Annotated in this window: 48 protein-coding genes, 2 tRNA genes and 2 pseudogenes (2 of these 52 cut by a window edge); 30 read left to right on the top strand and 22 right to left on the bottom strand. The window is 41.9% G+C overall.

The annotated features are described in order from the left end of the window. From mutY to LK453_RS03180, 4 genes are all read right to left on the bottom strand, one after another. On the bottom strand, positions 1 to 719 hold the 5' portion of the coding sequence (gene mutY, locus LK453_RS03195) for an A/G-specific adenine glycosylase (protein WP_201535663.1). Its footprint begins 478 nt before the window's first position; only the first 719 of its 1,197 coding nucleotides appear in the window; its start codon is at positions 717 to 719; the stop codon falls past the left edge of the window. A 134-nt stretch (positions 720 to 853) separates the two neighbouring features. Beyond that, positions 854 to 1,825, bottom strand: coding sequence for a ribosome biogenesis GTPase YlqF (gene ylqF, locus LK453_RS03190; protein ID WP_201535666.1), 972 nt, complete (start codon positions 1,823 to 1,825; stop codon positions 854 to 856). 159 nt (positions 1,826 to 1,984) lie between these two features. Beyond that, positions 1,985 to 5,068, bottom strand: coding sequence for a DUF2339 domain-containing protein (locus LK453_RS03185; protein ID WP_201542000.1), 3,084 nt, complete (start codon positions 5,066 to 5,068; stop codon positions 1,985 to 1,987). Positions 5,069 to 5,465: 397 nt separating this feature from the next. Beyond that, entirely contained in the window at positions 5,466 to 6,203 is a 738-nt protein-coding gene (locus tag LK453_RS03180; RefSeq protein ID WP_201535672.1) for a dienelactone hydrolase family protein, read from the bottom strand. Positions 6,204 to 6,717: 514 nt separating this feature from the next. Between LK453_RS03180 and LK453_RS03175 the strand changes: the two genes are divergently transcribed. After that, entirely contained in the window at positions 6,718 to 7,209 is a 492-nt protein-coding gene (locus tag LK453_RS03175; protein ID WP_201535675.1) for a YcgN family cysteine cluster protein, read from the top strand. Between the two features lie 143 nt (positions 7,210 to 7,352). Here the strand turns inward: LK453_RS03175 and LK453_RS03170 are convergent, their stop codons facing one another. Together LK453_RS03170 and LK453_RS03165 are read right to left on the bottom strand one after the other, a co-directional pair. Then, positions 7,353 to 8,606: an ammonium transporter gene (locus LK453_RS03170; protein WP_044298002.1), complete on the bottom strand. Its 1,254-nt coding sequence runs from the start codon at positions 8,604 to 8,606 to the stop codon at positions 7,353 to 7,355. 108 nt (positions 8,607 to 8,714) lie between these two features. Continuing rightward, positions 8,715 to 9,053, bottom strand: a complete 339-nt coding sequence (locus tag LK453_RS03165) for a P-II family nitrogen regulator (protein WP_007394533.1) — start codon at positions 9,051 to 9,053, stop codon at positions 8,715 to 8,717. Between the two features lie 653 nt (positions 9,054 to 9,706). On the opposite strand from LK453_RS03165, the pseudogene LK453_RS03160 reads away from it, so the two are divergent. Then, positions 9,707 to 10,813: pseudogene (locus LK453_RS03160) on the top strand (RNA-guided endonuclease InsQ/TnpB family protein). A 66-nt stretch (positions 10,814 to 10,879) separates the two neighbouring features. Here the strand turns inward: LK453_RS03160 and LK453_RS03155 are convergent. Together LK453_RS03155 and LK453_RS03150 are read right to left on the bottom strand one after the other, a co-directional pair. Next, the gene (locus LK453_RS03155; protein WP_007394529.1) at positions 10,880 to 11,740 is read right to left on the bottom strand and encodes a universal stress protein; all 861 of its coding nucleotides are present in this window, start codon (positions 11,738 to 11,740) and stop codon (positions 10,880 to 10,882) included. A 127-nt stretch (positions 11,741 to 11,867) separates the two neighbouring features. Then, a complete protein-coding gene (locus LK453_RS03150; protein WP_007394528.1) occupies positions 11,868 to 13,370 on the bottom strand; it encodes a SulP family inorganic anion transporter in 1,503 nt (500 codons plus the stop codon). Between the two features lie 503 nt (positions 13,371 to 13,873). Here LK453_RS03150 and murD point away from each other — a divergent pair. The 3 genes from murD (at position 13,874) to ftsW (ending at position 17,988) form a co-directional block, all read left to right on the top strand. Next, positions 13,874 to 15,442, top strand: coding sequence for a UDP-N-acetylmuramoyl-L-alanine--D-glutamate ligase (gene murD, locus LK453_RS03145; RefSeq protein WP_007394527.1), 1,569 nt, complete (start codon positions 13,874 to 13,876; stop codon positions 15,440 to 15,442). 168 nt (positions 15,443 to 15,610) lie between these two features. Continuing rightward, the gene (locus LK453_RS03140) at positions 15,611 to 16,717 is read left to right on the top strand and encodes an RNA-guided endonuclease InsQ/TnpB family protein (protein WP_227945191.1); all 1,107 of its coding nucleotides are present in this window, start codon (positions 15,611 to 15,613) and stop codon (positions 16,715 to 16,717) included. 62 nt (positions 16,718 to 16,779) lie between these two features. Next, positions 16,780 to 17,988 carry a putative lipid II flippase FtsW gene (gene ftsW / locus LK453_RS03135; protein WP_007394525.1) on the top strand — a complete coding sequence of 403 codons (1,209 nt, stop codon included), beginning with the start codon at positions 16,780 to 16,782 and terminating at the stop codon, positions 17,986 to 17,988. A gap of 235 nt (positions 17,989 to 18,223) precedes the next feature. On the opposite strand, the gene gluQRS is transcribed toward ftsW, so the two are convergent. The 6 genes from gluQRS to LK453_RS03105 all read right to left on the bottom strand — a co-directional run bounded on the left by gluQRS (position 18,224) and on the right by LK453_RS03105 (position 23,261). Next, on the bottom strand, positions 18,224 to 19,204 hold the full coding sequence (gluQRS, locus tag LK453_RS03130) for a tRNA glutamyl-Q(34) synthetase GluQRS (protein WP_007394524.1): 981 nt from the start codon (positions 19,202 to 19,204) through the stop codon (positions 18,224 to 18,226). A 38-nt stretch (positions 19,205 to 19,242) separates the two neighbouring features. Then, positions 19,243 to 19,677 carry an RNA polymerase-binding protein DksA gene (gene dksA, locus LK453_RS03125; RefSeq protein ID WP_007394523.1) on the bottom strand — a complete coding sequence of 145 codons (435 nt, stop codon included), beginning with the start codon at positions 19,675 to 19,677 and terminating at the stop codon, positions 19,243 to 19,245. Positions 19,678 to 19,846: 169 nt separating this feature from the next. After that, a complete protein-coding gene (locus tag LK453_RS03120) occupies positions 19,847 to 20,689 on the bottom strand; it encodes a metallophosphoesterase (RefSeq protein WP_201535681.1) in 843 nt (280 codons plus the stop codon). Positions 20,690 to 20,865: 176 nt separating this feature from the next. Next, positions 20,866 to 21,660, bottom strand: a complete 795-nt coding sequence (locus LK453_RS03115) for a metal ABC transporter permease (RefSeq protein WP_201535756.1) — start codon at positions 21,658 to 21,660, stop codon at positions 20,866 to 20,868. A gap of 53 nt (positions 21,661 to 21,713) precedes the next feature. Then, complete coding sequence (locus LK453_RS03110) at positions 21,714 to 22,571, bottom strand: metal ABC transporter ATP-binding protein (RefSeq protein WP_201535758.1); 858 nt, start codon at positions 22,569 to 22,571, stop codon at positions 21,714 to 21,716. Positions 22,572 to 22,682: 111 nt separating this feature from the next. Further along, on the bottom strand, positions 22,683 to 23,261 hold the full coding sequence (locus LK453_RS03105; RefSeq protein ID WP_227674459.1) for a Fur family transcriptional regulator: 579 nt from the start codon (positions 23,259 to 23,261) through the stop codon (positions 22,683 to 22,685). A 309-nt stretch (positions 23,262 to 23,570) separates the two neighbouring features. Here LK453_RS03105 and LK453_RS03100 point away from each other — a divergent pair, with 309 nt between their 5' ends. From LK453_RS03100 to LK453_RS03040, 13 genes are all read left to right on the top strand, one after another. After that, on the top strand, positions 23,571 to 24,530 hold the full coding sequence (locus tag LK453_RS03100) for a metal ABC transporter solute-binding protein, Zn/Mn family (protein ID WP_201535693.1): 960 nt from the start codon (positions 23,571 to 23,573) through the stop codon (positions 24,528 to 24,530). A 368-nt stretch (positions 24,531 to 24,898) separates the two neighbouring features. Further along, the gene (locus LK453_RS03095; protein ID WP_227674460.1) at positions 24,899 to 25,348 is read left to right on the top strand and encodes an ATP synthase subunit I; all 450 of its coding nucleotides are present in this window, start codon (positions 24,899 to 24,901) and stop codon (positions 25,346 to 25,348) included. A 353-nt stretch (positions 25,349 to 25,701) separates the two neighbouring features. Continuing rightward, positions 25,702 to 26,568, top strand: a complete 867-nt coding sequence (gene atpB, locus LK453_RS03090; protein WP_201535709.1) for a F0F1 ATP synthase subunit A — start codon at positions 25,702 to 25,704, stop codon at positions 26,566 to 26,568. Positions 26,569 to 26,602: 34 nt separating this feature from the next. Further along, on the top strand, positions 26,603 to 26,848 hold the full coding sequence (gene atpE / locus LK453_RS03085) for a F0F1 ATP synthase subunit C (RefSeq protein WP_007394515.1): 246 nt from the start codon (positions 26,603 to 26,605) through the stop codon (positions 26,846 to 26,848). 105 nt (positions 26,849 to 26,953) lie between these two features. Continuing rightward, positions 26,954 to 27,424: a F0F1 ATP synthase subunit B gene (locus LK453_RS03080; protein ID WP_007394514.1), complete on the top strand. Its 471-nt coding sequence runs from the start codon at positions 26,954 to 26,956 to the stop codon at positions 27,422 to 27,424. Positions 27,425 to 27,627: 203 nt separating this feature from the next. Next, entirely contained in the window at positions 27,628 to 28,206 is a 579-nt protein-coding gene (locus tag LK453_RS03075) for a F0F1 ATP synthase subunit delta (RefSeq protein ID WP_007394513.1), read from the top strand. Between the two features lie 172 nt (positions 28,207 to 28,378). Then, on the top strand, positions 28,379 to 29,923 hold the full coding sequence (gene atpA / locus LK453_RS03070) for a F0F1 ATP synthase subunit alpha (RefSeq protein WP_007394512.1): 1,545 nt from the start codon (positions 28,379 to 28,381) through the stop codon (positions 29,921 to 29,923). Positions 29,924 to 30,016: 93 nt separating this feature from the next. Then, entirely contained in the window at positions 30,017 to 30,895 is an 879-nt protein-coding gene (atpG, locus tag LK453_RS03065) for a F0F1 ATP synthase subunit gamma (RefSeq protein WP_007394511.1), read from the top strand. 39 nt (positions 30,896 to 30,934) lie between these two features. Further along, a complete protein-coding gene (gene atpD, locus LK453_RS03060) occupies positions 30,935 to 32,362 on the top strand; it encodes a F0F1 ATP synthase subunit beta (RefSeq protein ID WP_201535712.1) in 1,428 nt (475 codons plus the stop codon). 153 nt (positions 32,363 to 32,515) lie between these two features. Then, positions 32,516 to 32,932: a F0F1 ATP synthase subunit epsilon gene (locus LK453_RS03055; protein WP_007394509.1), complete on the top strand. Its 417-nt coding sequence runs from the start codon at positions 32,516 to 32,518 to the stop codon at positions 32,930 to 32,932. A gap of 229 nt (positions 32,933 to 33,161) precedes the next feature. Then, on the top strand, positions 33,162 to 33,878 hold the full coding sequence (locus LK453_RS03050; RefSeq protein ID WP_007394508.1) for a response regulator: 717 nt from the start codon (positions 33,162 to 33,164) through the stop codon (positions 33,876 to 33,878). A 315-nt stretch (positions 33,879 to 34,193) separates the two neighbouring features. After that, positions 34,194 to 35,885, top strand: a complete 1,692-nt coding sequence (locus LK453_RS03045) for an ATP-binding protein (RefSeq protein ID WP_201542023.1) — start codon at positions 34,194 to 34,196, stop codon at positions 35,883 to 35,885. A gap of 251 nt (positions 35,886 to 36,136) precedes the next feature. After that, positions 36,137 to 37,264, top strand: a complete 1,128-nt coding sequence (locus tag LK453_RS03040; RefSeq protein ID WP_227954065.1) for a transposase — start codon at positions 36,137 to 36,139, stop codon at positions 37,262 to 37,264. A gap of 176 nt (positions 37,265 to 37,440) precedes the next feature. Here LK453_RS03040 and LK453_RS03035 read toward each other — a convergent pair whose 3' ends face one another. Beyond that, entirely contained in the window at positions 37,441 to 38,889 is a 1,449-nt protein-coding gene (locus LK453_RS03035) for an ATP-binding protein (protein WP_201538507.1), read from the bottom strand. Positions 38,890 to 39,009: 120 nt separating this feature from the next. On the opposite strand from LK453_RS03035, the gene rpsP reads away from it, so the two are divergent. From rpsP to uvrC, 7 genes are all read left to right on the top strand, one after another. After that, positions 39,010 to 39,273 carry a 30S ribosomal protein S16 gene (gene rpsP / locus LK453_RS03030; protein ID WP_007394503.1) on the top strand — a complete coding sequence of 88 codons (264 nt, stop codon included), beginning with the start codon at positions 39,010 to 39,012 and terminating at the stop codon, positions 39,271 to 39,273. An 89-nt stretch (positions 39,274 to 39,362) separates the two neighbouring features. Further along, positions 39,363 to 39,893, top strand: coding sequence for a ribosome maturation factor RimM (gene rimM / locus LK453_RS03025; protein ID WP_007394502.1), 531 nt, complete (start codon positions 39,363 to 39,365; stop codon positions 39,891 to 39,893). Between the two features lie 122 nt (positions 39,894 to 40,015). Next, positions 40,016 to 40,777, top strand: coding sequence for a tRNA (guanosine(37)-N1)-methyltransferase TrmD (gene trmD / locus LK453_RS03020; protein ID WP_007394501.1), 762 nt, complete (start codon positions 40,016 to 40,018; stop codon positions 40,775 to 40,777). 261 nt (positions 40,778 to 41,038) lie between these two features. Continuing rightward, entirely contained in the window at positions 41,039 to 41,464 is a 426-nt protein-coding gene (gene rplS / locus LK453_RS03015; RefSeq protein ID WP_007394500.1) for a 50S ribosomal protein L19, read from the top strand. 273 nt (positions 41,465 to 41,737) lie between these two features. After that, the gene (locus LK453_RS03010) at positions 41,738 to 43,252 is read left to right on the top strand and encodes a DUF3360 family protein (RefSeq protein WP_201538509.1); all 1,515 of its coding nucleotides are present in this window, start codon (positions 41,738 to 41,740) and stop codon (positions 43,250 to 43,252) included. A gap of 161 nt (positions 43,253 to 43,413) precedes the next feature. Then, on the top strand, positions 43,414 to 44,541 hold the full coding sequence (gene tnpB, locus LK453_RS03005) for an IS200/IS605 family element RNA-guided endonuclease TnpB (protein WP_227954064.1): 1,128 nt from the start codon (positions 43,414 to 43,416) through the stop codon (positions 44,539 to 44,541). A 272-nt stretch (positions 44,542 to 44,813) separates the two neighbouring features. Next, positions 44,814 to 46,658 (top strand): excinuclease ABC subunit UvrC, encoded by a 1,845-nt coding sequence (uvrC, locus tag LK453_RS03000; protein WP_007394497.1) that lies wholly within the window; start codon positions 44,814 to 44,816, stop codon positions 46,656 to 46,658. A gap of 132 nt (positions 46,659 to 46,790) precedes the next feature. Here uvrC and LK453_RS02995 read toward each other — a convergent pair whose 3' ends face one another. The 6 genes from LK453_RS02995 to LK453_RS02970 form a co-directional block, all read right to left on the bottom strand. Then, on the bottom strand, positions 46,791 to 47,528 hold the full coding sequence (locus LK453_RS02995) for a hypothetical protein (RefSeq protein WP_201538538.1): 738 nt from the start codon (positions 47,526 to 47,528) through the stop codon (positions 46,791 to 46,793). Positions 47,529 to 47,599: 71 nt separating this feature from the next. Further along, positions 47,600 to 48,952 (bottom strand): beta-ketoacyl-ACP synthase II, encoded by a 1,353-nt coding sequence (gene fabF / locus LK453_RS02990; protein WP_201538536.1) that lies wholly within the window; start codon positions 48,950 to 48,952, stop codon positions 47,600 to 47,602. Between the two features lie 98 nt (positions 48,953 to 49,050). Beyond that, the gene (locus LK453_RS02985; RefSeq protein WP_227954063.1) at positions 49,051 to 50,157 is read right to left on the bottom strand and encodes an RNA-guided endonuclease InsQ/TnpB family protein; all 1,107 of its coding nucleotides are present in this window, start codon (positions 50,155 to 50,157) and stop codon (positions 49,051 to 49,053) included. A 125-nt stretch (positions 50,158 to 50,282) separates the two neighbouring features. After that, positions 50,283 to 50,699: a hypothetical protein gene (locus LK453_RS02980; RefSeq protein WP_007394492.1), complete on the bottom strand. Its 417-nt coding sequence runs from the start codon at positions 50,697 to 50,699 to the stop codon at positions 50,283 to 50,285. Positions 50,700 to 50,827: 128 nt separating this feature from the next. Next, complete coding sequence (locus LK453_RS02975) at positions 50,828 to 51,187, bottom strand: SirB2 family protein (RefSeq protein ID WP_007394491.1); 360 nt, start codon at positions 51,185 to 51,187, stop codon at positions 50,828 to 50,830. A gap of 67 nt (positions 51,188 to 51,254) precedes the next feature. Beyond that, the gene (locus tag LK453_RS02970) at positions 51,255 to 51,578 is read right to left on the bottom strand and encodes a BolA family protein (protein ID WP_201538618.1); all 324 of its coding nucleotides are present in this window, start codon (positions 51,576 to 51,578) and stop codon (positions 51,255 to 51,257) included. A 419-nt stretch (positions 51,579 to 51,997) separates the two neighbouring features. Here LK453_RS02970 and LK453_RS02965 point away from each other — a divergent pair, with 419 nt between their 5' ends. Then, complete coding sequence (locus LK453_RS02965; protein WP_227954062.1) at positions 51,998 to 53,125, top strand: transposase; 1,128 nt, start codon at positions 51,998 to 52,000, stop codon at positions 53,123 to 53,125. A gap of 137 nt (positions 53,126 to 53,262) precedes the next feature. Here the strand turns inward: LK453_RS02965 and LK453_RS02960 are convergent, their stop codons facing one another. Continuing rightward, on the bottom strand, positions 53,263 to 54,066 hold the full coding sequence (locus tag LK453_RS02960) for a M48 family metallopeptidase (RefSeq protein WP_007394489.1): 804 nt from the start codon (positions 54,064 to 54,066) through the stop codon (positions 53,263 to 53,265). Positions 54,067 to 54,598: 532 nt separating this feature from the next. Between LK453_RS02960 and LK453_RS02955 the strand changes: the two genes are divergently transcribed. From LK453_RS02955 to LK453_RS02940, 4 genes and pseudogenes are all read left to right on the top strand, one after another. Further along, positions 54,599 to 54,674: transfer RNA gene (locus LK453_RS02955), tRNA-Gly, on the top strand. A 95-nt stretch (positions 54,675 to 54,769) separates the two neighbouring features. Then, positions 54,770 to 54,845 (top strand) — tRNA-Gly (locus LK453_RS02950). Between the two features lie 543 nt (positions 54,846 to 55,388). Next, positions 55,389 to 56,613: pseudogene (locus LK453_RS02945) on the top strand (IS3 family transposase). A 594-nt stretch (positions 56,614 to 57,207) separates the two neighbouring features. Further along, on the top strand, positions 57,208 to 57,671 hold the 5' portion of the coding sequence (locus LK453_RS02940) for a hypothetical protein (RefSeq protein ID WP_007394488.1). The gene runs 106 nt beyond the window's last position; the window shows 464 of its 570 coding nt (coding positions 1-464); it begins with the start codon at positions 57,208 to 57,210; the stop codon falls past the right edge of the window.

Below are 57,671 nucleotides of genomic sequence, written 5' to 3'. Positions count from 1 at the left end.
TTTTTGGCTTTAACCGGGTAATCCATTTCACGCCCTTGGGCATGGGCAATACAGTCATCGCTAATAGGACATTGTTCACAGTTAGGATTGCGACGGGTGCATAGGGTAGCGCCCATATCCATCATGGCTTGGGCGAAGTGGCCACTATCCTCAATAGGGGTTAAGCGTTCTGCCAATGCCCACAATTCTTTGGTAGTTGCTGACTTGGTGATATCGCCTTCATTGCCTGCCCAACGAGTAATCACTCGTTTAACATTACCATCGCAAATCACTCCGTAGCTGTGTAAGCCCATAGCGACAATAGCCCCAGCTGTTGACTGACCAACGCCTGATATGGCTTCCCAATCCTCTACAGTTTGCGGAAAGTCGCCCGTCTTTTCGATAATCTCGACCAGCTGTTTGGCGCCTTTGTATAAGTTGCGGGCACGGGCATAGTAGCCGAGTCCAGCCCAATGTTCGGCAACAGTATCCCATTCGGCATTGGCTAAGTCCTGCACCGTCGGAAATGAGGTCATAAAGCGTTTGAAATAAGGGATAACGGTAGTGACTTGGGTTTGCTGTAGCATAACCTCTGAGAGCCAAACGATATAAGGGTTTGGGGTGTCGGTTTTGTGCTGTTGCCAAGGTAGGTCATGGCGGCCGTAATCATCGAACCAATTTAGAATACGTGGGGCAAAGCTGTCGAGTTCAGCGTCGGTATGATTGAACAGTGTTGGCAATTAGGTTCCTTTATTTCGCAGTATTAGAGATATTAAGAGGTTGAGTTTGGCAATAGGGCTGCCAGTCCACTCAGTTTAAATAGATATTAAACGCTAAGTCTCAGGCAGCCCAATGAATGGTTTTCAAAATAGGTTTACTTGCGGTTTTTACGAGCCCGTCTCTTACGTAGTTTTTTCTCTTCAATTCTAGCCAGTCGCTTCTCTTCGGCTTGAGCACGTAAGGCTTCTACCAGCTTGTCTTCTTCTTCACGCATTGCTGGCGTTTCTAAAGTAATACGGCCCAATTGGCCACTACGTAGCTCATTAATTAAAATCTCCGACATACGGTAGGTATCGACCACGCCACCTTTTTTAAGGAAACCGCGATTGCGTCCGGCCACCTCGAAGAATTCCCAATCGGTCTGCGGCAACTCATCAATTTTATAACGTGCTTTTAGCAGTTCAGGGTAGGCTTTGATCAGATACTCAGCGGTATAGCCTGCCACGTCTGAAAAATCAAAAGCGGTGTCTTTAATACCTCCTGTTGCCGCTAAACGAAACCCAGAGTTCGGGTTTTCAATCTTTGGCCACAGCATACCTGGGGTATCATACAGCATGATATCGTTGTCAATTTTAATCAGCTGTTGTGACTTAGTTACGGCTGGCTCGTCGCCTGTTTTAGCAATACTACGACCTGCCAACGTATTGATTAACGTTGATTTACCAACGTTCGGAATGCCTATAATCAACACTTTAATCTGACGACCGGTGCCCACTTTATTCGGTACTAGGTTTTTACAAAGCTGGATGATTTTTTGCACATCATTAGCTTTGTTATCATCACAGGCGATGGCTTTTACTTGGCTTTGCTGCTCTAAGTGATCAATCCACGCTGCAGTCATCTCTGGATCGGCCAAATCTGCTTTATTCAAGATTTTAATAACTGGTTTTTGGCCACCATGTTTGTTGTTACGTAAGTCAGCCACCATTGGATTTTCACTACTAAACGGTATGCGGGCATCGATGACTTCGATAACCACATCCATCTCAGGCATGATTTCTTTAATTTCATTACGAGCTTTGTTCATATGGCCCGGGAACCACTGAATACTTGGAGTCTGTATCATTACTAAAATTGCCTTTATCGTCTAAATGAACTCATTGGCCTAAGTTTACACTATTCTGAACTTTGGTGGGTTTTCAGGATGAAAGGGTGACACCGCTAGCTGACGAATTGTCCTACCTTTTCTATAAAATAACCTATCTTTTTCGAACTCACCGAGCCTTTAATTAAAAGGCTCAGCCCTCTTCTTTTCAGTGTGTTCTGGAGGTAGAGGGGCAAGGTAGCCAATAAGCAGTATCAAGCTGCCCGCACCTAGGAAAGACACCACTCTCCATATCGCATCGGTCTGAGACAGATCAACCAATACCAGCTTCAAGACCACGATACCCAATAAGCCTATGCCCATGAACCACCAAAAGCGCTTGTGATATCGGCTAGAGATGATGGTAGCGACTAGAGCAGTTAAGGTCCAAAAGATAGTCAGAGCCGTTTGCACTTGTTCATTGAACCAAGCCCCTTGATACCATAGCGGTGTCCCTACATAAGTATGTAAGCCTCGAATTAATAAACTGGATAATATCCAAAAGCCTAAAAGACCTGCGACCTTTAATAAGAGATTGTTATCTTCTATCAGCTTATACTTCCGTCCTGAACTCAAATAATCAGTCCCTACCAGATAAGCCAATATAGTAAGTAGAGAAAGGTCGTATAAGTTTAACAAAGGCAGATAAGGCACTCCCCAGACAATTCCCTCAAACGTCCAGTTACTATAAATAGCCCAGACAACTGATACTGGAATACATAACAGGGCACAGCCTAATAAAGCCGTTTGCCACTCAAACCATGAAGGAGTTTTGAGTTTTTGCTTTAGGCCTAGATAGGTTAGCGATATCAGACTAGTGCCGGTAATAAGCACGGTTATTACCCCGTCTGAGTCTGGCAATAAATAATAGCTTAGCTGAGCTATCAGAAGAATGCCGGTCATTAACCAAACAATAGGATCATAGATAGTAGATTGCTGAGTCTCTTGCCAACGTTTAAGCCATAATTGACCAATCACAAGCCAGCCTAACGCCGAAATAATAAATATTGGCCAGTTTAGCCTCGTGCTGTCTGTGTAAAACTCAAAATTCACAAAAATGGTTGAGGCAAAACACAGATAAAAAAGTGATATTAATGCATGGTTTAAAGCACGAACATCACTCCATTCACGGTAACGGTCTATCACTAAATACAAGATGGCGTTTAACAATAGGGTAAAGGCAGTAAGCTCCACAAAGTTGCTAAAGACTGAATCAAAGTAGTCGTTAATTATGATACCGGTGACAACTAACCCCCAAAACATGCCAATGAAACACAACAGGCTTATCAGAATAGGATTTGACCATATCATCTTAAAAACAGGATTTTTGACGTTCATGCTGGCGAGTAACTGCTGTTCTTTTGATGAATTAACTCGACTAGGCTGAGTCGGACTGTTTTCATAACGCAAGATAAATAACGAGGCCATGCTACAAATGGCAGATATGCTAAGCGATAAGTTGCTTATTGGAACTGGATCGGAATAACCAAACGTATTGTTAAACAGTGATAGCAGACTCGCCACACCGAAGAATTGTAATAATATCCCCAACAGCACTGTCCAAGCTCGTAGCGAATGTCGCCCAAACCAAACCAGCGCCAATCCTTGAATAGACCAACCACACGCTGCCCATTGCGCATCGAAAGCGATTGCAATCATCAGCGCAAAGAAGCCAAATCCTAATGCCATCATGCCCTCAATCAATGGCGTATAGTGATTCTGATTGCGGTTACGTTTATCCTTAATAACGAAAAATGATCCCAACCCTAAATAAGTGGCAGACATCAGCGCACTGGCTATAGTCAGTGCATTATCAATATCGCTAAGTAACGTACTTAATAAACCAAATGCCAATAAGGGCACGCCAAACATTAGGCTGACGTCAATTGGGATAATAAAAGCAGTGTTACTGTCTTTATAGGTTCGCAACGTGTCAAATAAACGAGAGTTATCAGGGACAGGCTGTGCGTCAGTCTTGAGCTTATTTACTGAATCGCGGCTTAAAGCATCATGAGCCAAATGCTCGTTGTACTTAAGAAGCTGCTGGGCATAGCGAATGACCACAAACACATACAGCAACCAATGTAAGGTCACTAAGGTCACTAGCGACCAGCGCTGTGAATCAAAGTCATTGGCACTATTAACCGTGTCTACTAGTCCCAAATAATAAGCAAAGCCAAAAGTTACCGTAGCCGCCAATAAATTCAACACCTTCCAAGTGCGGTAATGCGCGATAACGGCAATGGCCACATTGAGCAATAAATAATAACTGAATAAAGTGGTCAAACTGCCGGTCTCAGTATGGGACAATATTGGGGCCAAAAAGGCACCTGAGAAGGCGAGTAAGGCAAGGGGGAAGGCGTTTTGACGCACAGCAAGTATTACGGTTACAGCGGACAAAGACCCTAAAAGGACAAAGCTGGGAAAACTGGATAAGGCATCATAGACCTGATACGCAAAAAACGCAGTGAGATACGTAATTGCTAACCCTGCACCTTGAAGGGTCATGCCATAGGTGAATCTATTTTTGACAAGTTTTAAGCCCAAACCTGCTAACCCAAGCCCAATAGCGCCAATCGCTATTAACTTCACTTCGATAGAGACTTCGACATAGTCACTTAAGAGTCGTAGCAGTAACACCACGCCCATTAATAAAATAATGGCACCGACGCGAACCACCAAATTGCCCCCAAAAAACCAATTTCTTAATGACTGCAGTACCGAGGTGACAATCGCAGTAGACTGCTCATCAGGTTCTGATGGCTTATGAGAAGACAAACGTCTGCCCGTAAGTCTATCTTTAATAGACTTTTTATTAAGAGGTTTGTCAGCCAGTGTTTTATCGTCAGATGGTGAGTGGCCTGAGTTACCAGATGTTTGTTGGATGAAGTTGTCAGTTACTAGATGGCCAGAATTATCAGGTGTTTGATTAACACTATGGCTACTTACATCAATAGGGGCCGTGTTAGTAAAGGCTGTGTCAGTTTCGTTAAATACGATTTTATCTAAAGCGTTTTTAACGTCCTCAGTTAAGACAGTTTTATCTAAAGTGGTTTTATCCAAGGCAGCATTATTAGGCGCCTGTTGATTGATGGCGACTTGTTCAGAGACACGTTGCAATTCATCTTGTAAGACTAAGATTTTTTTATTTAAATCAGCAAACTTCTTATTAACGTAAACCATTATAACAACGGCCACGATTAAACAAACGAACAAAAACAACATCCCTGTCACCGCATTTTATAGAATTAATGTGATAATGACGCTATTGCCTTAAAAACACAAGCCGTCACTGCCTGAACGGTTTATCTTGAAAGTGTATATAGTTTTAGCTATCGACCTAAATAATATTTAGTTGAAGAACAGATAGCTGAAGAACAGACGCTAGGGTTGATTAATAGGACTTAAATAACAGGCACACCCGCTTATATTAATTTAAACAATATATGCCCAATAGGGGTGTCGTATTTTGTAATAAACTGTTGATTAAAAAGGGTCTAGTAAAAATATGAACTGTGGCTAATACAAAATTATTTAGGTCATAAAAAAGACGCCTCACCAGTTAGGGAGACGTCTTTCAAAAAATCAAATAGCGAGAGTTCTAGTTTGTGCTAGTTAATTGTTATAGCTTCTCACGCATGAATTCAATCATTTTGTTCCAGCTTTCAGTGGCTGCTTTCTCGTTATAGCCTAGGTCGACCCCATTGTCTGCCGCACGTTTGTCGGCATGTGGGTTGGTAAAACCGTGTTTGGCATTGTCATAAACATCAACAGTATAGGTCACATCTGCATTATCAAGTTCTTTCTTAAGGTCATCAACGGCATCCATAGAGACCATGCTATCATCACGACCATGTGCTACTAGAACGTCGGCTGTAAATTTACCTTTTTCAGCGGGCTGTTTTGGAGTAGGGTTACCATGGAATGTGGCAACCGCTTTTACTGGCATGCCTTCACGAGCCATATCCAGTGCAATCTTACCACCAAAGCAGAAACCTACTACGCCCAAACGATTGCCATCAACGGGTAGCTGATCAGCGAAGTCATTCAAAATAGCACGGCAACGACCCATTAACTTGTCTTGATCGTTTAGCATCTGGGTCATCCATTCATTGGCCTGTGCGGCATCAGTGGTTAGTTTACCCTCGCCATATACATCCATAGTGACTGCAGCGAAGCCTGCCTCAGCCAAGCGCTCAGCAACTTTTTTAGGATGTTCAACCACACCCCACCATTCTGGTGCTACCAAAATACCAGGTACTGAGTTTTCATTCGTTGCTTCTTCTGGTAGAGCCACATAGCTAATTAACTCCATACCATAATCGGCAGTGGTTTGAATTTCGTAAGTTTTAATACTCATTATTAATATCCTTTAAATGTTGTTTTTATTAGTTTATTTAGTGAGTTGGCTTATTGATAAACGGTCAGCAGTTTATAAAACTTTTACTTGTCAGTTAACTTTTTATCCGCTCCAACCAACTCTTAGTTATTACTGGTCATTACGTCTTTTAACATAACAAAGATAAGTCAATGTTTCGATTTAAGAAATGTGAACAAGTTTTACTCAAAGCCCTCGGCTTTGTATTGATTCTAGGGTCTGAATCCATTAGTCTGCTGTTTATTATGTAATGAAGTGCTGCAAAGGCATAAATTAGAGCAACTGACTCTCTTTTATTTACTAGCTGTCTGACGTTTATTTGCTGTCCGGCTGGCTTTATGCAATTCCAGAGGCTTCATACATAATCCGCATTTGCGACAGTGCTAAAGATTCAGATATAAGCGTAAATTTAGTTATTTGTCTTTATGCCGAATAAGCGTTATGCCAAATGAGGTTTGTCTAAGGTCACTCTGATAAGGAGTGAGAAGGAGTTACAATGAGCGGTATCAAACAGCCAAAACCCATATTAAGACCAGAATTTTGGCAAAAATATTCGTTAGACGAGCTTAGCATGCCGGAGTGGGAAGCTCTGTGTGATGGCTGCGGGGCCTGCTGTCTAGAGAAGTTTCTCGATGAACCTTATGAGCCTTATGAAGTAGAATACACCGATGTGGCCTGCAAACTTTTGGATTGCAATACAGGCTACTGTTCAGATTATGCCAACCGTAAGCAATTTGTGCCTGAATGTGTATCGCTGACTTATGACAAGCTTGGTGACATGATGTGGCTGCCTGAGAATTGCGCTTATAAACGTCTGTATTTAGGCAAGCCGTTACCGAAATGGCACTTATTGATTACCAAAGATGCGGTGGCTACTCAGCAAGGTATGCGTGCTGCGGGTATCGGTGTGGCGGGACGCTGTGTTAGTGAGCTGTTGGTTAGCGAAGAAGAGTTAGAAGAACGTATCGTACGGTGGGTTAAGGCGTAGTGTTTCTTGAAATAAGATAGGATTTAACACTTAATTAAGTGTAGAACCAGTAATAAAGTTAAGCATAATATTAAGCATAAAAAAAGGAGCCTGGAAAGGCTCCCTTTCAACTTATAAAATACTTGACGATCGATTATTGGAAATTAGTTAACAAATTCAGGGTAAGCTTCTTGACCACACTCTGACAAATCAGCGCCCTCGTATTCATCTTCTTCTGAGATACGGATGCCAACCACGGCTTTCAAGATACTCCAAACAATCAGACTACACCCAAATACCCAGACAAAGATGACTGCCGCACCACCTAATTGACCTAAAAAAGTGGTTTCAGGATTGGTGATAGGCACAATTAGCAGACCAAATAAACCAACCACACCATGAACTGAGATAGCACCGACTGGATCATCAATTTTCATTTTATCTAAAGCTAGAATTGAGCAGACTACTAGCACGCCAGCAATAAGACCAAACACAGTGGCTAATAGAGGCGTTGGCGTATCTGGACCTGCGGTAATCGCTACCAGACCGGCCAATGCACCGTTTAACAGCATGGTTAAATCGGCTTTACCAAAGATAATACGGGCCAAAAGTAAGGCACCTATGGCACCACCGGCAGCAGCAGCATTAGTGTTTAAGAACACTATGGCCACAGAGTTGGCACTTGCGATATCGCCTAATTTTAGAACCGAACCTCCGTTGAAACCAAACCAGCCCATCCATAAAATCAAGGTTCCTAAGGTTGCCAAAGGTAAATTGGCCCCTGGAATAGCACGGATTTCACCATTTTTACCATATTTACCTTTACGGGCGCCCAATAACAATACCCCTGCTAATGCTGCAGAAGCACCGGCTAAATGCACAATACCAGAGCCTGCAAAATCACTAAAGTTAAGTTCACCAATGAAGGGCACAGGATTACCGCCCCAAGTCCAGCTACCTTCCATAGGATAGATAAAGCCAGTCATTACTACAGCAAAGGCGAAGAATACCCACAGCTTCATGCGTTCAGCGACTGCCCCTGAAACGATAGACATACAGGTGGCAACGAATACCACTTGGAAGAAAAAGTCTGAGGCCTGAGAATAAACAGAATTACCGTCAAAGCCATTTTCTGCGGAAGCAGTCAAGGCGTCTTCCACTAGTGTTTCACCGCCAGCAATACCGCTTAGGAACCAACCACCACCATACATAAAGTGATAGCCACAAATCATATACATGGTACAGGCTATCGCAAATAATCCTACGTTTTTGGTTAATATTTCGGTGGTGTTTTTGGAGCGGACCAGTCCAGCTTCAAGCATAGCAAAGCCGGCTGCCATCCACATGACTAAAGCGCCACAGATTAAGAAATAAAAGGTATCGAGAGCGTACTGTAGTTCAAAGATTTGGTTTTCCATGATGATTCCCCCTTGGAATGCGATCGGATAGTGGCTTAATGTCATCTTTATTAGCGATTTAAGTTCTTGATCTTAAAAAGCTTAAATGAGCGCTGTGATACCTACAGCTTAAATAGCGTCAGGACCCGTTTCGCCGGTACGGATACGAATAACTTGCTCAAGTGGGGAGATAAAGATTTTACCATCACCAATTTTGCCTGTGCTTGCGATACGAGTAATGGCTTCAATAGCAGGCTCTACCATTTCATCAGTGACAGCCACTTCTACTTTGACTTTAGGTAAAAAGTCCACCACATATTCTGCACCGCGATACAGTTCAGTATGACCCTTTTGACGTCCAAAACCTTTTACTTCAGTAACTGTGACGCCTTTCACACCAATTTCAGATAAGGCTTCACGCACATCATCTAACTTAAAAGGTTTTAATACAGCGGTAATCAATTTCATAGGAGATCCTTATTAATGACTTTGATAATGTTTGAGTATGATTGTTTGCTATAAACTGCTTGTTAATACGACAATTTAGTTATCTTCTTTGATGTCATAGTTTCAAGAATTGTGCCAACCAAAAACGAAGGGGGAGGACGCTTTTAGGGCTAAAAATGCATCAAATTAGTGCGTATTAACCTATAGTGCACCAATAAAGCATGCACCATATCAAGCAATAATCGAATTATTATAACTAAGTTTAACTAGTGAGGGTTAGCCATTGGTTAGTAATTTGTGACCGTTGTGGAGAGACATTATCAGAGGGGGCTTTAGCCCAATTCGGTTATGTTCAACAAGCTTTAATAACTAGTAAAAATAGAGTACTTAATATGAGCTATAGAAGAAGGGTAGTGTTTAAATGGTAAGTTTTTCATACTCTTTAGCTTTTAGAATATTGTACTTATTAATGAGAACATGAGCCGCATGGATGTGCATGTCTAGTTGCTTGGTAGGGTCTAAATAAAAAGGTAAGCCCCTTAAAGAGGTTCACCTTTTTATCACCAGTCGCCGTAAAACCACCCACTTCAGGGTGTGGATATAAGGCGACATACACTGTCGTAAGAAGCAGTTAAAGGGTTGTAAGTTAAAATTAACCTCGCCATACTAAACATATGAAAACACTCAAACTACGCATCAAAGACAAACACATAAAAGAGCTGAATCAGCTAAGCGGTTCAGTGAACTTCGTGTGGAACTATGTTAATGCGTTAAGTTTTGAGCATCTAAAACGTACTGGTAAGTTTTTTAGTGCTTATGATTTAAACCATTATACCAAAGGTAGCGGTGAGTATTTAGGATTACACAGTCAGACCTTACAGGCTATCAATGAGACTCAATCTAAATCACGTAAACAATTTAAAAAAGCCAAACTTAACTGGCGTACCAATCGTCCTGATGCCAAACGTAAATCACTTGGGTGGATACCTTTTAAGAAATCAGCCATAAAACACCTAAGCACAAGACAAAGGGGTAAAAAAGCACTTAAATCAACCATACAGCTATCGCTATCTAAAGGTCAGGAACTCGTCATAGACGTATTTGATAGCTACAACCTGTCTTTGTATCAAATTAACACGCTTGAGATAGTACAAGATAGTCGTAATCGTTGGTATGCGTGTATTACCTTTAAAGACTTTCCTAAGCAAGTAAGTGGTAAGGGCAGCGTTGGAATTGATTTGGGCTTAAAAGAAGCTGCCACCACATCAATGGGTGATAAACTCACTATTAAGCAGACTCAAAAATGGGCTAAAAAGCTTGCTGTCGCTCAACGTGCTAACAATAAAAAACGTGTTAAAGCAATCCATTCCAAAATCAAAAACACAAGATTAGACTTAATTCATAAGTTCACCACCCAATTAGTTAAGGATAATGCCTTAATTGTGGTCGGTGATGTTAAATCACGCTCATTTACCAATAAAAAAACCAACCTAGCTAAATCGACATATGATGCAGGATGGTTTGAACTTAAACGACAACTGGAATATAAATGCAAGTATGCAGGTTGTCAGCTTGAGATAGTAAATGAAAGTTACACTACCTAGACCTGCTCGTGCTGCCTTAAAATAAGTGATAGTAGTCCGAAAGGTAGAGCAGATCTCGGAATAAGAGGATGGAGGTGTGCTGAGTGTGGCACATGGCATGATAGAGATATCAATGCCGCTAAGAACATCCTTGCGGTCGGGCTTGACCGTCTAGCTGTAGGAATCCCCTCGGTTTAGCGAGGGGAGGAGGTCAATGTGTTACTTCTAATAGGACTCTACTGACTAGCTGTATTTTGGAAGCTACTATATTTTGGGATAAAGTAAATAAGGTGTGCGGCTCGCCTTTAGCAGCTTACGGGTATTGCTGCCATGCAATAATTCATGTAAGCGAGATTCTCCAAATGCCCCAGTAATCAGCATTTCTAGGTAGTGGTGTTGCTGATAAAACATTAAGGCTGCAGTCACATCACGGCCTTCAATTAGTGCCTTTTTGCAACTAATACCTGACTGCGTCAAGCGCGCATAAGCCTCACGAAGCGCCTCTTTATTGCGTTCGGTTTGTTCTCCAACCATCACCACATGCAGATTCAAGTTTCTGACCAGTGAGGTGCTACATAGCCAGTCTAGCAAAGCATGACACGTAGGCCGATTATCAAAGCCAAAGAGAGCGGTTTTTGGCGCTTTAAACGTATCATGGGTTACTAGGGCAGGGCAGCGGCTGGCACGAATTAGATGAGACAAAGTGTCTTTGCAGGTCACTTGATGGCCAATAACCACCAATTGTGCCGATTCATCGACATAATCTAGGCTTTCAGCAATAGAAGCATGGCGATGCAAATAATAAATCTGATGTTTGTAGCGTCCCTGATTTTGTTCGCAGTAGTTGTGTGCTTGTTTCAGTAATAAACGGCCTTGGTCACGCAGTTTACCATTGCTGTCTTTTTCTTCTAAAGTCAACTGGTTCAATAAGTGACTGCCATCATCAGCTACTAAGCAGCCTGAATAATCCATGGCTTCTTTATGTTGGATAGTAGGCGCAGCATGTAATAGGCCAACGGGTGTCTGCAAGTTTTTAGCAGCCCATAGGCTAGCATCAAGCACAGCTTGTAAATGGTTGGGGCAGTCAAGGCAGGCAATGACACTATCAGGTCTTAAATTACTCATATGAATCACTCAAATCGGAACATACATTTATAACATATCGCAAAAAACACATATAACGTAAATTAAAAATCCCACTCGGCAATGCCAGAGCGGGATTAAAAGCATTTGGCCTAAGTTAAGCTATTAACTAATCAATCAAACCGATATCATGACGGTCGTGGATCGAGAATTTATCAATAATAGTGCGACTGGCACTGTTTAGACCTACTACTTTAACATCACTCCCTTCGCGTTGAAAACGGATAACTAATTTATCTAAAGTATCGACGGCAGTGACATCCCAAAAGTGAGCTTGGCTAACGTCAATGACTACTTTATCTAGCGCTTCTTTGGTATCAAAACTATTTAAAAACTGAGTGGTAGAGCTGAAAAAAACCTGACCTTGAACATAGTAGTAACGGGTATTATTGTCATCATCAAGCTCACTAACGACGCTTAAGAACTGACCAATCTTATTGGCAAAGAATAAGGATGACAGCAACACACCGACCAATACGCCATACGCTAGATTATGAGTGAACACCGTGGTGATGACAGTAGCCAACATAACCACGTTGAACGACATGGGATGGGTCTTAAACTCACGTATCGATTCCCAGTTAAAAGTCCCGATAGACACCATAATCATAACAGCAACTAGGGCGGCCATCGGAATCTGGCTGACCCAATCACTTAAGAATACTACCATTATGAGCAGTACCACCCCAGCGATAAGCGTCGAAAGGCGTGTACGGCCCCCTGATTTGACATTGATCACTGATTGACCAATCATGGCACAGCCTGCCATACCACCGAAGAAGCCTGACACCACATTGGCCACACCCTGGCCGCGACACTCACGGTTTTTATCACTAGGAGTATCGGTCAAATCATCGACAATAGTAGCGGTCATCATAGACTCAAGCAGGCCAACTACCGCTAGTGCCAGTGAATAAGGCGCGATAATCAATAAGGTGTCTAGGGTTAACGGGATATTAGGCAATAAGAACATAGGTAGAGTATCGGGTAACTCACCCATGTCGCCCACATTGCGAATGTCGATGCCCATATATAAAGCAACCGCGGTCAAACCCACAATGCAAATAAGCGGAGAGGGAATGATTTTGCCAATTTTAGGGAAATGTGGAAAGCCATAAATGATGGCAAGGCCAGCGGCTGTCATGATATAAACTGAAATGGTGACTCTCTCAGTGGCAGGGTTTAGTTCAGGAAGCTGAGCCATAAAAATCAAAATGGCCAAAGCATTTACAAAGCCAATGACCACAGAACGTGACACAAAGCGCATCAGGTTGCCAAGTTTAAACACGCCCATGACGAACTGAATCACCCCACAAAGCAGCGTGGCTGCCAATAGGTATTGTAAACCATGGTCTGCAACCAAAGTGACCATGACCAATGCCATAGCGCCTGTGGCCGCCGATATCATTCCAGGGCGACCTCCTACAAAGCTGATGACAACGGCAATACAAAATGAGGCATATAAACCTACTTTGGGGTCAACACCGGCAATAATTGAAAAGGCAATCGCTTCTGGGATAAGAGCTAGAGCAACTACCAGTCCTGAAAGCACGTCACCGCGTACATTTGAAAACCATTCGTCTTGTATCGTATTTAATGAAGGCACTATCATAAGTTTTGGGTCGATTATTTGTTGGGTTTTATTTTATGACGATAGCCATGTTAAATGAGACGCCAAAAGCTCTAAAATAACGTTACCAAAATTTGAGGTAGGCTATCTTAGTCATACGATCAATAAAGCGTATGTCAATCAGCAAAAATAAGGTCATAAAACATTCACATCACAAAAGTGGTGCTATATAGTGGAATAATATTTATTAACAAATATCAATATGGGATAACGCTTCTGAATTAAGGGGTTTAACGCCTATTAAAAAATAGTGATATAGCAACATAAACGTAAGTAAATTCAGTTCATTGATGCTGGGCTCATGGTAGAATAAGCAGCCTACATTCCCAGCGATGACTTAGTGCGCTATTTTAACATTAATTTACACGGTAGAGATAAGGGCAAAATGCAATTAAGGCATTTTATACAGTGGACAACCTAATATTGACCACATATTTCTACAAAAATGGGTGCATCATAGCACAATATAGAAACAAGGACAGACCATGAGTACTGACCCAATCGTTAGTCGTCAAATTACCCCTTCGGTAGATACCACCTCTTATAAATCAAAAGACAATATTCAACCAATTGCCAACTCTAATAGCCAAGACGACTCAAGTGTCGGCCATTATCAGCCTAATATTCTAACTGAGAAAAGCCGCAGTGATCTGATTCAAAAGGGCAGTGGACTGCAAGTGGTTATTGGACTGGGACAGTCTGGATTAGCGACGGCCAATTATCTGGCAAAACGTGGCTATAGTGTGGCAGTCACAGATGGTAATGCGGCACCGAAATTGGCAGAGCAGTTAGATAAAAATATTGAAATTAGAGTGTTTGGCGGTATCGATGCTGAGCTTTTATTACAAGCACAGCGTATTATTATTAGCCCAGGAGTGGCGCTCAATACGCCAGCAGTTGCTCAAGCCAAACAAGCAGGTATTGCCATTGTCAGTGATATTCAGTTGTTCAAAGACGCTTGTACCGCCCCTATTGTGGCAATAACAGGCTCGAATGCAAAGAGCACAGTCACTACCTTAGTGGGCCAAATGGCCAAAGATGCCGGCATCAGTGTCGGCGTTGGCGGTAACATCGGGGTGCCCGCTTTAAGCTTGCTAGATGACGAGCAGTTGGGCGATAACATGACGTTGGCGGTTTTAGAATTATCCAGTTTCCAATTGGAGACAGTGACCAATCTAGGTGCCAAAGTTGCCACTGTGCTCAATATGTCGCCTGATCATTTAGACCGTCATGGTGATATGCTTGGCTATCATCAAGCCAAACACCGTATTTTCCAAGGGGCCCAGTCGGTCGTGGTCAATCGTGATGATGCTCTATCACGGCCGTTAATCGCCGACAACACCCCCCGCATCAGTATCGGCTCTAATGCACCGGACTTGGGGGAATATGGGATAATCACTGAAGGGGATGGCAGCCTTTATCTGGCAAAAGGCACACAAAAGTTACTGGCAGCAGATCAATTAAAAGTCAAAGGTAAGCACAACTTAGTCAATGCATTAGCTGCCCTAGCTTTGGGTGAACTGGCGGGCATTCCTCTTGAGAGCATGCTGCAAACGTTACAAGACTTTTCTGGACTGCCACACCGCTGTCAATTTGTGGATAATGTGGCGGGAATAGATTATTTTAATGATTCCAAAGGCACCAATGTAGGCTCAACCCAAGCAGCTATCTTAGGCTTAGGCTCAGTATATAGCAGTAATAGTCATGGCAAAACCAAGTTAATGCTGATATTAGGCGGACAAGGTAAGGGGCAAAACTTTGGTGAACTTGTGCCTCTCGTCAACAAGTATGTCAGTCAAGTATTATTGATTGGTGAAGATGCTAAGCTAATCTCTGAGCATTTACAGCAGGCTAATCTAAGTGATGAAGTAGATATGTATCATTATCAGACGCTAGATCAAGCCATGGACAAAGCACAGTCTCTACTAGGTAGCAGTTTGTCTCAAGTGGGCGCAGTATTGCTGTCACCTGCTTGTGCCAGCTTAGATCAGTACAGTAGCTATAATGAGCGTGGCGAGCATTTCTGTCAGTTGGTAGACGCTTTGAAATCTTAATTTGACCGACTGTTTTCGTTGGTCATTTTTATTCATCGAATAGTCTGTTTTTTATCACCAGTCGCCGTAAAACCACCCACTTCAGGGTGTGGATATAAGGCGACATACACTGTCGTAAGAAGCAGTTAAAGGGTTGTAAGTTAAAATTAACCTCGCCATACTAAACATATGAAAACACTCAAACTACGCATCAAAGACAAACACATAAAAGAGCTGAATCAGCTAAGCGGTTCAGTGAACTTCGTGTGGAACTATGTTAATGCGTTAAGTTTTGAGCATCTAAAACGTACTGGTAAGTTTTTTAGTGCTTATGATTTAAACCATTATACCAAAGGTAGCGGTGAGTATTTAGGATTACACAGTCAGACCTTACAGGCTATCAATGAGACTCAATCTAAATCACGTAAACAATTTAAAAAAGCCAAACTTAACTGGCGTACCAATCGTCCTGATGCCAAACGTAAATCACTTGGGTGGATACCTTTTAAGAAATCAGCCATAAAACACCTAAGCACAAGACAAAGGGGTAAAAAAGCACTTAAATCAACCATACAGCTATCGCTATCTAAAGGTCAGGAACTCGTCATAGACGTATTTGATAGCTACAACCTGTCTTTGTATCAAATTAACACGCTTGAGATAGTACAAGATAGTCGTAATCGTTGGTATGCGTGTATTACCTTTAAAGACTTTCCTAAGCAAGTAAGTGGTAAGGGCAGCGTTGGAATTGATTTGGGCTTAAAAGAAGCTGCCACCACATCAATGGGTGATAAACTCACTATTAAGCAGACTCAAAAATGGGCTAAAAAGCTTGCTGTCGCTCAACGTGCTAACAATAAAAAACGTGTTAAAGCAATCCATTCCAAAATCAAAAACACAAGATTAGACTTAATTCATAAGTTCACCACCCAATTAGTTAAGGATAATGCCTTAATTGTGGTCGGTGATGTTAAATCACGCTCATTTACCAATAAAAAAAACAAGCTAGCTAAATCGACATATGATGCAGGATGGTTTGAACTTAAACGACAACTGGAATATAAATGCAAGTATGCAGGTTGTCAGTTTGAGATGATAAATGAGAGTTACACTACCCAGACCTGCTCGTACTGCCTTAAAATAAGTGACAGTAGTCCGAAAGGTAGAGCAGATCTTGGAATAAGAGGATGGAGATGTGCTGAGTGTGGCACATGGCATGATAGAGATATCAATGCTGCTAAGAACATCCTTGCGGTCGGGCTTGACCGTCTAGCGGTAGGAATCCCCTCGGTTTAGCGAGGGGAGGAAGTCAATCATCCGATTTACTAACACATAGTTTTAAGTACAGTTGATACCCTATGGCAAAAAATACTGCTAATGCATCCGGTTACACCTCGAATGCTCTCTCCAAACGTAAGATTAATAATACCGGCATATTTTCCATGCCATCGGCAGGGAGTGTACTGCTGGCCAGTGTAAGCTGCTTAATGGTACTGAGCCTTGTTATGGTTGCATCGGCCTCTATTCCCTTCGCCAATATGCATGACATGGATCAGTTGTACTTTTTTAAGCATCAATTGATGTATATGAGTATGGGGCTAGTGGCTGGGTTTATGGCCTATAAAATACGGCTGCTTTGGATGTACGATATGCTGTCTTTAGCGTCAGCCTTGATGATGGTTATCTTATTACTAATAGCTACTTTGCTTTTTGGCGATGCAATTAACGGCTCTAAACGTTGGATTGAGATTGGTTCTTTTAATTTCCAAGTTGCTGAGCTGGCTAAACTAGTGATGGTGATGTTCACTGCCGACTATGTGGTGCGTCGTGGTAATGAAGTGCGTCAAGGCTATGGCGGTATCTTCCGTATGGGACTATTGGTCACAGTATTAGTAGGCCTGTTTTTATCCCAGCCTGACTTTGGTTCTTTGGTAATCATTATTGGGGTTATTTTAGCCATCTTCTTTGTGGCCGGTGCTCCTTGGAGTCAGTCAGTATTCTTGTTAATTGCGGGCTGTATTGGTGCTGCTTATGCAGTTATGTTCCAAGAATACCGAATGACCCGTGCCACCTCTTTCTGGGACCCTTTCGATGATATCCAAGGTTCTGACTATCAGTTGGCACGAAGTCTAATTGCTTTCGGTCGCGGTGAAGTGACTGGGGTAGGCTATGGAGAGAGTGTACAAAAACTGGCGCATTTGCCTGAAGCGCATACTGACTTTTTACTGGCCATTACTGCAGAAGAATTGGGGCTGATCGGGGTGTTAACCGTTTTAATACTAGAAGCGTTAATAATCATCAGTGCAATGCGTATTAGCTATATAGCCTTAAAAAATCGACAAATGCGATTGAGTTATACCGCTTTCGGTTTTGCAGTTATCTTTATTGGTCAGACCATTATTAACGCAGGAATGAACATGGGCTTGATGCCGACCAAAGGCTTAACCCTACCGTTCTTTAGTTATGGTGGCTCCTCGATGCTTGTAAGTTTGATGATGGTGGGTATTCTGCTTAATATCCATAAGCATACCTCACAAATCCCTAACAATCAGTGTCGCTACTATTAATTAAGCCTAAAACTATTAAATCTAAAGACGCTCATAAAATAAAATACATTCGACAGTATTAATTTAAAAGCACTAATAAGTAAAAAAGGCCATATATGCAGATATATGGCCTTTTTTAGGACTAAAACCTTAGGGCTTAACTGGCAGTCGAAAGCTCAGTTGGCTGTTTTTAATTCATTATTCAGTTTAGTATGGTTCAGTTCAGTACCGTTCAGTCTGAGTGAAGCGATTTTAATTACACTTTACCCAACACACTTTGATGCTGTAAAGGGGCAAGCTGCCACTGTTGTACTGCTTGCTTGAGCATAATCTCGGGTTGGTCTATATAGACCGAAGGCTGTTTTAATAGCGCTAAGGCTCGTTGTATCAGCTGTTGACACTTCTCAGGGCTTGAAGTGTTGATGGGGGTTGCCAAATTTTGTTTTGACAGCTTTTGACCGCATTGGTTTTCGACCAAAGGTAGGTGATACCAGTGCTCTACTGCCGGCAGGTTTAAATAGCTCATGATAGAGATTTGCGCAGCCGTCAAAGGTAAGATATCTAGCCCACGCATAACATGAGTAATCCCTTGCAACCCATCATCGATACTGGCAGCCAAAAAGTAATTAATAGTACCATCAGCACGGCGCAATACCACATCGCCTAAGCTTTGTTGTGGGTTAGACCACTGAATCCCTTGAACCCCGTCAATAAAGCCAATACTTTGATCAGGCAATTGCAGTCTCACCTTTTCATTGGCCAAGGCTGCTATTTTATTTAATTGACATGAAGAGTTTGAGTCACATAAATGGTCTGAGTCACATTGGTAGATAGGTGAGGGTTTTGGTACGCAAAATCGAGGGTAAGTCTCAAAGCCTGCTAAGTGTTTACGAGAGCAATTACAGCCGTAGACACGATTCCATAATCGGTCCTGTAACAGTTCATTGTAAATGGCCTCGCGCTCGGATTGATACCAGATATCACCATTCCAGTGCAGTCCCAAATTTTCCAGATCTATTAATATTTGGTCGCTAAATTGAGCACTACAACGCTGGTGGTCAGTGTCTTCAATGCGCAATAGCCAAGCGCCATTGAGCGATTTAATATGACAATAACTGGCAATCGCTGTGGTCAATGAACCTAGGTGCAATTCACCTGTGGGGGAGGGAGCAAAACGGCCCACAGTTGGCCTATAAATAGGACAAGCAGTGGGCCGTGTCAGAGCAGATGTCGTCATAAAAGTAAACAGTCAATAGCCGTTAAGGTGACTTAGGCTTAAGAATGTCCCCAGTTTTGACGCTCTTTGATTTCTGATAAGGTTTTACAGTCGATACACTGGGTGGCAGTAGGACGGGCTTCTAAACGACGCAAACCAATCTCAACGCCGCAAGTGTCACAAAAACCATAATCGCCATTGCTGATTTCTGCCAATGACTTATCAATTTTGCGAATTAACTTACGCTCACGATCACGAGTGCGTAAGGCCAAGGCAAACTCTTCTTCTTGAGTCGCTCTATCATTGGTATCTGATAAGGCAGCTGACTCATCTTGAATATAAGTCTTAGTGCTTTCAGCCTCTTCTGTCAATTGTTGCTTCCATGCCTTAAGCATATTCTCAAAATGGGCAAGCTGTGCATCTGACATGTATTCTTCGTCTGCTTCAGCTTCGTACGGCTTAAAAGTTAGGTCGTCAATAGCGTTTTGACTCATGACAGTTTCCTATATCCATTTAGTGGTGGGTGCCAAATAAAAATAATTGACCCTTATATCATACTTTGCTAGGTATTGCGAGAAATATTATATAAGGTCATCTTATTGATTTATCAAGAGCAACAAGGTCATCTAAACGGTTTTAGCGTTATAAGAACAAACCTTGAGCTCACTTTTCACTTAACCTAGTTATCCAGCTATGTATAATGCCTTGTTTATCTAAACTTAACCAACGGTAGCCCGGTACTGCTTGGTCGTCTAAAGCAAAGTCATCAGAATTCGGTTTAAATTGGTAACAAGTCGAAGGTGTGGTATATACCTTGATACCTAATTTCTCTGATTCAGAATGTTGATGAACATGCCCCGTCACCACTGCTTTAACTAGGGTTTGACCTGCCATTAATTGCCAGAACTGTTGAGCGTCTTTGGCAATGTGAGCATCAATCCAAGCAGAGTCCATCGGCAGCACGTGATGATGCATGGCAATTATGACAGGAGAATGACTATTTGCTAAATTTTGAGACAACCATTGGAGGTTTTTGTTACCCACTTCGCCATAAACTTTGCCTGGGACACTACTGTCAATTAAAAGCAAGCGCCAGTCGTTAACTTGGATACAATGCCGCGATAGCAACATAGGGTTGGGGTGATGTGCCACAAACTGACGCTCAGCATAAGGTAGGTCTTCCCCCAACTCATCAGTGACGTCATGATTGCCGGCAATACAAGCAAAAGCAATGCCTGTCTTTTGGAGTATCTGATAAATCTGTTGGTAGATTTTAGGCTTAACTTCATTGACCAAATCACCACTCAATAAAATTAAGTCGCAACGAATATCTTCGCTCAACGCTTGCTCCAAACAAGCCATAAAGCTCTGATAGTTATTGATACCGGCGGTTGCTTTGCTGTGATTAAGGTATAAGTGGAGGTCGGTCAACTGTAAGATATTAATGATGCCGTCATCGGTTTTTATCTGGGTAGGCGGGTAGGTGGTCATGCGATAATTGGCCATAATGCACTCTATCGTAAATTATTCTAGGTTGTCTATCGGGGTTAACTATCGGAGTCAACTATCAAGGTTAACTTCGACCGCTATTAAAACATTGTGCATGTGCCATTATGGTTGATAGCTTCAACGTAAATAGCATTGTGAATAGCACTATAAGTAGCAAGACAAACAATAATGACTTAAGTGGCGCGTGAAACGACGAAAGAGGAGAAGAATACCAGTGCCAAACCAAGCACAATGGCCAAACCTGTCTGAATGTCGAGTAATACACTGCCCCAGACCCCAGCGCTAACCGCAAGCTGCGCTAAAATAAGGGCATACACTACCATTTGTTTGGGAGAATGAGCCCAAAGTCTCGCTGTCAATGCTGGCAAGATTAGCAATCCACTAATCAATAAGCTGCCCACCGCTTGCAAAGCGAGGGCACAAAATCCTGCCAAGACACCCATAAAGAACAAACGCTGTCGAGTGGCATTAATGCCTGAGACTTGGGCCAAATCAGCATGGGTCGCCAAAATAACTTGCGGGCGCCAAATGTAAGTCAAAAAAGCGATACCAACTGCCACACAGAGCGATAATACCGGTAGATCGCTCCAACTCACCTCTAATAAGTTACCAAATAAATAACCCAGTACATTTGCTTGCATTTGAGTTAAATGGGTCAAGGTCAATAATCCTAAACACAGCATGGAGACCGACACTACCGCTAATATTGCATCACTGGGTAAGCGATCATCTTCGAGCCATAGCAAACTAATCACCACCATAACACTGACCAAAGCAATACCGATGGCGAACGGTAGCTGCCATAGCGCTGCTAACGCCACTCCAAATAAGGTCCCATGTGCTAGGGCATCGGCAAAAAAAGACATACGTCGCCATAGCACCAAGCAGCCTAGTGGTGCGGATAACAAGGCCAATAAGCTACCAGCAACCCAAGCAGGGGCAATAATATCAAGCCATTCAATGAGCATAAATCTGCTGTTCCACAAAAAGTTTCTATTAGATCAAAATTATTGAATAAAGATTAATGAGCATGGGGGCCATCATGCCGGCATTCATGCGGCTTATGAATATAAGGTTGCTCGTATTGGTGACCAAACAGCTTTTTAAACTCTTGAGATACGCCCAAATCGCTAGGCTGACCTTCACAGCAAATATGCTTATTTAAACAAATAACTCGTCTGCTACCGCGCATTACCCAATGTAAGTCATGAGAAACCACCACCATCGCACATTGCAAAAAGGGGGGGAGGTCATCGATGAACTCATAAAGCCAACGCTCACTCTCAGGATCTAAGCCTTGCATAGGCTCATCTAAGATAAGCAAGTTGGGCTTCGATAATAAAGAACGTGCTAGCAAGATACGTTGGGTTTCACCCCCTGAGAGGTGTACCACTTGTTTTTTTAATAAGGGCACTACTGAGAGACGGTCATATAAGAACGCTTGTTCTTTATCGCTTAGGCGCTTTTTGGTTTGAGCCAGAAGGTCTTCTACTCGGAGCGGTAATATAGCGGGTACGTTAAACTTTTGTGGCACATAACCTAGCTCAAGCTCTGGATGACGGCTAATCTGCCCTGACGTAGGTTGAATCAACCCTAAGATAAGCTTCATTAAAGTCGATTTTCCCGCCCCATTGGGCCCAATGACGCTAATTTTTTCGTGCGGTAAAATCTGTAAACTAATATCACTGAGTAGGGTTTTTTGTGCCACATCCTCTGAATAGGCAGTAGAGGCTGCTTTTGTTGATCGAGCACCACTGAGCCAGCCACTGAATCTGCGTTTATGAGGCTCTGAACCGGATTGACCACCATTATCAGCTATTGACTCTGTTTTACTAAGACCACGGCCACTCACTTTGAATCCTACACCCTGCAGACTCATTAAGGGCGACATGTCGTTGGTTACCGATGCCATGAATGAGAGGTTTCCCTGTTCATTGCGGATTCGATTTGGCGGATCTGACTCAATAAGCGGATTAGATATAGACATTGCTTACGCTTCCTCTGCATCAGTGGGCGATTGAGCAGAACAAGTTTGGCACAACCCTTTCAACTCCATTACGCTTTGGACTACCTGAAACCCCACTTCATTTTTGACATAGCTGACAATGTCTTGAACCGGCATACCACTAAATTCTTGGACACGCTGACAATCGTTACACAATAAGAAAACAGCATTGTGCTCATCACGAGGATGACAACAAGGCACAAAAGCATTAATTGAGGTCAATTGATGGATAAATCCAAATTCCAACAAAAACTCCAACGTGCGATAAATGGTTGGCGGCGCTACCATTTTCGCTTTGCTGCCTTCTTCTTCGGCTCGGCTGTCTTGTAAGCTTTGAATTAAGTCATAGGCCCCTAAAGGTTTTTCGGATTCGAGTATTAATTGATAAACGGTACGTCTTAAAGGAGTGAATCTTGCTCCCTTGGCCACACACATTTGCTCGGCCGCTTTTAAGCGATCGGCAATATCATGAATGTTAAACGCATGCACATCATGTGACTGGTCGCCATGGTGTCCGCAAGGTTCATTTGATGGCATTGCGAGTGGGGTAATGGGTTCAGTCATAGGGTACCTCAAAGGGTTAGCTATTTTTTTTGAAAAAAGTCTTAATGTTTCTATTGTTATAGTATAACATATCCAACACTAAAGTCGCTCATTGAGTCATTTTTATCATTCTTATAGTGGTTTTTCAGCTTAATTACCAGTTGGGCTTAATTTATGAGCGGTCAAATATATTGAAATATAGGCGTAATTACTACTTTTAATGGCTTAATTGGCCAATACTTTGCCTACTTTTAAAATAATTGTCTTTTATAAACAGTTTTCTTCTTTAAGTGACTGTCCTTCTTATAATAATGACCTATCGAGAATACTATGTCTAAAGTTAAACACCCCAATCTTTCTTTATTTTCCTTGAAAAGCTTAGCAATAGCAGGTCTGAGTACGTCGTTGATGATAGCGACGCCGGTATTGGCCAATACCGACACTCAACCTATGACTCAGAGCACCAAGTCTATGTCCAATATCGACTCTATTCCTGACGTCATTCGCAATAAAACGGATATCGCAATTAGTAACTATCCCTTGTTCTTATTGAGTGAGGCTGTGACCAAAGGTGCGCCATCTGGAAAACTACTATTACAAGCCGGAGAAGTTGGTCATCATGGCAGTCTAAGCCCGAGTGACATGAAGACTATTAAAGACAGCCGCTATGTGGTTTGGTTTGGCCAAGAGCTTGAATCAAATTTAGGACATTCGTTGGCAAAAACTCCCAATAGTATCAGTCTATTTAAATTTAAAGCATTCCAGCGCCAACCTTTACGAGATGTACAGGGTAAGCCAATTGACGGTACATTAGATCCCCATATTTGGCTCAGTCCTGATAACGCAAAAGCCATCACCCGTGCTTTAGGGTCTCTGTATAGTCGAGCCAACCCTCAATATAAAGCAGTTTATGCCGCCAATGTACGCGATTTTGCCAAACAGATGGACAATGCGGTTGCTCAGGTTAAAGTAAATGGCCAGAGCAGTCGGCCTTATTGGGCTTATCATGACGCTTTTGGTTATATAGAATCGGCACTAAATTTGAAGTTGGCAGGTAGCCTAACTTCGGACCATCATTTACCGCCAAAAGCCAGTCAATTTCATTGGCTAAATGAAACACGTCCGAAACAAACCATGTGTATGGTATTGCAAGCAGACAGCAATAAAGCCGCGTTGAATAAATTAAAATCGGTCAACAGTACGGTTCAGCAAGAAGACATGAGCGGTGCCACTGATTTTGTTTCAGGCTGGCTGGCCATAGCAAAAGATATTAACCGCTGTGCCAATTAAGCCCAGTTAAATATAGGGTACTTGACTCATAATGAAATAATAGGGGCGATAGGGGAGGGGAAACTAAAGTGCGGATATACGCACATAGCAATTGTTAACCAAACTCAGATTCAGACTCGGACTCAGCTATTTTATATAAGACTATTGAGTATAAAATTACTGAGTCTGATGATTACTCAGAATTTGAAATAACGTGCTATAAATGTAGAGTGATAAGACAGGATAAAACCTTAAATAATGGCTTAAATAAATGCAAACTATTGCTTACAGACTTGCATAAAAAAACTATTTGACAAAAGCCACCTTTTTCCTTGCTTTAGCTATAAGCTATCTTTATAATAGTTCGCGTTTTGGGTGATAGAAAAGCTATGTCAACTCCTTCAAATAGGCCGTTACGTGCATCAGCGCGCAAAGAGCTGCAGCGACAAAGGTTACGTAAACAGGCCTTCTATAGAGTAGGGGTTCTGCTAGCAATTATCATCGTCGCCAGCATCATTGACTTTTTATTTTTCAGTCAAGGCTCAACCAACGGTGATAGTACGCCCTTCGTTATCACAAAAAGCGTGGCTTTGGGGGCAGTATTAAACTGGTTGGCACAGTCGGTATTCAGTTGGTTCGTCTTTAGATATACCGGCGCTAAGTCAAAACACAATATCGTTGGCCAAATGTATGTTGGTCAAATTATCAAATGGATAATTGTTATTATCGGTTTTAGCATTATTTTTCTGACTATTAAGTCGCTATCGGCTATCGCTGTTTTAATTGGATTTATGGCTATGCAAATTGGCCACTTCATTACCTTGTCTGGAAGCCATTAAAGTCTATAGCTACTGAGCATCTGATGCTAAGTGAGATAAAAGAAAGGGCAGGCATTACTCGTCAATTTCCAAAGCCACTATTTTAAAGTCGATAAGTTATCTGCTTTTAAGTGCTTAAAGTAATTGATAAATAGTGTATGATGTGCTGGCAGTTTTAGGCGAAATAACGCGATAAAATTACAAAGCCGAAATATGTGTTAAATAAAATAAACATTTTCTTTACACTTTTACCTCTCTACTTTAATATAAGTATTGATTTTTTGAGCGCCAATAATTAATTAGCAAAGAGTTAAAAAATACATTTTTTGCTAATTAATTTAAAGGTTAACACACACTTATAAGAAGCTAAGATTATGGCAGCTGAAATATCCTCGACTGATTATATTGCTCACCATTTGACCAACTGGACTTATGGCTACTTACCTGGTGAAGGTTGGAAGGTTGCTCATACAGCTCAAGAAGCGGGTGAGATGGGCTTTATGGCCGTCCATTTGGATTCAATGCTTTGGTCAATTGGCCTAGGTATTGTATTTTGTGCATTATTTTGGTTGGTTGCTAGAAAAGCAACATCAGGGGTTCCAGGTAAGCTACAATCAGCAGTTGAAATGATTGTAGACTTTGTGGAAACCAACGTTCGTGATTCTTATAACGGCACATCAAAATTAATCGCACCATTAGCGTTAACAATCTTTGTGTGGATCTTCTTAATGAACTTGATGGACTTAATGCCCATCGATTATATCCCGCACTTAGCACAAACGATTGGTGCTGCTATGGGTCATGATCCACATCATGTGTTCTTTAAGATTGTACCAACAACTGATCCCAACATTACTTTAGGTATGTCATTTTCAGTTTTTGCTTTAATTATTTATTACAGCATTAAAGAGAAGGGCCTAGGCGGCTTCGTTGGTGAACTAACCCTTCATCCATTCAGCGCCAAAAACCCAATTGCAAAAATTATTTTAATTCCAATTAACTTCATCTTAGAATTTGTTACTTTAATCGCTAAACCAATTTCACTTGGCTTACGTTTATTCGGTAACATGTACGCAGGTGAGTTAATCTTCGTATTGATTGCCTTAATGCCATTTTGGATTCAGTGGGCACTATCAGTACCTTGGGCAATTTTCCACATCTTAATTATTACACTTCAGGCGTTCGTATTTATGATGTTAACAATAGTATATCTATCGCTAGCGTCACAAACCGAACATTAATTAAAGTTTTTCTTAGGTAAATGAGGATACATCAATGGATCCAGTATTAGGTGGTTACACAGTTATCGCAGTTGCATTACTAATCGGTTTTGGTGCTCTAGGCACAGGCATTGGTTTTGCTATCTTAGGTGGTAAATTTCTAGAAGGCGTAGCACGTCAACCTGAGCTTGGCTCACAGTTGCAGACTCGTATGTTCATTGTGGCCGGTCTTCTAGATGCGGTACCAATGATTGGTGTTGGTATTGCGATGTTATTATTATTCGCTAACCCTCTAGCTTAATTTAAACATCAGTGACCCCTGTTGACCATTCGCAATTATTTGGAATGCTATATCAGATATCGAATGGTCAATGATACTGATTTTTATTAATAAAGAGGTGATCGTGTGAATATCAATCTAACCCTAATCGGTCAGTCCATAGCGTTTGCAATATTTGTTTTATTTTGCATGAAGTTTATTTGGCCTGCGTTAATGGGTGCAATTGAAGAGCGTCAGCGAAAAATCGCTGAGGGTCTGAATGCAGCTGAAAAGGCAAAGTTAGACTTAGCAAATGCTGAACAATCAGTTGAGCAAGAGCTTGCTACTGCTAAAGTAAAAGCTGCTGCACTGATTGAACAGGCAAATAAAAGCGCTAACCAGCTTATCGAAGAAGCAAAAGCACAGGCAGAAGTTGAAGGCGAACGTATTCGTCAGCAAGCCCGTGAGTCAATCGATCTTGAAATTAATCAAGCACGTGAAAGTTTACGCACTCAAGTGTCAGAGCTTGCAGTATTGGGTGCTGAACAAATTCTAAGAGAGAAAGTTGATGTGCAACAGCATGCCAAAATGTTAGAAGAGTTGGCAGCTAAGCTATAAGTGGTAAATGTAAGTCTTATTGTCTATTGTTAATTAGCTGAAGTGAATCAGCTTCAGCTGTATATAATTTCGTAATATACTGTTTTGGCAGTGATTAAGAGGTTATGAATAAGCAATAGAAGGCTATTTATCACCAATCAACTTCTTATACCTGGTTTGTTTTATATAAAGTTTTTCATAAAATATGTGGCTAAGAGGACATAATGGCTGAATTATCTACACTAGCGAGACCCTATGCCAAGGCAGCATTTGATTATGCGAATGAAAACTCAGTCATTGGTGAGTGGGAAGATTTCTTGTTGATCGCAAGTAACGTGGTCGGTGATTCTGCCTTTGTGCAAATGCTAGATAACCCCGCGGTTACTGCTGATCAGAAAGCTGAAACATTAGTCAGCATTTACGATGACCACGCGACCTCTACTCAGGGGCAGGCGTCTACTCAATTATCAGCAGCAACAACCCCAATCAAAAACTTTGTGCATCAACTTGCCGAGCAAGAGCGTTTGAGCCTATTACCTCAGGTATTAGAGCAATTCCGTTTACATCGTGCTAAAACACTGAAGCAAGTCAACGTATATATAACGTCTGCCTATCCATTAGATGACGTTCAGCGTACTATGATTCAAAGTCGATTAGAACAATCACTGAATGCATCAGTAATTCTTCAGGAAGATGTAGATCCTAGTTTATTAGCGGGTGCCACCATTAAAATTGGCGACAAGCTTGTTGATGACTCGGTGCGTGGAAAATTAAAACAGTTAAAAACACAGCTAACTGCTTAACGCATTATTAATAATAATGATAGTTGATGTTGCTTATTAGTTAACCTGTAATCAAAATAAATTATCATTAAAAGCTTAATTTATATTTTATCTTCGTCTCATCTTTGGAAGAATTATTAAGCTTTATATCCGGCGAGTAAGCAGGCAATCACAAATTAAAGGAAACAAGGCAATGCAACAATTGAATCCAGCAGAAATCAGTCAACTGATTAAGCAGCGAATTCAAGACCTTGATACAGGTGCAACCGCTAAGAATGAAGGCACTATTGTCAAAGTATCTGATGGTATTGTACAGATTCATGGTCTTGAAGATGCAATGTACGGTGAGATGATTGAGTTTGAAGGCGATGTCTATGGTATGGCATTGAACCTTGAGCAAGACTCCGTAGGTGCGGTTGTTTTGGGTGATTACCTAGGTCTTCAAGAAGGTCAAAAAGCTTACTGCACAGGCCGTATTTTAGAAGTACCAGTAGGTCCTGAGTTACTAGGTCGTGTTGTTGACGCACTAGGTAACCCTATCGATGGTAAAGGCCCTATCAACGCTAAGCTTACTGATAAAGTAGAAAAAATTGCTCCAGGTGTTATCGCTCGTCAATCAGTAGATGAGCCAGTAATGACTGGTTATAAAGCAGTTGATACCATGATTCCAATCGGTCGTGGTCAGCGTGAGCTTATCATTGGTGACCGTCAGACTGGTAAAACTGCTTTAGCTATCGACGCTATTATTGCTCAGAAAACCTCTGGCATTAAGTGTGTGTACGTGGCCATTGGTCAAAAACGTTCTACCATTGCTAACGTGGTACGTAAGCTTGAAGAAAGTGGCGCATTAGCGTACACCACTGTGGTAGTAGCTTCAGCTTCTGAACCAGCTGCTCTACAATACATTGCACCATACTCTGGTTGTACAATGGGTGAGTACTTCCGCGACCGCGGTGAAGACGCTTTGATCGTTTATGATGATTTATCAAAGCAAGCAGTAGCGTATCGTCAGATTTCTCTACTATTACGTCGTCCACCAGGTCGTGAAGCTTATCCAGGTGACGTATTCTATCTTCACTCACGTTTACTTGAGCGTGCATCACGCGTAAACGCAGCGTATGTTGAAGAGTTCACCAATGGTGAAGTAAAAGGTCAAACCGGTTCTTTAACCGCATTGCCTATTATTGAAACTCAAGCAGGTGACGTTTCTGCATTCGTACCAACCAACGTAATTTCTATTACTGATGGTCAGATTTTCTTAGAGTCTAGCTTATTCAACTCAGGTATTCGTCCTGCGGTTAACGCTGGTATTTCAGTATCTCGTGTTGGTGGTGCTGCTCAGACTAAGATTATTAAGAAATTATCAGGCGGTATCCGTACTGCATTGGCTCAGTATCGTGAATTAGCAGCGTTTGCTCAGTTTGCGTCTGACCTTGATGATGCTACCAAGCAACAGTTAGATCATGGTGAGCGTGTTACTGAACTGATGAAACAGAAACAGTACGCTCCAATGTCAGTTGCTGAGCAAGCCGCGGTTATCTATGCTTCAAACGAAGGTTATTTATCTGATATCCCAGTTGAAAAAATCGGCGCCTGGGAAGCAGCTTACCTACGTTACATGTATGACGAACAAGCTGATCTTATGAAAGAAATCAACGACACTGCAAACTATAATGATGATATTGCAGGCCGTTTGAAAGCTTCAGTAGAAACGTTCCTACAAAACCACACGTTCTAAGTTAAAAAGGTGCGATTAGTGAAGCTAATCGCACTATTTGAACCGTGTGTAATAGATTAATCCTCATTTAAACCCCGCCGAATTGGAAATGTTATGGCAAGTTTAAAAGAAATTCGTGCTAAGGTTACTAGCATTAAGAGTACGCAGAAAATTACGCGTGCGATGCAGATGGTAGCCGCCAGTAAAATGCGCCGTGCTCAAGAGCGTATGGAAGTTGGTCGTCCTTATTCTGAAAACATGCGTCGTGTGGTATCACACTTAGTAAACGCTTCTTCAGACTATAAGCACCCTTATATGACTAACCGTCAGGTAAACCGTGTCGGCTATATCTTAGTCTCTTCTGACCGTGGTTTAGCAGGTGGATTGAATATCAACTTGTTTAAACAATTGATGCATCATGTTAAAGAATTTCAAGACCAGTCTGTGGAAGCTGAGTTTGCTGTAATTGGCTCTAAAGGCGTTAGCTTTTTCAAGAGTTTTGGCGGCAAAGTAACATCAGCTGTTACTGATTATGGTGATAATCCTACCTTTGAGCAGTTAAATGCTCCGGTACAAGCGATGCTTGATGATTATACCAATGGTCGTCTAGATCGCATTTTTGTGGTTTATAATAAGTTTGTAAACGCAATGACTCAAAAGCCAATTATCAATCAGCTTGTGCCACTTCCAAATGAGGCTGTTGATTCAAGTTCAGGCATCCAAACTGAATTAAGCTGGGATTACATCTACGAACCTGATGTTAAAACCCTTATCGATGGTTTGCTTGGCCGTTATATTGAGTCAATCGTATATCAAGCAGTCATGGAAAACATTGCTTCAGAGCAGTCAGCACGTATGGTAGCCATGAAAGCAGCCACAGATAATGCTGGTGACCTAATTAATGATTTACAGTTAGTTTATAACAAGCTGCGTCAAGCGGCAATTACCCGAGAGATTTCGGAGATTGTCGGCGGTGCTGCTGCTGTTTCCTAATTGACATACCTATATTTTTAGAAGTTCAAGGAGAACGCCATGAGTAGCGGTCGTATAGTACAGATTATTGGCGCAGTTATTGACGTCGAATTTACCCGCACTGACGTGCCTCAAGTTTATGATGCGTTGGTCGTAGATGGTACTGATACTACATTAGAAGTTCAGCAACAGCTGGGTGATGGTGTGGTACGTACTATTGCAATGGGATCTACTGAAGGTCTTAAGCGTGGTTTACCAGTAACCAATACTGGTGCTCCAATTACAGTACCAGTAGGTGATTCGACACTAGGTCGTATTATGGACGTATTGGGTCGCCCAATTGATGAGCAAGGTCCAGTTAATGCAGAAGATCATTGGTCAATTCACCGTCAAGCGCCTTCATATGATGAACAAGCTAACAGCACTGACCTATTAGAAACAGGTATTAAAGTAATTGACTTGCTTTGCCCGTTCGCTAAAGGTGGTAAAGTTGGTCTGTTCGGTGGTGCCGGTGTTGGTAAAACCGTAAACATGATGGAATTGATTAACAACATCGCTCTTAAACACTCAGGTTTATCAGTATTCGCTGGTGTGGGTGAGCGTACTCGTGAAGGTAACGACTTCTATCACGAGATGCAAGAAGCAGGCGTTGTTGACGTTGAAAATTTCACCAACTCTAAAGTTGCGATGGTATACGGTCAGATGAATGAGCCACCAGGTAACCGTTTACGTGTTGCGTTAACCGGTCTAACCATGGCTGAGTACTTCCGTGATCAAAAAGATGAAAACGGTAAAGGTAAAGACGTTCTATTGTTCGTTGATAACATCTACCGTTATACACTAGCCGGTACTGAAGTATCAGCACTGCTAGGTCGTATGCCATCAGCGGTTGGTTATCAGCCAACATTGGCGGAAGAGATGGGCGTACTACAAGAACGTATTACCTCCACTCAAACTGGCTCTATTACTTCTATCCAAGCGGTATACGTACCTGCGGATGACTTAACGGATCCATCACCAGCGACTACGTTCGCTCACTTAGACGCGACTGTGGTACTAAGCCGTGATATCGCTTCACAAGGTATTTACCCAGCGATTGATCCACTAGATTCAACTTCACGTCAGCTTGATCCATTAGTTATTGGTGAAGAGCACTATAACGTGGCTCGTGGTGTTCAGGAAGTTCTACAGCGTTATAAAGAGCTTAAAGACATCATCGCGATTCTAGGTATGGATGAGCTTTCAGAAGAAGATAAGATGGTCGTATACCGTGCTCGTAAGATTCAGCGCTTCTTATCACAGCCATTCCACGTTGCTGAAGTATTCACCGGTGCCCCGGGTAAATACGTTTCACTACGTGACACTATTTCAAGCTTCCGTGACATCTTAGACGGTAAGTATGATGATCTTCCAGAACAAGCATTCTACATGGCTGGTAGCATCGATGAAGTAGTGGCAAAAGCTGAAAAAATGAAGTCTGCAGCGTAATTTAATCGCTAAAGCTTAATTAGATAGTTGTTAAAAAAGCATGGCAGCGTTGAACACAATGTTGCTATGCTTAACAAGATATTAAATTATCGTCTATCAAAGATTAATGTGTATATTAATTAGCAAGTTAATGAGTTAATAACGGAGAGTCGCATGGCAACCTTACAGTGCCGAGTAGTGAGTGCTCGTGAAGAGATTTATACTGGTGAGATCAGTATGTTAATTGCGACGGGTAGTGAAGGTGAAGTGGGTATTTTAGCGGGTCACACCCCACTTATCACACTATTAAAGCCGGGCTCAATGAGAATCCAATTGCCAGACGGTAGCGAAGAAGTTATCTATGTTTCTGGTGGGGTTCTTGAAGTTCAGCCTAAGCTTGTCACCGTACTTGCAGATACTGCAGTACGTGCAGATGACTTAGACGAAGCGAAGATTATTGAAGCTCGTAAACAAGCAGAGCAAATGCTTGTCAATCAGTCTGAAACTTTACAGACAAATGCTGCATTGGCGTCACTTGCAGAGTCTGTGGCACAGCTACAAACGATTAGAAAATATCGTAACCGTGCGTAAGGCAATCTACGCCAACTAGCGTCAACTGTTGAGTAAGTGTTAACTGCTTATCAAAATAATCAAACAGCCTATACTAGGCTGTTTTTTTATGTGCTAAGATTACGTATATTACTAATTACATTATGGATTAATGTATATATACTAAGGCTTGTAACTGTTTATTAATATATCGACTTGAATACGTTAAAAAAGACCCTGATTAAGGTTTAATTTTTTTGAGGAAATAAGAATGTCTACAAATGAAGAAGAACAAACCCCACGAATATTAATCGTCGAAGATGATGAGCGTTTGGCCATGCTAACCCAAGACTATTTGGTTAAGAATGGCATGGATGTGGCTATTGAAACCGATGGTAACCGTGCGATTCGCCGTATCATTAATGAGCAACCTGATTTGGTTGTACTTGATGTAATGTTGCCAGGTAGTGATGGTTTGACAGTTTGCCGTGAAGTACGTCCACACTATCATAGTCCAATCCTAATGTTGACTGCTCGTACAGAAGACATGGATCAAGTATTGGGTCTAGAAATGGGTGCCGACGATTATGTGGCCAAACCTGCACAGCCTCGCGTACTATTGGCTCGTATTCGTGCCTTATTACGCCGCTCTGAAAACGCGCCTTCTGAAGAAGTACCACAACGCCTAGAATTTGGTGAATTGGTGATCGATAATGGTGGCCGCTCAGTTACTCTAAACGGTGAGCTGGTTGACTTTACCAGTGCTGAATATGACCTTTTATGGTTATTGGCTTCTAACGCTGGTCGTATTTTATCTCGTGAAGACATCTTTGAGCGTCTACGCGGTATTGAATATGATGGTCAGGATCGTTCGATTGACGTGCGTATTTCACGCATCCGTCCTAAGATTGGCGATGATCCAGAAAATCCAAAACGTATTAAGACAGTTCGTAGTAAAGGCTATTTGTTTGTTAAAGAAGGCAACTAAGCCACTTTATTTAAATAGCACTTTATTTAAGTACTAGATTTAACTACAAGCCGTAGGGTGAGTAATTATTGATTGCTCATCATTTTAAATTAAAAAGGTCAGCCTTAGGCTGGCCTTTTTATTGTTTAAGTTTTGATGCTAGAACGACATTAAAGTCGGCTATTTTTACAAATCTACTTTTACAACAACAAAATATAGAAATATATAACGTCATTAAGCCTATATAATTTAGGCTGGACTCTGGACAATTGGTTGTATAGGTTAAAAACTCAATTTAGGGTAAACTAGGACAAAATTAAATTCATTAGATTTCGTATGCCAATATTCTCATCATTAAAACACAGTATTTTTGTACGCATCTATGCAGGGCTGCTATTGGTTTGTCTGTTTGTGGCACTTTTTGCTCAGCTATTGGTAGACACCATCAATAAAGAACGTATTCAAGCTTACCGGGAAAACGTAGCAACTGGGGCCTTGTATTTGGTCAGTTCTGGTTTGCAACAACAGTCATCAGAAACCCAGCGTGAATATTGGCTCAATGACATTAGTCAGTTGTTTGGCAATCAATTTAGTATCCAGCCCGAAGCTAAGATTGACTTTAAGGCTAGCGAACTTAAACGGTTAGAAAAAAATAAAACGGTGGTGCGTTACGTAGCACAGCCAGCGTATGCCGATATTTTTCATCCGATTGAGGGAGAAGATAACGTTATTACGGTGCGTATTAGCAAAGTCACAGAGCAACAAGTGCGTGCTATGGCGGTATTATTACTAAATGACTTGTCTTACTATAAGGATCTAAAAAGTAAAAGACAGCGCCTGAATGAAATTTCTAAGCAATTTGCTTTTCCGCTCAGTATCGAAAACGTTGATAAATTGGAGTTGGATGACGATCAGCTGCGCCGTCTAGATCGAGATGAAGTGGTAATGCTTTTCCGCGACAGCACACGATCAGATGACTCTTCTATTAAAATTATTGCACCGTCTGAACTGGAAAATATGGCAGTGGTTATTGGCCCAGTCAGTTTGTTTAAATGGTTTCCCTTTAATTTGATTATCAGTGTGGTATTAATTAGCATGTTCCTCATAAGTTTGGGGGTTTATGCGTTAATTTTCCCACTTGAGCGTAAACTGCAATTGATTCAATCTGGGGTTAATGAAGTCGGCGATGGTAACTTAGATACCCGAGTACAAGTGGTGGGTCAAGATGAGATTGCCCGATTGGCCGCTACCTTTAATGCCATGACCGAACACATCAAGCGTTTGATTGAGGCACAGCGTGAGTTGACCCGTGCAGTATCGCATGAACTGCGGACGCCAGTGGCCCGTATTCGTTTTGCAGTAGACATGTTGGCGGATACCGATGATCAAGAATCACGGGAAATGCAGCGAGACTATATTGATGAGGACATCGAGTCTTTAAACGGTCTTATTGATGAAATTTTAACCTACGCTAAGCTAGAGGAAGGGTCTCCTAAACTTGATTTAGAGCCTATCGTTTTAAAAGACCTAGTGGATCAAATTGTCAGAGAGACCAATGCTTTAGGCAAACCTATTGAAGTCATTGGTATTGCCCCTGGCCCCAAGGTTACCGCAGTGGCTGACAGACGCTACTTGCACCGCGTGGTTCAAAACTTGGCAGGTAATGCTCTGCGTTATGCCGATTCAAAAATTATCATCAGTGCTGGTGTGCGTAAGGGTGATGCGTTTGTCACTGTAGAAGATGATGGTCATGGGATTCCTGAGGAAGACAGGGATAAGGTTTTCGTGCCTTTTGCCCGTTTGGATGACAGTCGTACTCGCGCTTCGGGTGGTTATGGTTTAGGCTTATCTATCGTATCAAGAATTGCTTTCTGGTTTAACGGTACAATGTCGGTGGACGAGAGTCCTAAGCTAGGTGGGGCACGGTTTACTATGCGCTGGCCTATCAAACCACTCACTCAAACTATCTCTGCCGATCAGCTTACCCAAGAGAAAGGGGCACGCAAAATTATCGAAAGCGATGACTAGTTTAAGCGCGTTCTTTTACTAATAAGTGCTAGTTTATTAATAACTGACAGATTTTTTCCTAATAAAAAGCTCAAGGTAATTACCTTGGGCTTTTTTAACTTATCGTGCGTAATTCTCCACCTATAATCTTTGATTTAGGTGGAGATGTAAGCACGGGCGACCTATTCTAAGTATTTAGGTTTATTGCTGATAATTGATGCTAAATGCAAATAATGCTAAGTTATACCTATATTCAAGTTGACTGACAAACCATGCTTAAAGCCTATAAATACAGAATTTACCCAAACAGTGAGCAGCGAGTGCTAATCGAAAAGCATTTTGGCTGTAGTCGGTTTGTGTTCAATTGGGCGTTGGCATTGCAAAAACGCTACTATGCTATGTTTGGCAAATCATTATCACGTAGCAAAATCCAAAGCCATTTAGTAAAAAAGAAAAAGAAAGCTCAGTTTGCATGGCTAAACGAGGTCAATAGCCAATCACTACTAAATGCCTTACTAAATGTCTATACCGCTTTTACTAACTTCTTCAAAGGTCATGCCAAGTTTCCACGGTTCAAATCTAAAAAAATCCCACAGCGTAGTTATCAATGCCCTCAACATTGCACCGTAAACTTTGAGCAAGGTATTATCAATCTACCTAAAATAAAAGGCATCAAAACCGTATTTAGCCGTGAATTTGTTGGTAATATCAAAACCGTTACTATTAGTAAAACCGCCACAGGCAAATACTATGCAAGCGTACTGGTTGATAAAGCTGATATATTGCCAACGCCTACGACCATTGAACCTAGATTAACGGTTGGCATTGACTTAGGTATTAGTCACTTACTCAATCTATCAGATGGTAGCAAATTTGATAACCCAAAGCATTTAGCCAAAGCCGGTAAACGACTTGCTATACAGCAAAAAATCTTTGCTCGTAAACAAAAACAAAGTAAAAACTATCAAAAACAAAAATTAGCTGTTGCTCGTATTCATGAAAAAGTACGCAACGCTCGATTAGACTTACATCACAAAATCACGCATAGCCTTATCTGTGAAAACCAAGCGACAAGCTATGCGATAGAAGATTTAGGTGTGAAAAACATGGTAAAGAACCGTAAACTTGCCAAAGCCATTAATGATGTCGGTTGGGGGCAGTTTATTACCCTGCTTACCTACAAGGCTAATTGGTATGGTAAAAACATTCTAAAAGTGAGTCGGTTCTTTGCCAGTAGTAAAATTTGTTCGCATTGTCATCACAAATTAGATACTCTGCCGTTGTCAGTCAGAAATTGGACGTGCCCTAGCTGTCAAACACAGCATGACCGTGATACCAATGCAGCAAGCAATATACGCTCTCAGGCGTTAGCTGATGTAGCAGGACGTGCTACTGTGTAAAGAGTTCCTCCATGCCTATACCTATTAGCGTAGGTGGCATGGCGAAAGGTAACAACTTAGGTTGTTATGGGTCGCAAAGATTCCCCCACCATAACCGTTAGGTTTGGTGGTGGGAGTATGTCAATGGTATGACTCACAATCAAACTTGATCCAATCAATAAATGAATAAATAACCATTAAGACTCAGTATCTTCATCCGTGTCGTCATTCAGTGTAGATTGGGTTTGAGATACCAGAGGAATGCGCACACAGACTTGTAATCCCCCTTCAGGATGGTTAATGGCCTCAACCGTACCATGATGCAGGCCGGCAATCCGCTGTACGATGGCCAAACCTAGACCGCTACCTTGAGTCGTCCGAGCCGATTCACCGCGCTCAAATGGTTGCATAATGCGCTCTAATTGGTCATTTGCTACCCCTGGGCCGCAATCACGGACACAGATGATAAGCTGCTCTTTGGCCTTGCGCACGATACCTGGTGTGGACACGGATTTCTCATCGTCTGGATCGATATCTTGCGAATTAAAAGTGGGGGTAATGGTCGCGGTCAGATAAATAGGCGGCTTACCGTAACGCTGTGCATTCACGATGAGATTAATGATCAAACGTTTAATAGACAGTGGACGTATCGCCACCTCTCTTAAACCATCGGTTTGATAGATAAATTCTAAGGGCGCAAACTGCACCATGATCTCTCTAAAAATGCTGTCTAAATTGGTCAGACTGACGGCCTCATCAGAGCCATCTTTCATAAAGGAAATAAATTGCTCTAAAATCGCATCCATGTCTTCAATGTCATAAATGAGTCCTTCGCGGAAGAACTCGTCAGGCAACATTTCTGCCGTTAAGCGCATTCGAGTTAAGGGCGTGCGTAAGTCATGTGAAATACCAGCAAGCATGATGGTACGTTCTTTTTGGGCTTGGTTAAGGGTACTAAACAGACGGTTGAAGGCCATATTAACCCGACGAATCTCAGTGGTCCCTGTATTGGTGGGTAGGGTAGTGGCACTGCCCAAGCGGATATAATTGGTGGCCGCTTGTTGCAGCTTACGTAACGGACGGTTTAATTGGCGAACCAACAGTAGGATAGTCAATAAAGTAAATAAAGGGATACCCAATAAAAAGAAAATTAACGAACTTGGGCTATATTGTGCATAAAATATAACAGGTTCACGTATCCAAAACTCTGGCGATGCTGTATCCTGAACCCAGAGTTGTGGCGTTGGTTTGAATTTAAAATAAACCACACTGTCATGGCCGAGCTTTTTGCTGATTTCTTCCTGAATAACATCAGTGAAGAAACCAACCAAAGCTTTATCTGAAACATCAGGAAATTGACTGGGGTCTTCTACGACCACCACGTGATTATTAGCAAGAATCCACTGTCTAACCTCTTCGTTCTCACCCCAATGCTTGCGAGTCGCCGTTACCAGCTTAAGCTCTGTGGTGAGGTAACGGGCATGGTTTTTTAATTCCGGTAAGTACAAACTTCGCCAAAAAAACCAGATTGAAACGACCACACTGACGGTCACCATGACCATGACTGCAATGGTGGTCTGCCAAGTGTTTGAAAAGGATTTTGTACGCAACCGAGAAGAAGCGGGACGAGAGGAAGCATTATTCATTGGCACATCGCTTAGTAATTTAACAGGGTGACAGTTTTAATTAAGTAAAAGGTTTCCAAGTCATTAGTATTCTGATATAATTATGCCCTTTTTGGTATACCTACGGAAGAGAGAACTCAAATGGTTGTTATTCGTTTAGCACGGGGCGGTGCCAAAAAACGCCCATTCTATCAAGTTGTTGTAGCAGATCAACGTCGTTCACGCGATGGCCGTTACATCGAAAATCTAGGTTTTTATAACCCATTAGCGAAAGGTCAAGAAGTTGAACTTCGTCTAGATATGGATGCTTATAATGCTTGGATCGAAAAAGGCGCACAGCCTTCAGATCGCGTTAAAGCATTGGCTAAAGGTTATAAGCCTGCAACTGAAGAAGTAACTGCTTAAGACATAGTGTGTTCTGCAATGAGAGTGTATCTCATTGCAACGCAGTTTTGAGTAATTGTTTTTTTATTAATTGTGGCTGAGCATGTCTTATGACAACACCAAACGCTGACAGTCTTATGAAAATAGGACAACTAAAAAAACCATACGGCATTAAAGGCTGGTTATGGGTTTTTAGTGAAACTGAGGACCGAGAAGCTATTTTTAGTTATTCTCCTTGGTGGATGAAAACGGCAACAGGGTTTAAACCTTTAACCGTTACTGAATGGCGTAAGCAAGGAACGGGTATTGTAGCTCAATTTGAGCAAGTGCCTGATCGTAATATTGCTGAAACCATGAATGGCGTTAGTATTTGGATTGATAAAGACAGCTTACCTGAGACTGGAGAAGACGAGTATTACTGGTCTGATTTGGTCGGCTTAAGTGTTATTAATAAGCAACAGGAATGTCTTGGCACCATTAAAGAATTGTTTGAAACCGGTGCACACCCGATTATGAAGGTAGTGCCTAGTAAAGACAGTATCGATGATGAGCCACGTATGATTCCTTGGCACAAGCAAACTGTCGATGTGGTCGATTTGGCAGCGGGACAGATGATTGTAGATTGGGAACGTGATTTTTAATTCAATAATTTAAGTCGGCATTTACTTGTCGATAATTACTTAAGTTTTTGATTGAAGTTAACGTTTTTTATTTTAAGTAAGCTGTCATTATTTTGACGGACTATTAAGTTGGAGGTGACCTGATGTACTTTGCTGTCATCACCATTTTGCCTGAGATGTTTACCGCTATTAGCGAGTTTGGCATCACCGGTAGAGCCGTACAAAATAAGCAAGTCACTATTGAGTGCATAAATCCTAGAGATTTTACGATAGACAATTATCGCCGTATAGATGAGCGCCCCTTTGGTGGTGGTCCCGGTATGGTGATGATGGCAGAGCCTTTGGCCAAAGCCATTGAGTATGCCAAGTCGCAAGCCAGTCAACATGGCTGTTCTACTGAGGCAGCGCATTGCCCCGTGATTTACTTATCCCCGCAAGGTGATAAGCTCGATGAAGCGGCAGTGATGACATTACGTCAATATGATGCAATGATTCTGCTATGTGGACGTTATGAAGGCATTGATGAGCGACTTTTGCAGCGTTACGTCGATATGGAAATCTCAATTGGAGATTTTGTATTAACTGGCGGTGAGCTACCTGCAATGGTAGTGATGGACAGTGTGATTCGTAGATTGCCCGATGTGATGGGTGATGCTAAGTCCGCTGAGCAAGACTCTTTTGTAGAGGGATTGCTAGATTGTCCACACTATACTAAGCCTCATGAATTTGAAGGTTTGGCGGTGCCCGAAGTCCTTCTTTCTGGTCACCATGCCAATATTGCAAAGTGGCGGTTTGTCGAACAAGTGAAGCGTACTCAACAAAGACGACCTGACTTGTGGCAAAAATTTACCCCAAACGCAGAGCAAGCTCGCTTGCTCAAAAAAGTTAAAAACGAGATAAAGTAGCTAGGTGATAGACCTTTTATATTCTTTGTTAACGTTTAACTTCACTATTTTATTTATACCAGATTCAAACCAATGTCCTTAATTGCAGTGATTTAAAATCACCTCAAGGCCACTGGCGCTATTGATTCAATATTGATGGCAATCAAAACCGATTTCTTATTCCTGTTTCCCCTGTAAGCTCACTATTAAGCCCAAGGGGTTATTATTATAAACGGGTGGTATGCGACTTAGCCTATGCCGTCCCATGTGAGGAGCAATCTCATGAGTAATGTACATCCATTAGTACAAGCAGTTGAAAACACACAACTACTTGAGCGTCCTAACTTCTCTGCTGGTGATACTGTAGTCGTTCAAGTAAAAGTACGCGAAGGTGACCGTGAGCGTCTTCAGGCTTTTGAAGGTGTGGTAATCGCTAAGCGTAACCGTGGTCTTAACTCTGCATTTACCGTACGTAAAATTTCAAGCGGTATCGGTGTTGAGCGTGCTTTCCAGTTACATTCACCAATTATTCATAGCATTGAAGTGAAACGTCGTGGTGCTGTACGTCGTGCGAAACTTTACTACTTACGCGAGCGTTCTGGTAAGTCTGCACGTATTCGTGAAAAGTTATCTGCGCGTCGCGAAGATGGTCAGAGCAAAACTAGCGCGAACGTTCCAGATGCAGTAGAAACTGCACCAGGTATCTAAGCCACTCCTAATATTAGGTTAAAGCATTAATTAGTTGTATACCAAAAAGAGCTGGTAACTCCAAGTTATCAGGAAAAACCCTCAATCTGAAAAGGTTGAGGGTTTTTCGCATTATAAGATCGAGTAACTTTAACTAAATCAGGGTGTTAGCATTAAAATTTGCTCGTATTATTATGTCAGTTAGATTACAATAGTTAACCACATTTATTGCAGCTATTTAGTTGTATTGAACAGTCCTGTAATCAAGGAAGATACCGTGTATAAGGAGATACCATGAGTAATGACTCATTGCCGCAGTCTAGTAATGCCCCTATAGAGGACGATGCTGTTGCTTTAACAGGCACTTATGAGCAATTGCATAAGCCTAGCTCCAGTTTTTCTAGCCGTGATGCCTACCTAAATCATGAGTTGCAAATCATGCAACCCAAGCGCTGGAAACCCAACCTCCCCTTCCGGGACTACCGTTTTGAATATGAAGATGCCATTCCTGCCGTAGCGGCTACCATTGGTAAAGTCGTGATGGTCGGTGCTATTGCCGCAACTTTCGCCGGTGCTTTAAATTTAGGCGATGCCTTTATCTTAGAAAACGTGCGTTATGAGCTATTGATTGTCTCATTCTTTGTGATTCTGTTTTCAGGCTTTATACTACCGACTGCCAACTTAGCGGGTACTCATGGTCCGTTGATTCCGCTTATTCCTATCGTGGTATTGGCAGGCGGTCACCCCATGGCTTTCGGCTTACTAATCGGTCTATTTGGGATGTTGCTCGCCATCAGTAAAGGTGGAAGTTTGCTGGCAAATCTGACCAGTAAAGGGGTGTGCGGGGGTCTTCTGTTATATTTGGGCTTTATCGGTACTACCTCGCAGGTTACTAAGCTGTTAGCATGGTCGAAAGACATCAATATGCCACACATTGCTTTTGTGGTCATTTTGGGCACTATTGTGTTGTATGCTATTTTGGAAAATTACAACAAACGTTGGTTGGCCGTACCCTTAAGTTGTGTGTTGGGTGGGGTTACTGCTTTTGCATTGGGTGCGCCATTCCAGTTTGAGACCGCGCCTGGTCTACCACACCTAAGCCCTATGTATTGGTGGGGTGAAAACACTGGTTGGATGCTAGGTCTGCCTAATTTAGAAAGCTTCATTGTGGTACTGCCATTTGCGGTATTGGCAGTGGCCATGTGGTCACCAGACTTCTTGGGTCATCAGGTATTTCAGAAGATCAGTTATCCAAAACGTACCGAACGCGTGATTATGGACATTGATGACACCATGACCAGTGCTTCGATTCGTCAAGTAGTCGGCTCAGCACTGGGCGGTGCCAACTTTACCTCATCTTGGGGTACATATATTGTACCTGCGGCCATTGCCAAACGTCCTATCCCAGCCGGTGCTATTTTAACGGCAGTACTGTGTGTTGTTGCTGCGATCTGGGGCTACCCTATGGATTTAGCCATTTGGGAGCCAGTGATGTGTGTGGCATTGATTGTGGGGGTATTTATTCCGTTACTTGAAGCGGGTATGGAAATGACTCGTGAAGGGAAAACCACTCAATCTGCGGCCATTGTGGTGTTCGCTTCAGCATTGGTGAATCCAGCCTTTGGTTGGTCTTTAACTATGTTGTTAGATAACCTAGGCCTAATTGGCTCAAAAGAGCGCAGTGCGGGTCTGAGTAAAATGAGTCGCTGGATTATCCCTGCATTCATGTTTGTGTTATTAACTGTGGTCATGGCAATGGTTGGTATGCTGCCTGGTATCCCAGCATTAATGCCAAGCTTTAGACACTAATCCTTTAACTTATCGTGCGTAATTCTCCACCTATAATCTTTGATTTAGGTGGAGATGTAAGCACGGGCGACCTATTCTAAGTATTTAGGTTTATTGCTGATAATTGATGCTAAATGCAAATAATGCTAAGTTATACCTATATTCAAGTTGACTGACAAACCATGCTTAAAGCCTATAAATACAGAATTTACCCAAACAGTGAGCAGCGAGTGCTAATCGAAAAGCATTTTGGCTGTAGTCGGTTTGTGTTCAATTGGGCGTTGGCATTGCAAAAACGCTACTATGCTATGTTTGGCAAATCATTATCACGTAGCAAAATCCAAAGCCATTTAGTAAAAAAGAAAAAGAAAGCTCAGTTTGCATGGCTAAACGAGGTCAATAGCCAATCACTACTAAATGCCTTACTAAATGTCTATACCGCTTTTACTAACTTCTTCAAAGGTCATGCCAAATTTCCACGGTTCAAATCTAAAAAAATCCCACAGCGTAGTTATCAATGCCCTCAACATTGCACCGTAAACTTTGAGCAAGGTATTATCAATCTACCTAAAATAAAAGGCATCAAAACCGTATTTAGCCGTGAATTTGTTGGTAATATCAAAACCGTTACTATTAGTAAAACCGCCACAGGCAAATACTATGCAAGCGTACTGGTTGATAATGCTGATATATTGCCAACGCCTACGACCATTGAACCTAGATTAACGGTTGGCATTGACTTAGGTATTAGTCACTTACTCAATCTATCAGATGGTAGCAAATTTAATAACCCAAAGCATTTAGCCAAAGCCAGTAAACGACTTGCTATACAGCAAAAAATCTTTGCTCGTAAACAAAAACAAAGTAAAAACTATCAAAAACAAAAATTAGCTGTTGCTCGTATTCATGAAAAAGTACGCAACGCTCGATTAGACTTACATCACAAAATCACGCATAGCCTTATCTGTGAAAACCAAGCGACAAGCTATGCGATAGAAGATTTAGGTGTGAAAAACATGGTAAAGAACCGAAAACTTGCCAAAGCGATTAATGATGTTGGCTGGGGTCAGTTTGTTACCCTGCTTACTTACAAGGCGAATTGGTATGGTAAGAGTATCCTAAAGGTAAATCGGTTCTTTGCTAGTAGTAAAATTTGTTCGCATTGTCATCACAAATTAGATACTCTGCCGTTGTCAGTCAGAAATTGGACGTGTCCTAGCTGTCAAACACACCATGACCGTGATACCAATGCAGCAAGCAATATACGCTCTCAGGCGTTAGCTGATGTAGCAGGACGTGCTACTGTGTAAAGAGTTCCTCCATACCTATACCTATTAGCGTAGGTGGCATGGCGAAAGGTAACAACTTAGGTTGTTATGGGTCGCAAAGATTCCCCCACCATAACCGTTAGGTTTGGTGGTGGGAGTATGTCAATAGTAGCAACTATTGATACAAAAGCTGGCTTTAAGCCAGCTTTTTTGTGTCGATATTAAGACTTTTATGCTTCTTAGATTAGCTTGTAATAAGTACGGTAAAGCCCCATAAATAAGGGTATCTTTAATATATTTTGGTTTCATAAACTATGGTGAATCAGTCCCCAACGACAGCAGTTGATGATAAACAAGCACGGCTTAAGCATTTGATTAAACGCATGCCTAATTTGCCAGGTGTTTATAAAATGGTGGGTAAAAATGGCGATATTCTTTATGTGGGCAAAGCGAAATCCCTAAAGAGCCGCGTAAATAGCTACTTTGCGAAGACCATCGATCACCCTAAGACTCGGGCGCTGGTCTCACGCATCCATAATATTGAAACCATTATTACCCGTAGTGAAACAGAAGCCTTACTGCTTGAACAAAACCTTATTAAAGAGCACCGTCCTCCCTATAATGTCTTGCTGCGTGATGATAAATCTTACCTGTATGTGTTTATCTCAGCAGATGACCCGTACCCACGACTGGCTTATGGGCGTGGTAAAGCCAAGCACCAAAAAGGCAAGTTTTTCGGACCGTTTCCCTCGGCGCATGCTGCCAAAGAGACCTTAGCGTTGATGCAAAAAATGTTTCAGATGCGTCAATGTACCAATACCTTCTTTCGTCAGCGCCAGCGTCCTTGTCTTGAATACCAAATTAAACGCTGTCGAGCGCCCTGTGTGGGCTTGGTAACTCCTGAAGATTATGCCACTGACGTCCAGAATACCATTCGGTTTTTGAAAGGGGACTCCAGTGACATTCACGCAGCATTAATTGAAAAAATGGAAGGCGCGGCGGACAGTTTAGACTTTGAAAAAGCGGCCTTTTATCGTGACCAGTTGTCTATGTTGCGGGAGGTTCAATCACGTCAAGCCGTCTATACCGTGCAAGGTGAAGCAGATGTTATCTCTATTGCCAGTCAAGCAGGCATGACCTGTGTCAATGTGTTGACCGTCCGTGGTGGCCGAGTATTGGGCGGTAAAAACTACTTCCCTGATGTGGACAGCAGTGAACCGATTAGTGATAACCTTTCCGCCTTTATTACCTCGTTTTATTTCCAAGTGACGGATGACTTACCCGCAGAAATTATTATTAGTCATGAGTTACCTGACCAGCAGGCGTTACAAGAAGCTCTGAGCACTCATTTTGACAGTAAGACCGTTATTAAAACCAATGTCCGTGAGCACCGTGCAGAGTGGTTAGATCTAGCGAAGCTCAATGCCAATAATGCTTTAAAAACTAAGCTCGGCGATTATTTAGAATTACATGCTAGATTTGGGGCGCTAAAAGAAGTGCTACAGCCGGTGACAAAAGCCAATATCGATAGAATTGAGTGTTTTGATATTTCACATACCATGGGTGAGGCGACTATTGCCAGCTGTGTGGTGTTCGACCAAGGTGGTGCACGCAAACGAGATTATCGTCAATATGCTATTCATGGGGTGCAAGACGGCGATGATTATGCGGCCATGGCTCAAGCTTTAACCCGTCGCTATAAAAAGCATGCATTGCCAGATATTTTATTGGTCGATGGTGGTAAAGGCCAATTGAATATGGCTAAGAATGTATTGACTGAACTGGGTATCCTAAATGATACTTTGCTGATTGGGGTCGCCAAGGGCGAGGGGCGTAAAGCAGGCTTAGAAGTGCTGCATTTTATTAATCATGAGCCTTTAGACTTACCCATGGACTCAAAAGCGCTGCATTTAATTATGAATATCCGCGATGAGGCGCATCGCTTTGCCATTACTGCGCATCGTAAAAAACGTGACAAGCGCCGTTCGTCTTCAGTGCTAGAGGCCATTCCTGGGCTGGGAGAAAAACGTCGCCGTGATTTATTAAACCATTTTGGCGGTTTGCAGCAGCTTCTTGGCGCTTCTCAACAAGAATTAGAGGGGGTCAATGGTATCGGCAAGGTTATGGCCAATACCATTTATAAAGTGCTACACGAGTAAGTTGCAGGTTATCTTCTCGCTTAAAGGCCAGTAAGACCAGTTTTTTTAAAAGTAAACTGTATTAAAGGCTGCTTGCTTGTTCAAAGATGTCTGATTTAAAAGTGACTGTTTTAAAAATGATTGGCTTTATGGCTATTTGTTATTTAAGCGGTTGGCCACTTGTTCACGCAGCCAAGATTTCAAATCTTCAGACATATTGGCCAACTGCTCACTTAAATAGTCATCAATTCGGCTTTCAAGCTCTTTAACAAAGTCCTCATCCAGTTCAGCGTTTGAACGACTGCTGTCAAAGGTAAAAGGGGCAGGGGCGTTTATAACAGCGTCTAGCTCGGTGATTGGGTTTTCTAGCGGTTGCTCTCTAGAAACTTCAGGATCCTGACTCTCGGTAGTAAGAGTCACTTGATCGTTAAGTGTTGCCTCAATATTGTCTTCCTCAACGCCAATTACTTCAGTATCTTCTAAATTTTCTACACCCTGCGGATATGGCTGAGATAGCTCTTGTTCAGTAAGGTTAGCCAAATGATTCGCTTCTTCGGCGTCAAAGATGCGTTGTTGCTCTGCGGCTTGTTTTTCCAGCAGTAAGCGTTCGGCTTCCATTTTTTCAAGCTCAAGTCTTTCTGCCTCGATACGTTCAGCTTCTAGTCTTTCCGCTTCAAGGCGAGCCACTTCTTTTTCGGCGGCCACTTCGGCATTAATGGCATCGATATGAGCATGTAAGTCGGGCACAGTAAATTCAAAAGTCTCTAAATCAGTGTCTTCTTCGAGCAACTGCATAATGTCTTCAAACTCTTGAATTAGAGCCTCTTTAACAGCTTGCGGGGCATTAATCCAGCGATGAGAAAATTGGTGTGAGAATGCAACTTGTGCCATGTTAATTTGTCTCCATCAGAGTTTGATAAGGGGCGGATATTAATATAATTATACGCAGTATGAAGCGGCGCTTATTTAGACCAGCGCGAGAAGATTAGCGAGCCATTGGTACCGCCGAAGCCAAAGCTGTTTGACATTGAATAATTCAGCTCCGTCACCGTGCGTGCTTTATTGGCCACATAATCTAAACGGCATTTTTCATCGACATTGTCTAAGTTGATGGTCGGTGGCACTGTCTGCTCGAGCAAGGCTTGAATACTAAAGATGGCTTCTATTGCCCCTGCGGCGCCCAATAAGTGACCGGTCATTGACTTGGTAGAGCTGACCAGTAAGCGATCCTTACAAGCCTCAAAGATGCCTTCGATGGCTTGCGACTCAGCGACATCACCGGCAGGGGTGCTGGTACCATGAGCATTGATATAGCCAATGTCACAAGGGTCAATACCGGCATCTTTAATGGCTAGGGTCATGGCTCTAGCAGCGCCGTTACCATCAGATGGTGGGGCAGTGATATGATGGGCATCATCACTCATACCAAATCCCGCCAGTTCTGCTAAGATGGTGGCACCACGGGCTTTGGCATGGGTCAGGCTTTCTAGTACCAACACTCCAGCCCCATCGCCCAATACGAAGCCATCACGGTCTTTATCAAACGGACGGCTGGCACGAGTTGGCTCTTCATTTCGAGTCGATAGCGCGCCCATAGCGGCAAATCCGGCCATACCTAGTGGACTCGAGCCTTTTTCGCTACCTCCGGCCAACATCACATCACAATCACCATAAGCGATTAAGCGAGCAGCCAAACCAATGGCATGAGCTGCTGAAGTACAGGCGGTGGCAGTGGCTAAGTTAGGACCACGTAGATTGTGCTTGATGGCGACCATACCGGCCGCCATATTAATAATAGAACCGGGTAAGCTAAATGGAGACACCTTACGAACCCCATGATTGGCAAGGGCATCTCGGTTGTGTTCTAAAGTCTGTAGACCCCCAATACCCGCACCGATAATTACCCCAAAACGGTCAGCATCGACATTATTAACCGGCGTAGGGTCGGCACAAACTTCATTAATAAAGCCCGCTTGTTTAAGTGCCATGCTCGCAGCAGCGACTCCATAATGAACGAAGGTATCATAGCGACGGGATTCTTTGGCCGCCATATAGTGACTGGCATCAAACTCTTCAATCGTACCAGCGAACTGAGCGCGGTAAGTTGAGGCATCAAAATGAGTAATGGGCTTAATACCACTTTCGCCCTGAATTAAGCGTTGCCAAGTGGTTTCCACATCCAATCCTAAGGGCGTAATGGCACCCATACCGGTAATGACCACCCGTTGATAGTCAGAGCGTTCAAAATGGGGTGCTTTCTGGTAAGCAGAGTTACTATTTTTAGGTAAAGCTGTCTGTGTTGTGGGCTGACTCATGATGTTTATTGCCTTATTCTTTAGCCGGTCCTTGTCGCTAAGCTATGCTTTAAAGGTTAACCCGAAGTTATAAGAGATTTTGACTTCCTCCCCTCTCGCTAAACCGAGGGGATTCCTACCGCTAGACGGTCAAGCCCGACCGCAAGGATGTTCTTAGCGGCATTGATATCTCTATCATGCCATGTGCCACACTCAGCACACCTCCATCCTCTTATTCGCAAATCTGCTCTACCTTTCGGACTACTGTCACTTATTTTAAGGCAGCACGAGCAGGTCTGGGTAGTGTAACTTTCATTTACCATCTCAAACTGACAACCTGCATACTTGCATTTGTATTCCAGTTGTCGTTTAAGTTCAAACCAACCTGCATCATATGTCGATTTAGCTAGCTTGTTTTTTTTATTGGTAAATGAGCGTGATTTAACATCACCAACCACAATTAAAGCATTATCTTGAACAAGCTTGGTGGTGAATTTATGAATTAAGTCTAACCTTGTATTTTTTATTTTTGCGTGGATTGCTTTAACACGATTTTTATTGCTAGCACGCTGGGCGATAGCAAGCTTTTTAGACCATTTTTGGGTCTGCTTAATAGTAAGTTTATCACCCATTGAGGTAGTAGCAGACTCTTTTAAGCCCAAATCAATTCCAACGCTGCCCTTACCACTTACTTGCTTAGGAAAGTCTTTAACGGTGATACACGCATACCAACGATTACGATTGTCTTGTACTATCTCTAAGGTATTAATTTGATATAGGCTTAGGTTGTAGCTATCGAATACATCGATGATGAGCTTTTGACCTTTAGATAAGGATAGCTGTATGGTTGATTTAAGTGCCTTCTTACCTGTCTGCCTTGTTTGCAAATACTTGATAGCAGATTTCTTAAAAGGTATCCACCCAAGTGATTTACGTTTGGCATCCACACGATTGGTACGCCAGTTAAGTTTGGCTTTTTTAAATTGTTTACGAGATTTGGCATGAGTCTCGTTAATGGCTTGTAAGGTTTGACTGTGTAATCCTAAATACTCACCGCTACCTTTGGTATATTGGCTTAAATCATAAGCTGAAAAGTACTTACCTGTGCGTCTTAAATGCTCAAAGCTTAACGCATTAACATAGTTCCACGCATAGTTAATACTCCCAGCTAGTTTGTTTAGCTGGTTTGCATGTTTGTCTTTGATGCGTAGTTTGAGTGTTTTCATATGCTTAGTATGGCCAGGTTAATTTTAACTTACAACCCTTTAACTGCTTCTTACGACAGTGTATGTCGCCTTATATCCACCCCCTGAAGGGGGTGGTTTTACGGCGACCGGTGATAAAATAATGATTAAGATTCGCCATATACTTTTAATTTTGTGGCAAAGGTACACTGCTTCATACGTGCCGCTTGTACCACCGCATCTCTTTCGCCAAATAGACGAGAAAGTTTGGCATCGCGTGCAGCATTATTATTACTTTTGCCTACCCCAATATTAATATTGGGTGAGAAACCCCAGCGTCCGGCAGAAACACCCACACCCACGCCAGTGGTGGTTAATCCTGAGTAATTTTTGCTCTCAGTATTGATATAGCTTTGAATGCGATTGTATTCTTGAGACAAAGAGGGACAGTCATAGCCTTGATAATTGCTAGGCGGAATATATTGTGGCGACACATTACCCGTCGTTGCGCAGCCACTTAGCATAAGCACACTGCCAGCGACTGCGGCAGAAGCCATCAAAGATTTAACGCTGAAGTTTGGCATAAAAAATTCCTAAGTTTATGGTTAGTTAAGCGAGGGAGTATATCTTGAGACCCAAAGTGTTTGGTATGAATGCCACGGTGATTTAAGGTCAACCGCAGCAACATTAGCCAAAGCGACCTCAATTGAGGCTACATAAAGTTGCCTGGCTTAACAAAGGCCAATACAAAAATTGCCACGTAAGCAATGAAAGCGATAAAAATACCGGTTCTGCTTTGGGCGGGTGTCGCCGTCGCTCTAAAGGCTTTAATACTAGCACTTATTGCTGCTATGAGTAATATAATTTTGGCAGCAACCCACTGAAGCGGAGCGTCCGCTTGTAATAGAGGCATGACATTTAATGCCCCTGAGATAATCAATAGGGTATAAACTACATGAGTGGCAATCTTGCCTTTTTTATCGAAACGTTGGCCTTTGGTCATGACTAAATAGCTCTGCCATAAAAAGAGCACCACGGTAATTACCGCCATTAACATATGTAAGTGTTTCATAGTTTCCTCGAGCCAGTTGGCTAGCAAATTAAATAAGTGAGGTCAAAAGTTAGGTTTTATTCAACAGTTAGGCTTTATTTTGACCGGCACAAAGGGGGCTGGCAGGCACAGTCTGATTTTGCTGTTGCCATTCATCTGGGCTATAAGCATGGATGGCTAAGGCATGAATACTACCGCCTTGGCTGGTCATCAAATTGTCCATCAGGCTATAGATAAGCTGGTGTCTTGCTACCCGTCTTTTACCTTCAAAATCTGGACTGACCACGGTTAATTTAAAGTGGCTCTCTTTACCTTCAAAGTAGCCGGCATGATTCATTGATTCGTTTATCAGCTCGACGTGGGTAGGATTAAGCGTTTCGACGCGTTTTAGAACTTCATTATGGGTTTGCACGTCCTGTCTCCTGATGGTTTTGTATATGGCTATTTTTATAGATGTGTTTTATACATTTACTTTAAATGGATAGCCTTTATATTAACAGTTAATAGTAGGATTGCTCTAGTGGCTATCTGCAACAGATATTGTGCTCTTTAGTCGGTTTTAAAACCTTAAATAACTGTAATTTTAAAGCATTAAATAACGATAATAAAAAAATATCCATAATAAAAAACAGCCTGTGCAAAGCAGCAGGCTGATTTCTAAATAACAGGTCTTTTTAACTTATCGTGCGTAATTCTCCACCTATAATCTTTGATTTAGGTGGAGATGTAAGCACGGGCGACCTATTCTAAGGATTTAGGTTTATTGCTGATAATTGATGCTAAATGCAAATAATGCTAAGTTATACCTATATTCAAGTTGACTGACAAACCATGCTTAAAGCCTATAAATACAGAATTTACCCAAACAGTGAGCAGCGAGTGCTAATCGAAAAGCATTTTGGCTGTAGTCGGTTTGTGTTCAATTGGGCGTTGGCATTGCAAAAACGCTACTATGCTATGTTTGGCAAATCATTATCACGTAGCAAAATCCAAAGCCATTTAGTAAAAAAGAAAAAGAAAGCTCAGTTTGCATGGCTAAACGAGGTCAATAGCCAATCACTACTAAATGCCTTACTAAATGTCTATACCGCTTTTACTAACTTCTTCAAAGGTCATGCCAAATTTCCACGGTTCAAATCTAAAAAAATCCCACAGCGTAGTTATCAATGCCCTCAACATTGCACCGTAAACTTTGAGCAAGGTATTATCAATCTACCTAAAATAAAAGGCATCAAAACCGTATTTAGCCGTGAATTTGTTGGTAATATCAAAACCGTTACTATTAGTAAAACCGCCACAGGCAAATACTATGCAAGCGTACTGGTTGATAATGCTGATATATTGCCAACGCCTACGACCATTGAACCTAGATTAACGGTTGGCATTGACTTAGGTATTAGTCACTTACTCAATCTATCAGATGGTAGCAAATTTGATAACCCAAAGCATTTAGCCAAAGCCAGTAAACGACTTGCTATACAGCAAAAAATCTTTGCTCGTAAACAAAAGACCAGTAAGAACTATCAAAAACAAAAATTAGCTGTTGCTCGTATTCATGAAAAAGTACGCAACGCTCGATTAGACTTACATCACAAAATCACGCATAGCCTTATCTGTGAAAACCAAGCGACAAGCTATGCGATAGAAGATTTAGGTGTGAAAAACATGGTAAAGAACCGAAAACTTGCCAAAGCGATTAATGACGTGGGTTGGGGGCAGTTTATTACCCTGCTTACCTACAAGGCGAATTGGTATGGTAAAAACATTCTAAAAGTGAGTCGGTTCTTTGCTAGTAGTAAAATTTGTTCGCATTGTCATTACAAATTAAACACTCTGCCGTTATCGGTGCGTCATTGGACGTGTCCTAGCTGTCAAACACACCATGACCGTGATACCAATGCAGCAAGCAATATACGCTCTCAGGCGTTAGCTGATGTAGCAGGACTTACTACTGTGTAAAGAGTTCCTCCATGCCTATACCTATTAGCGTAGGTGGCATGGCGAAAGGTAACAACTTAGGTTGTTATGGGTCGCAAAGATTCCCCCACCATAACCGTTAGGTTTGGTGGTGGGAGTATGTCAATAGCAAAAACCTACTATTTCTTATAATAAGGCATAACTTTAGGCATTAACGCTTGAAGCGTGGCAATACGGTTAGAGCTTGAAGGGTGAGTACTTAAGAATTGAGGTGGCTCACCTTGGCTGGCACGTTGCATTTTCTGCCACAATGTTATCGCTGCATTAGGGTCATAACCCGCTTTGGCCATCAGCACTAAGCCAATTTGATCGGCTTCGGACTCTTGGGTACGGCTGTGAGGACGGGCGATGCCTAAATCACCTGCTAGGTTCGCTAGCTGTGCTTGACCTTGTGAAAGACCAAAAATACTCGCTGCAATGCCAATACCAGTTTGAGTGGCATATTGACTTGAGATACGCTCGCGGGTGTGTTCACGAATAGCGTGTGCCATTTCATGACCCATAATCGCAGCAATCTCAGCATCGGTTAGATTCAAACGGTCAATAATGCCCGAGTAGAACATGATTTTACCGCCTGGCAGAACAAAGGCGTTTAACTCGTTAGATTTGATAATATGAACTTCCCATGGCCAGCTTTTGGCATCGCCACGATATAACTCTGCTTGGTTAATTAAATTACGTGAAATACGATTTAGACGGGCTAACTGAGCAGCATCAGTATCTAAAACGCGTTGTTGACGGGCTTTCTGTAAAAGTTCATTGTAACTTTGCACCGACATTTGCATCACTTGATCATTTGAGACCAAAAGAAGTTGTTGTCTATCGCTGCCAATGACGCCTGAGTTGGTAGTTGAGCTACAGCCGGTTAGCGCCATCGTTGATACCGAAGCTGCTATAATGCTGTTGATTAAAAATTTCTTCATAGGTGTCCTCACTAGTGGGTTTCCATCCTTGTCGTAATTAATAACTTACTTAGAGGATGATCCATTAATTAAATATTTGCATATGAGCCAAAGTTTAGCGAATCGAGTCTAATAAAACAGCTTTTTATTGTAATTTTTGGGTTAAAATAGCCGTGTATTAAGGGCAATATAGTCGTAGACAAATTAAAGAGCTACAGCGTTAACCTTACTAAGCCCGTTCTAGTAGTACTTGAGGTAGGTTGCCTCGTATCTCATTTGGTTGGCTATGACTATAGATAAAATGAAACAGGGCAAACGCACACTTTTAGGAATTCCATTTAAAATCAGATAGTTATGAATTTGGATTTTTATTTTCTAAGTTTATAAGTTACTGAAAATATTAATGTTTTTTAAAAGTATGCGTTTGCCCTGTAAAATGGAAAAACTTATCTGAAAAAAGTGTTGACATAATCTCAAATTAATCTATAATAGCCCACCTATCAAGGCGCAGTAACTTAATATTTAAACAGAAGTTACTTAGGCGATGATCGATGCGGGAATAGCTCAGCTGGTAGAGCACGACCTTGCCAAGGTCGGGGTCGCGAGTTCGAATCTCGTTTCCCGCTCCAAATTTGCTTTAAGATATAAGCACAAGTTATAAAAGCTGGTATTGACAGGATAGATTTTTAATCTATAATATCGGTCTAGCTAGTAAGTACCAAATGCGGGAATAGCTCAGCTGGTAGAGCACGACCTTGCCAAGGTCGGGGTCGCGAGTTCGAATCTCGTTTCCCGCTCCAAATTCTAAAGAAGCCTCACTTCATAGTGAGGCTTTTTTTGTGTTTAAAATCAGTGTGTTAATAGGGATTTTCTATCAGGTATAAAGGAATTTATTAATTATATCTTAACATTAAAAATCTTAATTGATGGAGACGTGACCAAAACGTGACCCTTTCGTGCCCAAGTAGTAAAACCCCAACCGTAAAATTGACCCCGACCTTTCTATTTTATAGATTGGAATCAAATATTTTATTAATAAAAATGTTTTTTTAAATATGACCTCATATTTTGGTAGCTTAGATACTTAACTATTAAAAAAAGCGTGACCAAAACGTGACCAGATAAATAATTTTTTTATTAAAAATCAGTTAGTTGTATTGTTATTGGACTTCAGTAAAAATTAACCAACTCCCCCCTTTTAATCCTCATTAGATACCTCTCCTTTATCAACTTGCTTAGAGTCTGGCTCATAAACAAATAAGTCACCTACCTGGACATTGAGCTATGCTGAAGAAACCGTAGAGATAAACTTGGTAAACTAAGCGTATTGACAGGAGTTTACCATGACCAAGAAAGTAAGAACCTACAGTGACGAATTTAAAGCTGAAGCCGTCAAGAAGATAGCGGATAACAACGGCAATATTTCAGCGACCGCAAAGCAACTTGGCATCGCCATGCAAACGCTATCCAACTGGCAGAACAAAGCTAATCAAGGCAAGCTTGTAGGAACAAAGCAGTATGACCCTGAACTTATGAGTGCGCTTGAAGAGGTAAAACGCCTAAAGCGACAGCTTAAAGTTGCCGAAGAGGAACGCGAAATACTAAATGAGGAGGGATAAAGCGAAGCACTGCTTCGCCCCGACGCAAGGGGAGAGCTATGCTCGAGTTGGCGACGGCGTACTTCGCGAGAAACAGTTAGTCAGGTACGCCTTTATCAAAGACAACCAGTTCCTCTTTCGCATCACCACTATGTGCCGTGTGTTAAGGGTTAAGCCATCAAGCTATTACGACTGGCTAAGTCGTGATCTCAGCGACCAACAGATACATCGCAACCAGTCTGAATTACTGGTTAAAGCGGCTCACAATGAAACGAAAGAACGTTATGGCGCAGATCGACTGCATGCTCATCTAAGCGAGCAAGGCCATAACATTAGCCTGTATATGGTAAGAAGCATCAAAGAGCAACACGGCATTAAATGTCGTCGTCATAAGCGCTTTAAAGTCACCACCGACTCCAATCACAACAAGCTGGTCTATCCAAACGTACTGGATCAGAAGTTTGATGCTAAGCGCCCTAACGAGTCGTGGGTCAGCGACATCACCTATATCTGGACGAATGAGGGTTGGCTGTACTTAGCAGGGGTCAAAGACTTATACACCAAAGAGCTTGTCGGTTACGCTATTAACAAGCGTATGACCGCAGATTTAGTTTGCAAAGCACTAAATATGGCCATCAAGAATAAACGTCCAAGCAAAGGGCTAATCGTTCATTCAGACAGAGGCAGTCAGTATTGCAGTCACGCCTACCACAAGACCATTAAGCAGCATCAATTTATAGGCTCAATGAGCGGCAAAGGCAACTGTTTCGATAACGCTCCGATAGAAAGCTTCTGGGGCACATTAAAGAATGAGCTGGTATATCATCAAGACTATAAAACAAGGTTCACAGCCATCAATGATATTATCAGTTATATCGAGCTGTACTACAATCAGACGAGGATTCAAAAGGGTTTGGGCTATCAATCGCCAAGACAGGTGTGGTTTGATTATTATCGTCAGGCTGGGTAACTAAAATCTCCCAAGTTTAACTGTACGGAATTGACAGCAGGGGTCATGTGATAAAACGTGCTAATTAAAGCACGTTTTTCGCTTCGTCTATACCTATCATTAGACACCTATCATCCGACAGGGTGTGTGGAATCCACCCTAGCCATGATAAACATCTTTTAACTGATAAACCTTTTAACTGATAGACTTTGTTTTAAAAAGTGGTAGCCAGTTATACGGTGAGATTAGACCAGCAAGCTACTTTGCTAAAGTTAATCATCAAGGTGTCAATATCCCAACTTTTTTAGCAAATGCAACACAGGAAAAATGACTTCTCTATAGCTAGGTTATATTCGGGATGTGAATAACCTATTGATAGTAATGAAAATTTTTTAAGCCAACACTGTTAGTTTTACGGTCTCTAGTATGTCATTTTTTAGTCAATAGTTTAGTTTTGTAATTTTATGGGTGATAAAAGTTAATTTAGCGCTTTTTAATTTTTGCGGCTTATATAATAAAAAGGATTTAAATTTTAAATAATAAAACTATGAGATAAATAAATTTAAATCAAGCACTTCAATTAATGATCAACTAACAACTATAAGGGCAATAAATATGACAACTGAAAACAACGAAAAACTTTCTTTATTAGACGATGTGGCATTAAAAGCCCAAATGCTCATGGCAAACCTAAAAGAGGGCGCTAATGATGGCTATGACCATTCTGTGACCAGCGCCGGTGAAAAGGGCTTAAAATCAGGCAAAGTTTCTGAACTCACCGCCATCGCCCCCTTAACCAAAGATGGGGCAGCTCGTATCAAACGAATTTTAGAAATTACCAAAGGCAATCTTGCAGGAGCGACCAATGTAGGCACCTTGCATGATTTGCGGTTGGTGTTTTTAGACAATGACACCAAGCTACTGTTTTGTACCGCCTATGATGGCGATTGGGACGCCTACATCAATGACTTTGCTACCAAAATTCCAGAACTCATGGACTTGATTTTTGGCAATGTAGAGGGTTGGCCTGGGATTAAAGACCCGACTGTCAAGCAATTTATCCTTGACCATCAGATTAC

Origin of the sequence: Psychrobacter sanguinis (assembly GCF_020736705.1) — a bacterium.
GTDB lineage: Bacteria > Pseudomonadota > Gammaproteobacteria > Pseudomonadales > Moraxellaceae > Psychrobacter > Psychrobacter sanguinis.
The sequence above is the reverse complement of the archived record's forward strand: the minus strand, read 5'-3'. Positions and strand labels throughout refer to the sequence as shown.

Coding starts and splice junctions, on each gene's coding strand:
- ylqF (WP_201535666.1), bottom strand. CDS start 1,825: ATGATACAGACTCCAAGTATTCAGTGGTTCCCGGGCCATATGAACAAA.
- LK453_RS03185 (WP_201542000.1), bottom strand. CDS start 5,068: ATGTTGTTTTTGTTCGTTTGTTTAATCGTGGCCGTTGTTATAATGGTT.
- LK453_RS03180 (WP_201535672.1), bottom strand. CDS start 6,203: ATGAGTATTAAAACTTACGAAATTCAAACCACTGCCGATTATGGTATG.
- LK453_RS03175 (WP_201535675.1), top strand. CDS start 6,718: ATGAGCGGTATCAAACAGCCAAAACCCATATTAAGACCAGAATTTTGG.
- LK453_RS03170 (WP_044298002.1), bottom strand. CDS start 8,606: ATGGAAAACCAAATCTTTGAACTACAGTACGCTCTCGATACCTTTTAT.
- LK453_RS03165 (WP_007394533.1), bottom strand. CDS start 9,053: ATGAAATTGATTACCGCTGTATTAAAACCTTTTAAGTTAGATGATGTG.
- LK453_RS03155 (WP_007394529.1), bottom strand. CDS start 11,740: ATGAGTAATTTAAGACCTGATAGTGTCATTGCCTGCCTTGACTGCCCC.
- LK453_RS03150 (WP_007394528.1), bottom strand. CDS start 13,370: ATGATAGTGCCTTCATTAAATACGATACAAGACGAATGGTTTTCAAAT.
- murD (WP_007394527.1), top strand. CDS start 13,874: ATGAGTACTGACCCAATCGTTAGTCGTCAAATTACCCCTTCGGTAGAT.
- LK453_RS03140 (WP_227945191.1), top strand. CDS start 15,611: ATGAAAACACTCAAACTACGCATCAAAGACAAACACATAAAAGAGCTG.
- ftsW (WP_007394525.1), top strand. CDS start 16,780: ATGGCAAAAAATACTGCTAATGCATCCGGTTACACCTCGAATGCTCTC.
- gluQRS (WP_007394524.1), bottom strand. CDS start 19,204: ATGACGACATCTGCTCTGACACGGCCCACTGCTTGTCCTATTTATAGG.
- dksA (WP_007394523.1), bottom strand. CDS start 19,677: ATGAGTCAAAACGCTATTGACGACCTAACTTTTAAGCCGTACGAAGCT.
- LK453_RS03120 (WP_201535681.1), bottom strand. CDS start 20,689: ATGGCCAATTATCGCATGACCACCTACCCGCCTACCCAGATAAAAACC.
- LK453_RS03115 (WP_201535756.1), bottom strand. CDS start 21,660: ATGCTCATTGAATGGCTTGATATTATTGCCCCTGCTTGGGTTGCTGGT.
- LK453_RS03110 (WP_201535758.1), bottom strand. CDS start 22,571: ATGAGTCTGCAGGGTGTAGGATTCAAAGTGAGTGGCCGTGGTCTTAGT.
- LK453_RS03105 (WP_227674459.1), bottom strand. CDS start 23,261: ATGACTGAACCCATTACCCCACTCGCAATGCCATCAAATGAACCTTGC.
- LK453_RS03100 (WP_201535693.1), top strand. CDS start 23,571: ATGTCTAAAGTTAAACACCCCAATCTTTCTTTATTTTCCTTGAAAAGC.
- LK453_RS03095 (WP_227674460.1), top strand. CDS start 24,899: ATGTCAACTCCTTCAAATAGGCCGTTACGTGCATCAGCGCGCAAAGAG.
- atpB (WP_201535709.1), top strand. CDS start 25,702: ATGGCAGCTGAAATATCCTCGACTGATTATATTGCTCACCATTTGACC.
- atpE (WP_007394515.1), top strand. CDS start 26,603: ATGGATCCAGTATTAGGTGGTTACACAGTTATCGCAGTTGCATTACTA.
- LK453_RS03075 (WP_007394513.1), top strand. CDS start 27,628: ATGGCTGAATTATCTACACTAGCGAGACCCTATGCCAAGGCAGCATTT.
- atpA (WP_007394512.1), top strand. CDS start 28,379: ATGCAACAATTGAATCCAGCAGAAATCAGTCAACTGATTAAGCAGCGA.
- atpG (WP_007394511.1), top strand. CDS start 30,017: ATGGCAAGTTTAAAAGAAATTCGTGCTAAGGTTACTAGCATTAAGAGT.
- atpD (WP_201535712.1), top strand. CDS start 30,935: ATGAGTAGCGGTCGTATAGTACAGATTATTGGCGCAGTTATTGACGTC.
- LK453_RS03055 (WP_007394509.1), top strand. CDS start 32,516: ATGGCAACCTTACAGTGCCGAGTAGTGAGTGCTCGTGAAGAGATTTAT.
- LK453_RS03050 (WP_007394508.1), top strand. CDS start 33,162: ATGTCTACAAATGAAGAAGAACAAACCCCACGAATATTAATCGTCGAA.
- LK453_RS03045 (WP_201542023.1), top strand. CDS start 34,194: ATGCCAATATTCTCATCATTAAAACACAGTATTTTTGTACGCATCTAT.
- LK453_RS03040 (WP_227954065.1), top strand. CDS start 36,137: ATGCTTAAAGCCTATAAATACAGAATTTACCCAAACAGTGAGCAGCGA.
- LK453_RS03035 (WP_201538507.1), bottom strand. CDS start 38,889: ATGAATAATGCTTCCTCTCGTCCCGCTTCTTCTCGGTTGCGTACAAAA.
- rpsP (WP_007394503.1), top strand. CDS start 39,010: ATGGTTGTTATTCGTTTAGCACGGGGCGGTGCCAAAAAACGCCCATTC.
- rimM (WP_007394502.1), top strand. CDS start 39,363: ATGACAACACCAAACGCTGACAGTCTTATGAAAATAGGACAACTAAAA.
- trmD (WP_007394501.1), top strand. CDS start 40,016: ATGTACTTTGCTGTCATCACCATTTTGCCTGAGATGTTTACCGCTATT.
- rplS (WP_007394500.1), top strand. CDS start 41,039: ATGAGTAATGTACATCCATTAGTACAAGCAGTTGAAAACACACAACTA.
- LK453_RS03010 (WP_201538509.1), top strand. CDS start 41,738: ATGAGTAATGACTCATTGCCGCAGTCTAGTAATGCCCCTATAGAGGAC.
- tnpB (WP_227954064.1), top strand. CDS start 43,414: ATGCTTAAAGCCTATAAATACAGAATTTACCCAAACAGTGAGCAGCGA.
- uvrC (WP_007394497.1), top strand. CDS start 44,814: ATGGTGAATCAGTCCCCAACGACAGCAGTTGATGATAAACAAGCACGG.
- LK453_RS02995 (WP_201538538.1), bottom strand. CDS start 47,528: ATGGCACAAGTTGCATTCTCACACCAATTTTCTCATCGCTGGATTAAT.
- fabF (WP_201538536.1), bottom strand. CDS start 48,952: ATGAGTCAGCCCACAACACAGACAGCTTTACCTAAAAATAGTAACTCT.
- LK453_RS02985 (WP_227954063.1), bottom strand. CDS start 50,157: ATGAAAACACTCAAACTACGCATCAAAGACAAACATGCAAACCAGCTA.
- LK453_RS02980 (WP_007394492.1), bottom strand. CDS start 50,699: ATGCCAAACTTCAGCGTTAAATCTTTGATGGCTTCTGCCGCAGTCGCT.
- LK453_RS02975 (WP_007394491.1), bottom strand. CDS start 51,187: ATGAAACACTTACATATGTTAATGGCGGTAATTACCGTGGTGCTCTTT.
- LK453_RS02965 (WP_227954062.1), top strand. CDS start 51,998: ATGCTTAAAGCCTATAAATACAGAATTTACCCAAACAGTGAGCAGCGA.
- LK453_RS02960 (WP_007394489.1), bottom strand. CDS start 54,066: ATGAAGAAATTTTTAATCAACAGCATTATAGCAGCTTCGGTATCAACG.